General features: G+C 38.5%; 62 protein-coding genes and 1 rRNA gene (1 of these 63 running past the window's edge). 25 read left to right on the top strand and 38 right to left on the bottom strand.

Annotated elements, in window-relative coordinates; genetic code table 11:
- Together hemB and PCI70_RS10410 are read left to right on the top strand one after the other, a co-directional pair.
- Positions 1–123 carry the 3' end of a porphobilinogen synthase gene (hemB, locus tag PCI70_RS10415; RefSeq protein ID WP_269915272.1) on the top strand. 882 nt of this gene lie to the left of the window's left edge, so the window shows 123 of its 1,005 coding nt (coding positions 883–1,005); the start codon falls outside the window, past its left edge; its stop codon occupies positions 121–123.
- A 108-nt stretch (positions 124–231) separates the two neighbouring features.
- On the top strand, positions 232–432 hold the full coding sequence (locus PCI70_RS10410; RefSeq protein WP_269915271.1) for a hypothetical protein: 201 nt from the start codon (positions 232–234) through the stop codon (positions 430–432).
- Here the strand turns inward: PCI70_RS10410 and PCI70_RS10405 are convergent.
- Positions 429–887, bottom strand: a complete 459-nt coding sequence (locus tag PCI70_RS10405) for an OsmC family protein (RefSeq protein WP_269915270.1) — start codon at positions 885–887, stop codon at positions 429–431. The two genes, PCI70_RS10410 and PCI70_RS10405, sit on opposite strands and share 4 nt — an antisense overlap.
- Before the next feature lie 24 nt (positions 888–911).
- Here PCI70_RS10405 and PCI70_RS10400 point away from each other — a divergent pair, with 24 nt between their 5' ends.
- The 3 genes from PCI70_RS10400 (at position 912) to PCI70_RS10390 (ending at position 6,180) form a co-directional block, all read left to right on the top strand.
- A complete protein-coding gene (locus tag PCI70_RS10400; RefSeq protein WP_269915269.1) occupies positions 912–1,373 on the top strand; it encodes a GNAT family N-acetyltransferase in 462 nt (153 codons plus the stop codon).
- 268 nt (positions 1,374–1,641) lie between these two features.
- Positions 1,642–2,832: an exonuclease SbcCD subunit D gene (locus PCI70_RS10395; protein WP_269915268.1), complete on the top strand. Its 1,191-nt coding sequence runs from the start codon at positions 1,642–1,644 to the stop codon at positions 2,830–2,832.
- A 9-nt stretch (positions 2,833–2,841) separates the two neighbouring features.
- The gene (locus PCI70_RS10390) at positions 2,842–6,180 is read left to right on the top strand and encodes an AAA family ATPase (protein WP_269915267.1); all 3,339 of its coding nucleotides are present in this window, start codon (positions 2,842–2,844) and stop codon (positions 6,178–6,180) included.
- On the opposite strand, the gene PCI70_RS10385 is transcribed toward PCI70_RS10390, so the two are convergent.
- Positions 6,164–7,510, bottom strand: coding sequence for an MFS transporter (locus tag PCI70_RS10385; protein ID WP_269915266.1), 1,347 nt, complete (start codon positions 7,508–7,510; stop codon positions 6,164–6,166). The genes PCI70_RS10390 and PCI70_RS10385 overlap by 17 nt on opposite strands.
- Positions 7,507–8,175 carry a YggS family pyridoxal phosphate-dependent enzyme gene (locus PCI70_RS10380; RefSeq protein WP_269915265.1) on the bottom strand — a complete coding sequence of 223 codons (669 nt, stop codon included), beginning with the start codon at positions 8,173–8,175 and terminating at the stop codon, positions 7,507–7,509. The genes PCI70_RS10385 and PCI70_RS10380 overlap by 4 nt, the downstream gene beginning before the upstream one ends.
- Before the next feature lie 97 nt (positions 8,176–8,272).
- On the opposite strand from PCI70_RS10380, the gene PCI70_RS10375 reads away from it, so the two are divergent.
- Positions 8,273–9,310, top strand: a complete 1,038-nt coding sequence (locus tag PCI70_RS10375; RefSeq protein ID WP_269915264.1) for a type IV pilus twitching motility protein PilT — start codon at positions 8,273–8,275, stop codon at positions 9,308–9,310.
- Positions 9,310–10,428, top strand: a complete 1,119-nt coding sequence (locus PCI70_RS10370; protein ID WP_269915263.1) for a PilT/PilU family type 4a pilus ATPase — start codon at positions 9,310–9,312, stop codon at positions 10,426–10,428. Before PCI70_RS10375 ends, PCI70_RS10370 begins: the two co-directional genes overlap by 1 nt.
- A 50-nt stretch (positions 10,429–10,478) precedes the next feature.
- On the opposite strand, the gene fur is transcribed toward PCI70_RS10370, so the two are convergent.
- Positions 10,479–10,916: a ferric iron uptake transcriptional regulator gene (fur, locus tag PCI70_RS10365; RefSeq protein ID WP_269915262.1), complete on the bottom strand. Its 438-nt coding sequence runs from the start codon at positions 10,914–10,916 to the stop codon at positions 10,479–10,481.
- A gap of 107 nt (positions 10,917–11,023) precedes the next feature.
- On the opposite strand from fur, the gene PCI70_RS10360 reads away from it, so the two are divergent.
- Positions 11,024–11,410, top strand: coding sequence for an outer membrane protein assembly factor BamE (locus tag PCI70_RS10360; protein WP_269915261.1), 387 nt, complete (start codon positions 11,024–11,026; stop codon positions 11,408–11,410).
- A 47-nt stretch (positions 11,411–11,457) separates the two neighbouring features.
- Here the strand turns inward: PCI70_RS10360 and PCI70_RS10355 are convergent, their stop codons facing one another.
- From PCI70_RS10355 to PCI70_RS10315, 9 genes are all read right to left on the bottom strand, one after another.
- A complete protein-coding gene (locus PCI70_RS10355) occupies positions 11,458–11,709 on the bottom strand; it encodes an RnfH family protein (RefSeq protein ID WP_269915260.1) in 252 nt (83 codons plus the stop codon).
- Positions 11,710–12,762 carry a hypothetical protein gene (locus PCI70_RS10350; RefSeq protein WP_269915259.1) on the bottom strand — a complete coding sequence of 351 codons (1,053 nt, stop codon included), beginning with the start codon at positions 12,760–12,762 and terminating at the stop codon, positions 11,710–11,712. It abuts the gene before it with no gap.
- A gap of 106 nt (positions 12,763–12,868) precedes the next feature.
- Positions 12,869–13,324 (bottom strand): bacteriohemerythrin, encoded by a 456-nt coding sequence (locus tag PCI70_RS10345; protein WP_269915258.1) that lies wholly within the window; start codon positions 13,322–13,324, stop codon positions 12,869–12,871.
- 185 nt (positions 13,325–13,509) lie between these two features.
- Positions 13,510–14,358, bottom strand: coding sequence for a class II glutamine amidotransferase (locus PCI70_RS10340; protein ID WP_269915257.1), 849 nt, complete (start codon positions 14,356–14,358; stop codon positions 13,510–13,512).
- 112 nt (positions 14,359–14,470) lie between these two features.
- Positions 14,471–15,361, bottom strand: a complete 891-nt coding sequence (gene argB / locus PCI70_RS10335; protein ID WP_269915256.1) for an acetylglutamate kinase — start codon at positions 15,359–15,361, stop codon at positions 14,471–14,473.
- Positions 15,358–16,725, bottom strand: a complete 1,368-nt coding sequence (locus PCI70_RS10330; protein WP_269915255.1) for a phosphomannomutase/phosphoglucomutase — start codon at positions 16,723–16,725, stop codon at positions 15,358–15,360. Before PCI70_RS10330 ends, argB begins: the two co-directional genes overlap by 4 nt.
- A gap of 110 nt (positions 16,726–16,835) precedes the next feature.
- Positions 16,836–17,288, bottom strand: coding sequence for a dUTP diphosphatase (gene dut, locus PCI70_RS10325; RefSeq protein ID WP_269915254.1), 453 nt, complete (start codon positions 17,286–17,288; stop codon positions 16,836–16,838).
- An 8-nt stretch (positions 17,289–17,296) separates the two neighbouring features.
- A complete protein-coding gene (locus tag PCI70_RS10320; protein ID WP_269915253.1) occupies positions 17,297–19,342 on the bottom strand; it encodes a UvrD-helicase domain-containing protein in 2,046 nt (681 codons plus the stop codon).
- Between the two features lie 90 nt (positions 19,343–19,432).
- Positions 19,433–20,089 carry an OmpA family protein gene (locus PCI70_RS10315; protein ID WP_269915252.1) on the bottom strand — a complete coding sequence of 219 codons (657 nt, stop codon included), beginning with the start codon at positions 20,087–20,089 and terminating at the stop codon, positions 19,433–19,435.
- 191 nt (positions 20,090–20,280) lie between these two features.
- Between PCI70_RS10315 and PCI70_RS10310 the strand changes: the two genes are divergently transcribed.
- The 6 genes from PCI70_RS10310 (at position 20,281) to PCI70_RS10285 (ending at position 24,361) form a co-directional block, all read left to right on the top strand.
- Positions 20,281–21,195, top strand: coding sequence for an acyltransferase (locus PCI70_RS10310; protein WP_269915251.1), 915 nt, complete (start codon positions 20,281–20,283; stop codon positions 21,193–21,195).
- Positions 21,182–22,207 carry a preprotein translocase subunit SecA gene (locus tag PCI70_RS10305; RefSeq protein ID WP_269915250.1) on the top strand — a complete coding sequence of 342 codons (1,026 nt, stop codon included), beginning with the start codon at positions 21,182–21,184 and terminating at the stop codon, positions 22,205–22,207. Before PCI70_RS10310 ends, PCI70_RS10305 begins: the two co-directional genes overlap by 14 nt.
- A 9-nt stretch (positions 22,208–22,216) precedes the next feature.
- Complete coding sequence (gene minC, locus PCI70_RS10300; RefSeq protein WP_269915249.1) at positions 22,217–22,891, top strand: septum site-determining protein MinC; 675 nt, start codon at positions 22,217–22,219, stop codon at positions 22,889–22,891.
- Between the two features lie 25 nt (positions 22,892–22,916).
- Positions 22,917–23,729, top strand: a complete 813-nt coding sequence (minD, locus tag PCI70_RS10295) for a septum site-determining protein MinD (protein ID WP_269915248.1) — start codon at positions 22,917–22,919, stop codon at positions 23,727–23,729.
- A 2-nt stretch (positions 23,730–23,731) separates the two neighbouring features.
- The gene (gene minE / locus PCI70_RS10290) at positions 23,732–24,004 is read left to right on the top strand and encodes a cell division topological specificity factor MinE (RefSeq protein WP_269915247.1); all 273 of its coding nucleotides are present in this window, start codon (positions 23,732–23,734) and stop codon (positions 24,002–24,004) included.
- Between the two features lie 72 nt (positions 24,005–24,076).
- A complete protein-coding gene (locus PCI70_RS10285) occupies positions 24,077–24,361 on the top strand; it encodes a PA4642 family protein (protein WP_269915246.1) in 285 nt (94 codons plus the stop codon).
- Here PCI70_RS10285 and PCI70_RS10280 read toward each other — a convergent pair.
- Positions 24,342–24,623, bottom strand: coding sequence for a hypothetical protein (locus PCI70_RS10280; protein ID WP_269915245.1), 282 nt, complete (start codon positions 24,621–24,623; stop codon positions 24,342–24,344). The two genes, PCI70_RS10285 and PCI70_RS10280, sit on opposite strands and share 20 nt — an antisense overlap.
- A 90-nt stretch (positions 24,624–24,713) precedes the next feature.
- On the opposite strand from PCI70_RS10280, the gene PCI70_RS10275 reads away from it, so the two are divergent.
- Complete coding sequence (locus PCI70_RS10275; RefSeq protein WP_269915244.1) at positions 24,714–26,141, top strand: aminotransferase-like domain-containing protein; 1,428 nt, start codon at positions 24,714–24,716, stop codon at positions 26,139–26,141.
- Here PCI70_RS10275 and PCI70_RS10270 read toward each other — a convergent pair.
- Positions 26,098–26,721, bottom strand: a complete 624-nt coding sequence (locus PCI70_RS10270; protein WP_269915243.1) for a LysE family transporter — start codon at positions 26,719–26,721, stop codon at positions 26,098–26,100. The two genes, PCI70_RS10275 and PCI70_RS10270, sit on opposite strands and share 44 nt — an antisense overlap.
- Positions 26,722–26,731: 10 nt before the next feature.
- Positions 26,732–29,431 carry a DNA translocase FtsK gene (locus tag PCI70_RS10265; RefSeq protein WP_269915242.1) on the bottom strand — a complete coding sequence of 900 codons (2,700 nt, stop codon included), beginning with the start codon at positions 29,429–29,431 and terminating at the stop codon, positions 26,732–26,734.
- Between the two features lie 159 nt (positions 29,432–29,590).
- On the opposite strand from PCI70_RS10265, the gene trxB reads away from it, so the two are divergent.
- From trxB to PCI70_RS10250, 3 genes are read left to right on the top strand one after another with little or no spacing between them, the layout of a single operon-like run.
- Entirely contained in the window at positions 29,591–30,541 is a 951-nt protein-coding gene (gene trxB, locus PCI70_RS10260; protein WP_269915241.1) for a thioredoxin-disulfide reductase, read from the top strand.
- 33 nt (positions 30,542–30,574) lie between these two features.
- Positions 30,575–31,327: a leucyl/phenylalanyl-tRNA--protein transferase gene (gene aat, locus PCI70_RS10255; RefSeq protein WP_269915240.1), complete on the top strand. Its 753-nt coding sequence runs from the start codon at positions 30,575–30,577 to the stop codon at positions 31,325–31,327.
- Complete coding sequence (locus PCI70_RS10250; RefSeq protein ID WP_269915239.1) at positions 31,293–32,114, top strand: arginyltransferase; 822 nt, start codon at positions 31,293–31,295, stop codon at positions 32,112–32,114. The genes aat and PCI70_RS10250 overlap by 35 nt, the downstream gene beginning before the upstream one ends.
- Here the strand turns inward: PCI70_RS10250 and rimI are convergent.
- The 6 genes from rimI to PCI70_RS10220 all read right to left on the bottom strand — a co-directional run bounded on the left by rimI (position 32,098) and on the right by PCI70_RS10220 (position 38,248).
- Positions 32,098–32,565 (bottom strand): ribosomal protein S18-alanine N-acetyltransferase, encoded by a 468-nt coding sequence (gene rimI, locus PCI70_RS10245; protein ID WP_269915238.1) that lies wholly within the window; start codon positions 32,563–32,565, stop codon positions 32,098–32,100. The two genes, PCI70_RS10250 and rimI, sit on opposite strands and share 17 nt — an antisense overlap.
- 66 nt (positions 32,566–32,631) lie before the next feature.
- Entirely contained in the window at positions 32,632–33,822 is a 1,191-nt protein-coding gene (gene tuf, locus PCI70_RS10240) for an elongation factor Tu (RefSeq protein ID WP_269913849.1), read from the bottom strand.
- 91 nt (positions 33,823–33,913) lie between these two features.
- Positions 33,914–36,049, bottom strand: coding sequence for an elongation factor G (gene fusA / locus PCI70_RS10235; protein WP_269915237.1), 2,136 nt, complete (start codon positions 36,047–36,049; stop codon positions 33,914–33,916).
- A gap of 124 nt (positions 36,050–36,173) precedes the next feature.
- Positions 36,174–36,644 (bottom strand): 30S ribosomal protein S7, encoded by a 471-nt coding sequence (gene rpsG / locus PCI70_RS10230; RefSeq protein WP_269915236.1) that lies wholly within the window; start codon positions 36,642–36,644, stop codon positions 36,174–36,176.
- 142 nt (positions 36,645–36,786) lie between these two features.
- Positions 36,787–37,161 (bottom strand): 30S ribosomal protein S12, encoded by a 375-nt coding sequence (rpsL, locus tag PCI70_RS10225; RefSeq protein WP_004648013.1) that lies wholly within the window; start codon positions 37,159–37,161, stop codon positions 36,787–36,789.
- Positions 37,162–37,258: 97 nt separating this feature from the next.
- On the bottom strand, positions 37,259–38,248 hold the full coding sequence (locus PCI70_RS10220) for an EcsC family protein (RefSeq protein WP_269915235.1): 990 nt from the start codon (positions 38,246–38,248) through the stop codon (positions 37,259–37,261).
- Between the two features lie 194 nt (positions 38,249–38,442).
- Between PCI70_RS10220 and PCI70_RS10215 the strand changes: the two genes are divergently transcribed.
- Both PCI70_RS10215 and hemJ read left to right on the top strand, forming a co-directional pair.
- A complete protein-coding gene (locus tag PCI70_RS10215; RefSeq protein WP_269915234.1) occupies positions 38,443–39,672 on the top strand; it encodes a beta-ketoacyl synthase N-terminal-like domain-containing protein in 1,230 nt (409 codons plus the stop codon).
- Between the two features lie 3 nt (positions 39,673–39,675).
- A complete protein-coding gene (gene hemJ, locus PCI70_RS10210) occupies positions 39,676–40,119 on the top strand; it encodes a protoporphyrinogen oxidase HemJ (RefSeq protein WP_269915233.1) in 444 nt (147 codons plus the stop codon).
- 11 nt (positions 40,120–40,130) lie between these two features.
- Here hemJ and PCI70_RS10205 read toward each other — a convergent pair whose 3' ends face one another.
- Complete coding sequence (locus PCI70_RS10205; RefSeq protein WP_269915232.1) at positions 40,131–40,649, bottom strand: XRE family transcriptional regulator; 519 nt, start codon at positions 40,647–40,649, stop codon at positions 40,131–40,133.
- A gap of 68 nt (positions 40,650–40,717) precedes the next feature.
- On the opposite strand from PCI70_RS10205, the gene PCI70_RS10200 reads away from it, so the two are divergent.
- Entirely contained in the window at positions 40,718–41,593 is an 876-nt protein-coding gene (locus tag PCI70_RS10200; RefSeq protein WP_269915231.1) for a DMT family transporter, read from the top strand.
- Here the strand turns inward: PCI70_RS10200 and PCI70_RS10195 are convergent.
- The gene (locus tag PCI70_RS10195; RefSeq protein ID WP_269915230.1) at positions 41,512–42,207 is read right to left on the bottom strand and encodes an HAD-IA family hydrolase; all 696 of its coding nucleotides are present in this window, start codon (positions 42,205–42,207) and stop codon (positions 41,512–41,514) included. The two genes, PCI70_RS10200 and PCI70_RS10195, sit on opposite strands and share 82 nt — an antisense overlap.
- 48 nt (positions 42,208–42,255) lie before the next feature.
- Here PCI70_RS10195 and PCI70_RS10190 point away from each other — a divergent pair, with 48 nt between their 5' ends.
- Complete coding sequence (locus tag PCI70_RS10190) at positions 42,256–43,023, top strand: hydroxymethylpyrimidine/phosphomethylpyrimidine kinase (protein WP_269915229.1); 768 nt, start codon at positions 42,256–42,258, stop codon at positions 43,021–43,023.
- On the opposite strand, the gene PCI70_RS10185 is transcribed toward PCI70_RS10190, so the two are convergent.
- Together PCI70_RS10185 and rpe are read right to left on the bottom strand one after the other, a co-directional pair.
- Positions 43,020–43,676, bottom strand: coding sequence for a nuclease-related domain-containing protein (locus tag PCI70_RS10185; RefSeq protein ID WP_269915228.1), 657 nt, complete (start codon positions 43,674–43,676; stop codon positions 43,020–43,022). The two genes, PCI70_RS10190 and PCI70_RS10185, sit on opposite strands and share 4 nt — an antisense overlap.
- Positions 43,673–44,344, bottom strand: a complete 672-nt coding sequence (rpe, locus tag PCI70_RS10180; RefSeq protein WP_269915227.1) for a ribulose-phosphate 3-epimerase — start codon at positions 44,342–44,344, stop codon at positions 43,673–43,675. Before rpe ends, PCI70_RS10185 begins: the two co-directional genes overlap by 4 nt.
- Before the next feature lie 96 nt (positions 44,345–44,440).
- On the opposite strand from rpe, the gene PCI70_RS10175 reads away from it, so the two are divergent.
- Positions 44,441–44,719, top strand: a complete 279-nt coding sequence (locus tag PCI70_RS10175; protein WP_269915226.1) for a DUF2218 domain-containing protein — start codon at positions 44,441–44,443, stop codon at positions 44,717–44,719.
- On the opposite strand, the gene PCI70_RS10170 is transcribed toward PCI70_RS10175, so the two are convergent.
- The 4 genes from PCI70_RS10170 to tsaB are packed head-to-tail and all read right to left on the bottom strand — an operon-like array spanning position 44,691 to position 48,319.
- Complete coding sequence (locus PCI70_RS10170) at positions 44,691–46,088, bottom strand: C13 family peptidase (RefSeq protein ID WP_269915225.1); 1,398 nt, start codon at positions 46,086–46,088, stop codon at positions 44,691–44,693. The genes PCI70_RS10175 and PCI70_RS10170 overlap by 29 nt on opposite strands.
- A 2-nt stretch (positions 46,089–46,090) precedes the next feature.
- On the bottom strand, positions 46,091–46,849 hold the full coding sequence (locus PCI70_RS10165; RefSeq protein ID WP_269915224.1) for a class I SAM-dependent methyltransferase: 759 nt from the start codon (positions 46,847–46,849) through the stop codon (positions 46,091–46,093).
- Complete coding sequence (locus PCI70_RS10160) at positions 46,849–47,670, bottom strand: undecaprenyl-diphosphate phosphatase (RefSeq protein ID WP_269915223.1); 822 nt, start codon at positions 47,668–47,670, stop codon at positions 46,849–46,851. Before PCI70_RS10160 ends, PCI70_RS10165 begins: the two co-directional genes overlap by 1 nt.
- A gap of 1 nt (position 47,671) precedes the next feature.
- The gene (tsaB, locus tag PCI70_RS10155; protein WP_269915222.1) at positions 47,672–48,319 is read right to left on the bottom strand and encodes a tRNA (adenosine(37)-N6)-threonylcarbamoyltransferase complex dimerization subunit type 1 TsaB; all 648 of its coding nucleotides are present in this window, start codon (positions 48,317–48,319) and stop codon (positions 47,672–47,674) included.
- A gap of 103 nt (positions 48,320–48,422) precedes the next feature.
- On the opposite strand from tsaB, the gene PCI70_RS10150 reads away from it, so the two are divergent.
- Together PCI70_RS10150 and PCI70_RS10145 are read left to right on the top strand one after the other, a co-directional pair.
- A complete protein-coding gene (locus PCI70_RS10150; RefSeq protein WP_269915221.1) occupies positions 48,423–48,953 on the top strand; it encodes an NUDIX hydrolase in 531 nt (176 codons plus the stop codon).
- A 12-nt stretch (positions 48,954–48,965) separates the two neighbouring features.
- Positions 48,966–50,216, top strand: a complete 1,251-nt coding sequence (locus PCI70_RS10145; RefSeq protein ID WP_269915220.1) for an anthranilate synthase component I family protein — start codon at positions 48,966–48,968, stop codon at positions 50,214–50,216.
- Here PCI70_RS10145 and PCI70_RS10140 read toward each other — a convergent pair.
- The 8 genes from PCI70_RS10140 to rrf all read right to left on the bottom strand — a co-directional run bounded on the left by PCI70_RS10140 (position 50,193) and on the right by rrf (position 57,667).
- Positions 50,193–51,263, bottom strand: a complete 1,071-nt coding sequence (locus PCI70_RS10140; RefSeq protein ID WP_269915219.1) for a tetratricopeptide repeat-containing glycosyltransferase — start codon at positions 51,261–51,263, stop codon at positions 50,193–50,195. The genes PCI70_RS10145 and PCI70_RS10140 overlap by 24 nt on opposite strands.
- A gap of 4 nt (positions 51,264–51,267) precedes the next feature.
- Positions 51,268–52,326, bottom strand: a complete 1,059-nt coding sequence (gene hisC / locus PCI70_RS10135) for a histidinol-phosphate transaminase (protein ID WP_269915218.1) — start codon at positions 52,324–52,326, stop codon at positions 51,268–51,270.
- 9 nt (positions 52,327–52,335) lie between these two features.
- A complete protein-coding gene (gene hisD / locus PCI70_RS10130; protein ID WP_269915283.1) occupies positions 52,336–53,634 on the bottom strand; it encodes a histidinol dehydrogenase in 1,299 nt (432 codons plus the stop codon).
- 60 nt (positions 53,635–53,694) lie between these two features.
- Positions 53,695–54,384: an ATP phosphoribosyltransferase gene (gene hisG / locus PCI70_RS10125; protein WP_269915217.1), complete on the bottom strand. Its 690-nt coding sequence runs from the start codon at positions 54,382–54,384 to the stop codon at positions 53,695–53,697.
- A 3-nt stretch (positions 54,385–54,387) separates the two neighbouring features.
- The gene (gene murA / locus PCI70_RS10120) at positions 54,388–55,647 is read right to left on the bottom strand and encodes a UDP-N-acetylglucosamine 1-carboxyvinyltransferase (RefSeq protein ID WP_269915216.1); all 1,260 of its coding nucleotides are present in this window, start codon (positions 55,645–55,647) and stop codon (positions 54,388–54,390) included.
- A gap of 7 nt (positions 55,648–55,654) precedes the next feature.
- Positions 55,655–55,906, bottom strand: a complete 252-nt coding sequence (gene ibaG, locus PCI70_RS10115) for a BolA family iron metabolism protein IbaG (RefSeq protein WP_269915215.1) — start codon at positions 55,904–55,906, stop codon at positions 55,655–55,657.
- Between the two features lie 104 nt (positions 55,907–56,010).
- Positions 56,011–57,426 (bottom strand): RNA polymerase factor sigma-54, encoded by a 1,416-nt coding sequence (locus tag PCI70_RS10110; protein ID WP_269915214.1) that lies wholly within the window; start codon positions 57,424–57,426, stop codon positions 56,011–56,013.
- Positions 57,427–57,552: 126 nt separating this feature from the next.
- Positions 57,553–57,667, bottom strand: a 5S ribosomal RNA gene (rrf, locus tag PCI70_RS10105).
- Positions 57,668–57,671: the final 4 nt, after the last annotated feature.

The following is a 57,671-nucleotide window of genomic DNA, read 5'->3' as shown; positions in this document are numbered from 1 at the left end:
GCTATTGCAAATGGTTGGCTGTCTGATGATGTGATTATTGAAACATTGATGTCATGTCGTCGCGCAGGTGCTGATGGCATTTGGACTTACTTTGCAGAAGAAGCTGCAAGAAAACTTAAATAAATATCAGGGTCGACAACTTAAGTCGACCTTTTTGTTACAGAATATTCATTAAAATTTCATATTTTGAACGCATGATTAAAGTTAATTGAAATTGAGATTATATAAGCAATGAAAAAATTACTTTCTGTTTTAGCACTAGGTTTAACTGCTTCTGCATTTACAGCAACTGCAATGGCTGCACCACAACATATGCCAATGAAACCAGAACCGCGTCATCATGTTAAAAAACCAACACCAAAACATCATGTTAAAAAACATAAACCTGCACCAAAACATCATGTTAAAAAACCACAACCTCCTCGTGGTTAATCATAAAATGTAGGTTGGCATTCAATTGGGAAATTAACCGAATTGGCAATCATACATTCATGATGCGCTTGCTGATGCAATGTTTCGGCAAGCGTTTTATTACTTCCTAAAGCCAATTTAATTTGAGGCTTTAATATAATGTGCGTGATATGTCCTCTCCCCTCATCTTGCATATAACCTTCTGCACAATCAAAATACTCTAAAACACAAATATGGTTTACAGCACACAAATGCAAATACCATAATTTATGGCATGCCGATGCAGCGGCTACCAATAAATCTTCAGGATTCCACCGTGTTTTGTCTCCTAAATATACAGGATCAGCCGAGCCTAAAATCTTTTCTTTATCCAAATGAGTAATTTCAAAATTACGTTCGTAAGCACGATACGACGTTGTGCCCTGTCCTAAATTACCCGTCCATTGCACATTTACACGATATTGATGTATGGTCATTTTTTATATCCTGATCTAATTTATATGCTTAAAAAAGCACAACACTATCATGCCAAGGAAATTGTAGATGTTATTAAAAAGAGTATTTTTTCTTGTATTGCTGACCATAAAAATAATCAAGAGCTGATTGATGCGTGGATCGCAAATAAAACTGAGAAAAATTTAAAGAAATGGATATTAGAGAATCACTGTTATATTTATCTATTAGATCAAAATATTGTTGGTTTTTATTGTATGTCACCTTATGGTGAGCTTTTTCTAAACTATGTTCTACCTAATTTTCAACACAAAAAAATTGGTTCTCAACTTTTGATAAAACTGATTCAAGATTGTCAAAAATATCAAATCAAAAAAATTTACTTAGAATCTACTTTAACAGCATTTAATTTTTATCAGAAAAATTATTTTAGAATGACATCTTCAATTAAGGAGAATGATGAAATTGTGGCATATGCTATGGAGTTAAATAACTTCAACTCTATTTAAGCTTAAAGATATAAATTGTTTTTGATAACAAATACGGTTTACACAAAATTAAAAAAAATTGAGTTAATCACATTTTTTAGTAAGTTAGTGGTAAATATGCAATCTCAAAAACCTGATTATATATTTTTATTTAGCGTTTGATGATTATAGAACATCTGCATCATATATAAATATAAACGCTTACTTATGACAAAAAAATTTATTGCTTGGTTTATCTCTAAAAAAAATAGCGCTAGTATAAGAATATTAAAATTTTGTAGGTCACGTTATGTCTGTTCATTTTATTCATACATCTGACTGGCATTTAGGACAACTGTTTTATAACCATGCACGCGATTACGAACATCAACAATTTTTAGCGTGGTTACTTGAGAAAATTAAAGAAAAACAACCCCATGCACTTTTAATTTCGGGCGATATTTTTGATGTGATCAATCCTGCTTCGAGCGCCCAAAAACAACTTTATCAGTTTTTAGCAGATGCCCATGCGCTTGCCCCTCATATGCAAACGCTCATGATTGCAGGAAATCACGATTCAGGCTATCGTATTGAACAAGTTGAACCTTTACTCGAAAAATATAACGCTAAAACTGTAGGTGTTATTCGTTGGAACGAAGACAGAACACTTAATACAGATCATTTAATTATTCCAATTTACAAGCAAGAACAAATTGTAGCGTGGTGTGTCGCCCTTCCTTTTTTACGCCCTGCGGAAATTACAGGACGACAAGACCCATCTTCTGCAATTGAATATATTCATCACACATTGATTGAAGAAGCCAAACGACGTAAAACAGCAGATCAAGCCATTATTGTAATGTCACATGCGCATATGCAAGGTGGTGAAGAATCAGACTCTGAACGCCCTATAATTGTGGGACATCAAGAAGCGCTTTCTACTGATTTATTTGGTACAGATGTTGATTATGTTGCACTTGGACACCTACATAAACCACAAAAAGTACAAGAAACACATATTCGTTATAGTGGCTCCCCTATTCCACTGTCATTTAGCGAAGTCAACTATAAGCATCAAGTGGTAGAAGTAAAATTAGGAGCTAGCCCAAGTTTTGAACCTTTGTTTGTTCCGCGTACGGTCGAACTTTTACCGTTTAAAGACTCGCTTGAAATTGTCATGCAACAACTCAAGGCACTTGCACATCAAGAAAAGCCACTTGAACAACGCCCTTATATTGATATTGAATATACAAGCGATGTGCCACCACCTTTAGATTTACGCCAACAAATAGAACAAGCCCTACCAACCAATAGCTACCGTTTAGTGCGTATCTGCCGTAAATATCAAGCAAGTACAACGGATACCACTATTTCTAAAATTGACTTGGAACCACCAACACCCCAAGCTTTATTTGAACAGCTATGGGAAAAACAAGGCTATACCCCTGATGATGCAGTGATTCAGGACTTTTTAACTTTATTACATGATGCACAACAATAGGAACATCTGATGAAAATTTTACGCTTAGGTTTAAAAAACTTAGCCTCTTTATCAGGTGAACAAGAAATTTGTTTTGAAACAACACCACTTGCCCATGCAGGTTTAATTGCCATTACAGGTAAAACAGGTGCAGGAAAGTCGACTCTACTTGATGCCATGTGTTTGGCACTCTTTAACCAAGTGCCTCGCTTAACAGGTGCAGTGGGTAAAATTAAAGACTCAAGTGGTGAAGATGTTTCAATTAAAGATGCAAAACAAATTTTACGGCGTGGCTGTGTACAAGGGTATGCCGAGTTAGAGTTTATCGCTTTAGACCAAAAACGCTATTTAGCACGTTGGGATGTGCGCCGTACTCGTAATAAACCCGATGGTAACTTAAAACTTGAGCGTTTTGTAAAATGCTTAGACGATGGCAAAACCCTGACCCAAAAACTCAACGATTGTAATCCATGTATACAAGATTTAATTGGACTCACGTTTGAACAATTTACCCGTGCCGTATTGCTAGCACAATCTGAAGTAGGTGCATTTTTAAAAGCTAAAGATGAAGACCGTGCTAGTTTGTTAGAATATCTTACCAACTCCAATATTTTTAGCGTGGTTGGACAAGCGTCTTTTGAAAAAACCAAAAGCTACAAATTAGAACTAGAGAAAATTGAAAGTGTTTTAGGGCATATAGAACTGCTCAGTGATGATGAATACTATGAATTACAACAGCAAAAAGTTCAAACTCAAACAAAGCTAACCACGCTTCAAACCCAACAAAAGCAACTTGAGCAAGCACAACAATGGTATGTTGACGATCAAAAACAACAAATCAATATCCAACAACAACAAGATAGGTTACAAGCCCTTGAGCAACTTGATTTAACTGAAAAAAAACAACAACTACAACAATTAGAACAGTTTCAAGAAATCCGCGAAACCTATAGCAATATTGCACATGCCACAACCGAAAAAAACAATTACCAACAACAGCTCAAGCAAATCCAATCACAAGACATCACAGCACAATACCATCATGCTTTACAGCACATGCAAACTTGTGAGCAAAAATACAATACCGCACTAGAAGACTTTAAAACCTTACAACCGAGCATACAACAAGCACAACAACTCGACTTTAAACATACACAGCTCTTAGAAGACCATAAACATCAAAAACAAAAGTTAGAACAATACAAAACAGATGACTTAAAACAGCAGCTTGAGCAAACAGTATTACGCTTACAGCAACTTGAAACAACACATCAACACACCCAAACCAACCTAAACAATTTACAAGTAGGTCATTTACTTGATGAACCTAAATCTAATATTCAAAAGCTAGAGCAGTATGATGAACTGTGCCAAATTATTGGTAATACCCAAATCCAATTTATTGAAAATTTAGATAAAAAAATTGAACAAACACAACAAGAAATTGAGCAGCAACAAACTCAACTGCACTATGCGTATGCTTTACAACGTAGTATAGAAAACTATCAGAACTTAGTGAGCCAACACCAACAACAGCAAACACAACTTATTCAACTAAATGAACAACAAACACAACTCACTGCACAAGAACAACAAGCGCAACAATGCTACCAAACTGCCACCACTGACCTAGAGCATTTACAACGCATTTTAGAACAACAACGTTTGCTACATACTCAAAACGTCACACAACTACGTGAACAACTCAAACCACAGCAACCCTGTATGGTCTGTGGCAGTTTAGAACATCCTTTTGTAACGCAAGGCATTCAACAACTTCAAGACCAACAACTTGAACTTGCAATCCATCAACAAAAACAATCTTTAAACGAGTGGCAACAACTTCAAAAACAACTCAGTATTTGCACAACTCAAATTGAGCAACTTCAACCAATCGATCTAGAAAAAATAAAACAACAGATTGATCAAGACCTTCAACAAACAGGTTTAAAAACGATTGAGGAATGCAATACAACTGAATTTGAGAAACAGTTACAAGAAACGAAGCAAACACTTATCCAACTGCAAAAACAACACAAAATACAACATGCATTTGAGCAAAAACAAAATCTTGAGGCAAGCTTAGGTCATATCACTAATAGCAAACAACTCATTCAAAATATTAAACAAGCCATTCAATTACAAACGGCGCATCAGCAACAAAAAGAGCAAATCCAACAGTTACGCACAGATGTTGAAAAACAGCAACTTCATTACGATGCCCTACATACTCAACAGCAACAGCTTCAACAACAATTAGAGAATATTGAAAAATTAGGCAAAGAAAATAAACAAACACTCAAAGATTTACTAGCACCTCATACTCAAATGCAAAGCGGTGAAGCATGGTTAAATGAGCTAGAACATCACAATCATTGTTTAAACCAAACTTTTAAAGAAGCACAGCAACAACTGCAAACACGAGAGCAACTGTACAAACAACAACAGCAAGATATGGTTCGTACACAAGACCAAATTGACATGTGGCAACAACAGATTAACCATAATCAAAAAAAACAAACGCTATGGCTCAATCAGCACAGTCTTTTTACACCTAATCTCATTGAGTTTTGTTTAAAAACCCTAAACTATCAGGACTTACGTGATGAGATTAAACAAATTGAACAGCAACAACAACAGGCACGTACCCATCTTGATGTTCTTAAAAAACAGTATCAACAACACTTAGCATTACAACCTACTGTTACACACCAACAAATTAACCAACACCAAACAGAACTTCATCACACATTAAACGAGGCTCAACAGCAACTCGAACAAATTATGGCACAACTGATTGCACACCAGCAAGCACAAAAACAACATGCACAATACCAACAGCAAATTAGTCATTTGCAAGCCCAGCTCAATCGTTGGGGCAAAATTTCGCAAATCATTGGCAGTAGTGATGGCGCAAAATTTAAACGAGTGGCACAAGAGCATCATTTAGATATTTTAGTAGAATATGCCAACCAACAGCTTCAACCGCTTGCACCGCGTTATCAACTTAAACGTATTAGCGATAGTTTAGGACTTTCAATTATTGACCATGATATGAATGGGGAAATCCGTCCTGTCTTATCACTTTCGGGCGGAGAAACATTTTTAGTTTCTTTGGCTTTAGCACTTGCTATTGCTAATATGGCATCAGGTTCAATGAAACTCGAATCTTTATTTATTGATGAAGGTTTTGGTACGCTTGACCCAACATCACTGCATATTGTGATGGATGCTTTAGATCGTTTGCAAAGCCAAGGGCGTAAAGTGGTTTTAATTTCTCATGTACAAGAAATGCACGAGCGCATTCCTGTACAAATTCAAGTTAAACCCACAGGTGCAGGAACAAGCCAAATTAGCGTTGTAGGCTAGCATGCCCTGCATTCGGTTTTAAACGTACTGCATCAATTAAAGCAAACAGTGAAATTCCTGCAATAATTAAAAATGTGATTTGAAAATCTTGCAAGGTAACCACGTTATGTTGCTGAACCTGCCCAACCATTTTGAGCAAGCATGCAGAAACTGCGACGCCCAAACCAAAACTAATGGGGAAAAACAAACTGGTCATGGTACTAGCATAACGCCTGTCTTGTGGCTTGATGTCTGCAAAGCCCATCGAGGTATAACAGGTAAATTGTAGAGAGCGTGTTAAACCACTCACAAACATCAAAAAAATCATACTCCACAAAGGTAACTGCGGACTAAATAACGCACAGCTTGCAATACTTAATGTACCTAATATCCCATTCACCAATAATACTTGCCTAAAACCAAAACGGCGCATGAGTGGCGTCGTAAAGGGTTTCATTGCCACATTCCCCACAAAAACTGCCAAAATAAGCAGCCCTGCATTCCATGCTGATAAGCCAAATGCCAATTGAAACATTAAAGGCAGTAAAAATGGTACGGCGCTCATGGTCATTCTAAACACCGAGCCACCCAACACACTTACCGAAAATGTCTGTTCTTTAAACGCATCAAACTTTAAAAGTGGATTTGTTTGACGGCGCATATAATATACAGCCAGCCAAAGTAACCCTAACCCTACAAGACTTAAAATAAGGTTTTGAATGTCCATGGCATACATAAAACTGCCACAAGCACTTGCTAATAAAATAAAACCGATAAAATCAAACTTTCCAATATCTGCTTGTTTTTCATTACTTACAAGGCGCAATGCAGCCAAGACACCTAAAATACCCAACGGCACATTAATTAAAAAAATCCATTGCCATGAAAAATGCGTCACTAAAAAACCACCCAAAGGCGGACCTAACACAGGTGCAATGAGTCCTGGCCATGTTACATATGCCATTGCTTGTACAAGTTCTTTTTTAGGCGTATGACGCACGACAACTAAACGCCCAACAGGCACCATCATGGCACCCCCTACACCTTGTAAAATTCGCGCAATTACAAATACCGTCAGATTTTCACTCATTGCACATAAAATAGATGCAAACGTAAACACCGCAATGGCACTTACAAAAATTATTTTTGCACCAAAGCGATCTGCAAGCCATCCACCCAATGGAATAAAAATAGCAACAGCCAACAAGTACGCACTCATACCAATATTTAAATCAATGGCATGCACACCAAATTGTGTTGCCATCGCAGGCAATGCCGTGGCGATAATATTGGCATCTAAGTTTTCCATAAAGAAAGTAAATGCGACTAATAATGCTAGAGGTTTATTCATGAACGTACACCAAACAGTGCTGTGCCTACTCGTACCATCGTAGAGCCTGCACCAATTGCTTCGCTTAAATCACCTGACATGCCCATGCTTAATGTATCCCAATCTTGAGGGTTAGCATGTGAGGTCTTCACTGTATCAAACAACTGTTTTGCTTGTGTAAATGCTTGAGTATTATTTGGTGCGGGAATAACCATCAGCCCACGTAAGCGAATCTGCGGTAAAACACTCATTTGTTTTACAAGATCAGCCACGTCATTGGGTAAACAACCATCTTTAGAATCTTGATGATCAATATTCACTTGAATACAAATATTGAGCTGAGGTAAATGCGCAGGACGTTGATTAGATAACCGCTGTGCAATAATAAAGCGGTCTACCCCGTGTACCCATGCAAAATTTTCGGCAATTTGTTTGGTTTTATTACGCTGTACATGCCCAATAAAATGCCATGTAATCTCTAAATCAGATAGATCGTGTATTTTGCCTAGAGCTTCTTGTAAATAGTTTTCGCCAAAACTGTGCTGTCCTGTTTCAAACATACTACGCACCACATCGCTCGACTGCTTTTTTGAAACAGCCAATAATTCTACATCCGCTGTTGAACGCTTTGCTAACTCACATGCAACGCGCACTTGCTCAAGCACGTTTTGTCTTGACTGCATCATACTCTTCTCGTCTTTTTTGGGCTTTTAACAGTAAAGCATTGGTCTAGATAAGGTAAAATCGCTATCATTCTATAAGAATTATTTTTTTGGGGAAATCATGGATATTACCGAATTACTCGCATTTTCAGTCAAAAATGGCGCATCAGATTTACACCTTTCAGCAGGTTTACCCCCAATGATCCGTGTCGATGGCGATGTAAAACGTATCAATTTACCACCATTAGATCATAAAGAAGTACATCGCCTCATTTATGACATCATGAATGATAAACAACGCCGTGATTTTGAAGAAAAATTAGAAACCGACTTTTCATTTGAAGTACCCAATGTAGCACGTTTTCGTGTCAATGCCTTTAACCAAAACCGTGGTGCAGGTGCAGTATTTCGTACTATTCCATCTAAAATTTTAACAATGGAAGATTTAGGTTTAGGTGGTGTTTTTAAAAAAATCTGTGATATTCCACGTGGGATCGTGCTTGTAACAGGTCCAACAGGTTCGGGTAAATCAACTACACTTGCTGCCATGCTTGATTATATTAATGAAAACCGCTACGAGCATATTTTAACTGTTGAAGACCCAATTGAATTTGTACACCAATCTAAAAAATGTCTAATCAACCAACGTGAAGTACACCGCGACACACACGGCTTTAACGAAGCACTCCGCTCTGCTCTGCGTGAAGATCCCGATATTATTTTGGTGGGTGAAATGCGTGACTTAGAAACCATCCGTTTGGCGTTAACTGCTGCCGAAACAGGTCACCTTGTGTTTGGTACACTCCATACCACCTCTGCTGCAAAAACCATTGACCGTGTTGTGGATGTATTTCCTGCCGAAGAAAAAGATATGGTGCGCTCAATGCTATCAGAATCGTTGCAAGCCGTTATTTCGCAAACGCTACTCAAGAAAAATGGCGGCGGTCGTGTGGCAGCACACGAAATTATGCTCGGTGTGCCGTCTATTCGTAACCTCATCCGTGAAAACAAAGTCGCACAAATGTATTCTGCTATTCAAACAGGTGCAGGGACAGGTATGACCACACTTGACCAAAGTTTGAAAAACTTAGTCAGTAAAAATGTGATTACTAAAGAAGTCGCGCGTGGTGTTGCTAAACAGCCTGAGGCATTTGCATAATGGATTTTAACGACCTGCTTAACTTGATGTGCCAAAAACAAGGCTCAGATTTGTTTTTAACAGCCGACCTTGCACCATGTATGAAAATTAACGGACAGCTCACCCCTGTATCGCGCACTAAACTTACAGGTGAAATTGTTGGACAAATCATTCACTCAATTATGACGGATGATCAACGCGAAGAATTCAAAAACACCAAAGAATGTAACTTTGCGATTACCAACCGTGAAGGTGATCGTCGTTTCCGTGTGAGTGCATTTTATCAACGTGATATGCCAGGGATGGTATTACGTCGTATTGAACATCATATCCCCTCTGCTGATGACCTTAAACTGCCTCCTGTACTCAAAGATTTAGTGATGAGCAAACGTGGCATCATTATTTTTGTGGGCGGTACAGGTACGGGTAAATCAACCTCTTTAGCAGCATTGGTTGGACATCGCAATCACAACTCTAAAGGGCATATCATTACCATTGAAGACCCTGTTGAATTTATTCATCAACATGCAGGGTGCATGATCACACAACGCGAAGTGGGTATTGATACAGAATCGTTTGAAGTTGCGCTTAAAAACACATTACGCCAAGCACCTGATGTAATTTTAATTGGTGAGATTCGCTCTAAAGAAGTCATGGACTATGCGCTTGCCTTTGCAGAAACAGGACATTTGGTATTAGCAACACTGCACGCCAACAATGCCAACCAAGCGCTAGACCGTATTACACATTTCTTTGAAAGTGAGCGCCATAGTCAACTTTACATGGATTTATCACTTAACTTAAGAGCACTCATTGCACAACAACTTGTACCAACTATAGATGGTAAAGGACGACGCGCAGCAATTGAGATTTTAATTAATAGCCCATTAATTGCAGATTACATTCGTAAGGGTGAAATTCATGAAATTAAAGCGCTTATGACACGTTCTCGTGAATTAGGTATGCAAACCTTTGACCAAGCTCTGTTTGATTTGTACAACGAAGGTCAAATTACCTATGAAAATGCGCTCAAACATGCTGATGCACCAAACGACTTACGTCTGAAAATTAAGCTAGCACAAGGTGACTCAAATCATCTTACTCAATCTAGTGCAAAGCTCACTTTTGATGGACAATAAAAAAAAGAGGCGCAATGCCTCTTTTTTTTATTGTTGTATTTATGTAGATACTATTTCTTGTTGAAAGCTTCTTGGCACTCAGGATCCTTACAGTAACCGTAAAGATTTAAAGAGTGACCTGTCAGTTCAAAACCAAACTGCTCAGCTACTTTGTGCTGTTCACTTTCGATAATATCATTTGTAAATTCAACAACTTTGTTACAATTTTGACATACAAGATGGTCATGATGATCATCTTGCATAATTTCAAATACAGAGTGATTATTTTCAAAATGATGACGTTGGATAATTCCTGCCGCCTCAAATTGAGTTAACACGCGATATACGGTTGCTAGTCCAACGTCTTCACCTTGGTCTAGTAATGTTTTATAAATGTCCTCTGCGCTCAAATGATGTTGTTTTGAGTTTTCGAGTAATTCCAAAATCTTAATTCTTGGAAGGGTTACTTTAAGTCCTGCTTTACGCAAATCTTGGTTAGAAATGGGCATTAAAAGTCTCTCAACAATTTTAAGTTGGAATATGCAATAGAAGTTAGATGCAGTATGATCTATCCTTAGATTAAATGCATCAAAATTGATTTGGATAGTGTAGCAAAATGCAAAAAATTATGTTGACGACCCTAATCGTCAGTTCATTGCTCGCGGGCTGTGTATATAAAATAGATATTCCACAAGGCACACCCTTAACAAAAACTCAAGCTGCTCAAGTACAACCGGGAATGAACTATCAACAAGTTCGTTATTTGTTGGGTACACCAACCATTGCTGATCCACTTAATCCGCAGCGTTGGGATTATATTTACAACTACATCCCAGGAACAAACGCAAAAAAAGCACATATTCCTGCTGCTAAAGGTCAACATTTAAAAATTATCTTTGATGGTGCAGGGAACGTAAGCAAAGTTGAAGGTTTAGACACCATTCCAGACAAACAACCTGGCTTACCACAACTAAAAGACACTGACCTAGATTCATCATTGTAATCTATTCAGCATTCAAGAAAAAACCCCAAAATTGGGGTTTCTTCCGTTTAACGTAATTGCTTTGCTCGATTGCGTCTAATTTCTTTTGGATTAATAGTCAAAGGGCGATAAATCTCAACACGATCGCCATCGTTTAAAACTGTATCTAGGCCTACCTTTTCACTAAAAATGCCACATACAAAATCTTGTGGTAAATCTAAGCCACTTTGCTCAATCGCATCTTGAACAGACATCCCCTCTTTAAAAGGGGCTTCCACATAAAATTGCTGTGCAGGTGTAGTGTATGCAACCCAAATCATTTAAAACAGTCCTGTTATTACAGCAACCATCGCTACAATAATTGAAAGTGGCAACACTACACGTACTGCAATACGCCAAATGTTATAAAATGCTTCATTGCTAAAATTCATAGCTTTACGCAAGTGGCTAATTTTCATTACCCAACCTGCAAACACAGCATAAATTAAGCAAATTAATAAACCCCATAGCATTGTCACAACATTGAGTACAGGCATCATCATAGGCACTGCCCACACAAAAAGCGGTACCAATAAAAATACAAACTGAATAATAGGATGGATACGGCGCTCTTGTAGTTGTTGTTTCGCTAACTGTAAAAGTAAGCCTGCACCAAACACAACCGTTAATACGACCGTTAAAGCAGGGACTTGTGCTTGTACCGCAAAAAAGCCAAACACAATCACTGCTAAAATTTGGGCAATCCAAATTGGCATGACAGATGCTGTAGCTTGCTCGGCAGGTTGACTATTTTGTGCATAAATCCCTAAACCTAAGCCACTTGCAACCAATGCTAAAACCGTTGCACTGCCCCATTCTTTAAACGTCACAGGCGTTACATGCCAAGCATCCATTTGTACATTGAACACATGGCATAACACAATCGATGCCACGGTTCCTACTGCACTTAGTAGCACTAAAACAGGACGAGGTAAAAAAGACAGTGCAAAGGCAACAATACTTAAACCTGCGACACCAATAACTTGAGAAAATGGAAGTTGTAAAAAATGACTTGCGTTAATTTGGGCATTTGCAAGCATTGCACCTGCTAAAAATGGAATAAAAACAACAGAAAGCCATCCTGCAATCCGCCAACGTGAAGAAGCATCTGCCTCTCGCGTTAAACTCATCAATGCATTCAATATTGTTGTTTTTGCACGCTTAACTAAAGCAAACTCTAAATAAGCCAATGGAAGCGCCAATACAAGCACTGTAATTAACCATAAGCCCCAAAAGTCAATCTGATGCTCGGTTACTCCTGCAATAGGTGCAAACGTAATCATCAGCATAAATGATAAGCAAAACGCCATCAGTGGCGATAACCATCGAGACATACTGCATCCGAAGTTTTAAAAATGATACGCTATTTTGCCCTTGTCGCACCATAAAATCAAAGCATGTATAAAAAGAAATCATTGCCGAAGCAATGATTTTAATCGTTTATGAGAAGAAACGGGCGAACCAATTCTTGCCTTTTTTCTTTTCTTTCTCACGAATAATGCCTTGCATATTTTCTTTCACTGCACCGACATAATCTTCATCATCGTGCTGAATATGGTTGATTAACCATTTAGTCAACACTTGATGAAGCTCTTCTTCAATTTCCTGACCCATTAAAAAGCGATCACGGTAGTTTTCAATTTTCTTAATAAATAAATCATGCACACGTTTGTGAGGAACACAATATTTGTATTGTGCTTCTTCTTGCAAACTTTCTTCAAATGTAAAATGAGATTGTGTGTAATCAATAATATTATCTAAAACTTCTTTAATTTTCTGACGATCGTGGCTCGTTCGTACATCTTCAATTTCATTAATATAATCTAAAATACGCTTGTGTTGGTCATCGATGACTTCAATTCCTGTGTCATACGCCGGTTGCCAATTCATTTTCATAATAAGCCTAACAAATATACATACCCTATGTAAGACCAACGATGATATACAACAATGTAGTTATAAAAAACAAACTTATGACGTAGGTATAAAGCCTTTTAATACAACACTTTGAATTTACTTAAACTTTTCATAATCTTTATTAAAACAGTCAAGTATTTTTTAACCAAACTGTTAAATTGTATTTAATAAATATCTGCCAACGTCACGCGTTTTAAGGATGGGTCTTTGGCTTCGCGCTCTAAACGCTCAATATGAGTGGTCACTGTTTTTACAGGTACACCATGCTTAAACAGCACTAATTCACCCGATTTAAATGGCGTCCATTGTTCATTATCAGTGAGTGGCTCAGTAGCAATCACAGAAACACAATCTTCAGGGCTATTTAATTCGCTAAAGTCTACCTCCATATCTAAATCAATTAAACGCGCACATTGAAATGGATGACGACGTACAATCCAATTTAGCTTTGTTACAGCATAACTAAACAGTGCTTGTCCGTTAGACAAACAAAAATTAAATGTGCCATATTCTGCAATTTGTGGCGATAGCTCTTGTAGTACCGAAAACACCTCCTCTAAAGACGGTGGTATATAACCAAAACGTTCAACAAGTTGATCTAACAAATAGCAAAAAGCATGTTCGCTGTCTGTATTGCCAACAGGCGTAAAACGACCTGTTAAAGGCGGATTAAAATCATGTAAATCGCCATTATGGGCAAAAATCCAATGGCGCCCCCACAATTCACGCATAAATGGATGAGAATTTTCTAAACGTACCTTACCCTGCGTTGCCTTACGGATATGTGCAATCACATTTTTAGATTTAATTGGATAGTTACGGATAAGCTCAGCAATCGGAGATTTTACCGCAGATTGATTATCAATAAAAACACGCCCCGCTTTATCTTCAAAAAAGGCAATACCAAACCCATCACAATGATCTGACGTAATTCCCGCACGTTGCGAGAAACCACGAAAAGAAAATGTGATATCGGTTGGCGTTGCACAATTCATTGCTAGAAGCTGGCACATAGGCGTGTTTTACAATTCATTACATAAAAAGGTAATGTACTCCAGCTCTATATTCTTGTAAACGTGTTTTTTATAAGATGTTTATGAATTTTTTAGCTAAACAATAAGCGACTTAGTGATTTACTTGATTTGAAATCAATGTCCCCACGCCATGATCTGTAAAAATCTCAAGTAATGTAGCATGTGGTACACGTCCGTCTACAATATGTGCACTCACAACACCACCTTTGACCGCATCTAATGCACAACCCACTTTAGGAATCATACCGCCATAGATCACACCTGTTTCAATTAAACGGTCAACATCTTGTGTCGTCAGCCCTGTCAATAAATTTTTATTTTCATCAAGTACACCCGAAATATTAGTCAGTAAAATAAGTTTTTCTGCACCAATCGCTTCGGCTACTTTTCCTGCTACAAGGTCGGCATTAATATTATAAGTGTTGCCATGTTCATCTACACCTAACGGCGCAATGACAGGAATAAGATCACTTTGAGTAAACATTTCTAAAACATCGGTATTCACGTGTGTTACTTCACCCACCAAACCCAAGTCTATTTTTTGAATATTTCCATCAGCGTCCGTTTTTTCCATCAAAAGTTTCTGTGCTTGGATTAACTTACCATCTTTACCTGTTAAGCCAATGGCACGTCCACCATGTTGGTTAATTAAATTCACAATCGACTTATTCACTTGCCCGCCAAGTACCATTTCGGCAATTTCCATGGTTGCAGGATCAGTAACACGCATACCATCAATACGGTCAGATTCTTGTCCTAGGCGTTTTAAAAGACGATCAACCTGAGGACCTCCGCCATGTACCACAATCGGATTTAAGCCCACTGTTTTTAGCAATACAATATCTCGGGCAAAAGAGCTTTCCAACTCAGGGTCAGTCATCGCATTACCACCATACTTAACAACCAATATTTTACCTGCAAAACGTTGAATGTACGGTAGTGCTTCAATTAAAACCTTAGTTTTATCTAACCCATGTGTCATGAAAGTTCCTCTGTAATTTTCTGCGCCAAATCATCATCAACAAGCGCAATAAGCTGTGTTTGAATACGTTTCAATGCATGTTCATCTTTTGCATCAAATCGTAATGTTAAATATTCACCTGTATTAGATGCACGTATGAGTCCAAAACCGTCTGTAAAATCCAAACGTATTCCATCAATTTGTGTCAAGGTCGCATCAATTTGATGTGCTTTTCGCTTAATAGACGCTAACGTTTTCTGGATCTGCTCAACACTTGCATGAATATAAATATCTTCCGTACTTGCACGTTGTAAATGATTAAACAGTTCTGAAATCGTGTTTGCATTTGTATGTGTAAAATATTCTAAAACGCGTAGTCCTGCATACAGTCCATCATCATATGCTTTTCCACGTCCATCATTAAAGGCGTAATGCCCTGCATATTCACCACCAAAAAGAGCGTTGTGTTGTATCAGGTAACGGCGTAAAAATGTACTGCCTGTACGCAACATCACAGGTGTCCCTTGCGCTTTTAAAATCGTGTCTTTTACAAGGCTTGAGCATTTCACATCATAAACAATCTGTTGATGTGGATACTGTTTTAAACACTGTTCTGCCAAAAAGCAAAGGAGTTGATCGGCATTAATAATATTGGCTTTTTCATCCACCAAAACTAAACGATCACCATCGCCATCAAGCGCTAAACCAACATCAGCCTGATGCTCTAAAACAGCCTGTTGTAATTTTTCTAAATGTTTGGCTTTAGATGGATCAGGTGCATGATCAGGAAATTGACCATTTGCTTCACATCTTAACGTGATCACCTCACACTTTAGACCGTTAAGCACTGGTTCAACATATTGCCCTGCCGAGCCATGAAGTCCATCAACCACCACTTTAAGTGGTCGTTTTAAGTGAATGTCTTGAATTAAATAATCACAATATGCTTTTGCATGTTTTTTTGACGTTGCAGGTTGAATAGTTGGATATCCACCTTTATTAGGCTCTAAGTATTGCTGTGTCAGTTGTCCAATGTGTTGAATATCTTCTGGTGTAGGCGGTAAGCCGTTTAATATCCATTTAATGCCCTGGTCTGTACTTGGATTATGGCTTGCTGTCAGCATAATGCCATTACCCTGTTTTTGAGCATAAAAATACATTAAAGGCGTTGAGCAGCATCCTAACGCTTCAACTTCAATTCCTGCTTTTTCTAAAATAGTTTGAATAATATAGGCATATTGCGGGCTGCTTAAACGCGCGTCATACCCTAATACCAATTGTTTAATGTTGTTATGATTTAAATGTGAGGCAAATGCATGGGCAATCGCTTCTACCATTTGTGGTGTCAGCTTTCCTCTAATATCGTAAGCACGAAAAATATGCATGATGTGACTTAAATCTTCGTTGTTCAAGTCTAAATTGTTAGCATAAATCTAAAGTTTGTAAATACATAAAGTAAAAAACCTATGAAAATTCATAGGTTTTTATACAAAACTTATTGCTTACCTGTGTGCCCAAAACCACCTGCACCACGTTCGGTTGCAACAAATTCTTCTACTTGCTCAAATTGAGCTTGTACCACAGGCACTAAAACATATTGTGCTAAGCGTTCACCTGCATTTAACGTAAATGCTGTTTGGCTACGGTTCCAAACCGAAACCATTAATTCGCCTTGATAATCTGAATCAATCAATCCTACTAAGTTACCCAATACAATACCGTGTTTATGTCCTAAACCTGAACGCGGTAAAATTAGACCTGCAAAATTAGGGTCTTGAATATAGATAGATAACCCTGTTTTTACCAATACCGTTTCACCTGGTTGAATTTCAATTGAACCATCTACACAAGCACGTAAATCTAACCCAGCTGAACCTGTAGTTGCATAGTTTGGCATCTCCCACTCTGTACCTAAACGCGGGTCTAAAACTTTGACTTGAACTTTCATAAAATTTCCTAGTTTTTGTGCTTTAACATGGCACGTAAGTTTTCTAAATAAACCTTTGCTTGCTCTTTAGGGTCAACCTTTACTTGGCTTTTCTTTTTACGCCCTAACCAATCAAGCTCATCTTGTGGTAACTCATCTAAAAAGCGACTTGCTGTCATCTGACGCATTTGTCCGCCTGCTTTACGCTGTTCTGCCAATGTTAGCGTGAGCCCTTGGCGTGCACGAGTAATGCCCACGTACATTAAACGGCGTTCTTCTTCAATAGTTTCGGCAGCGATTGAGTTTTTATGCGGTAAAAGCTCTTCTTCTAACCCCATAATATATACATACGGAAACTCAAGTCCTTTTGCTGCATGAAGCGTTAGCAAATTCACCTTATCCGTATCTTCTTCTTCTTGCTGTTGCTCTAACAAATCAAGCAACACCATTTTACGAATAACACTTTCAATATTTTGTTCATCTACATTTTCAGCACGATTAATCAAATTTTGAATACTGGTATATAGCGTTTCAATGTTATCAAGCTTAGTTTTTTCTTGAGCAGGCGTGGCTGCTTGCTCACGCGTATAATCAATGTAGCCATTTTCTACCATCATTTGGCGAATAAGCGGTACAGGTTGATCGTCTTCTAACAGCTCACGCGTATAACGCCCCATAAAGTCAGAAAATTCAAATAAGTGAGAGCTAATTTTTTTACTCACTACCATGGTTAAACGCTGATCACCTGCTGCTGCCAACAAAGATAAATGATTTTCTTGCGCAAATAACCCTAACTTTTCAAGCGTAACAGGACCAATCGAGCGTTTAGGCGTATTAATAATCCGTAAAAATGCACTGTCATCTTCAGGGTTAATAATGAGGCGCAAGTAACTCATGATGTCTTTAATTTCACTACGCGCAAAAAACGATGTGCCACCTGAGAGCTTGTACGGAATTTGCATTTGGCGTAATTGAGTTTCTAAAACACGTGCCTGAAAATTACCACGATACAAAACCGCGTAATCTTTCCAAGATTTTCCATTCATGAGCTTGTGCGTCATGATGTCTTTTGCCACCCGCTCGGCTTCGTCATCATCATTACGGCAAGTAATCACCCGAATCACTTCGCCATGCCCTTTATCGCTCCATAATTTTTTCTCAAAAATATGGGGATTATTATCAATCACATGGTTTGCAGCTTTTAAAATACGGCTGGTTGAACGATAGTTCTGCTCAAGCTTAATGACATTTAAATTAGGAAAATCTTCTTTGAGTAAGCCCATATTTTCAGGCTTTGCCCCACGCCATGCATAGATAGATTGGTCATCATCACCCACAGCAGTAAATTGCCCCATTACACCCACAAGTAGTTTCACTAAGATGTACTGTGCCGTATTGGTATCTTGATACTCATCGACCAATAAATAACGCACACGGTTTTGCCACTTGTCTCGTACTTCGGCATTGTCTTGTAATAAGCGTGTTGGCATCACAATTAAGTCATCAAAATCAACCGCGTTATAAGCACGTAAATTACGTTCATACAGTTGATACAGATGTGCAAACTTCACGTCTTCTTCTGTTTCGCACACGCTGTGTGCTTGCTCAGGCACAATCAGATCATTTTTCCAATCTGAAATACGCTTCATGGCTTTCGCAATCAGTTCTTTGCTTTCTGCACCTGACAAATTATCTTGGTGCATTAAATCCATTAAAATACGCTTACAATCATCTGCATCTAAAATTGAAAAATTATTTTTAAGGGGTAAATGTTTCAGTTCCAATCGTAATAAATTTAAACCAAACGTATGGAATGTGGATACCGATAAGCCTTTAGCTTCTTCACGGTTTAATAACTTGCCCACACGCTCTTTCATTTCACGCGCGGCTTTGTTGGTAAACGTCATTGCTGTAATACGATGCGCAGGAATGCGACACTGCTGTACTAAATAAGCAATTTTACGCGTAATCACCGAGGTTTTACCTGAACCTGCGCCTGCAAGTACCAATAAGGGTCCTTGAGTATATTTCATGGCTTCAAGTTGCTTATCATTTAATTGACTTGCAGATGACATTGTCGTTCCTCAAGATGATTGGAGCATGATTATAGACATCTACCCCCAACAAAAAAACCACCCGAAGGTGGTTTTTAACAGCAATTAAACTTATTGCGCTGCGTAGATACTAATTTCTACACGGCGGTTTTGTTCACGACCTGATGGTGTGCTGTTTGATGCAATAGGATTTGACGAGCCATTACCTTGTGCATTAATACGGGTACGCGGTACACCCTGACCTGCTAAATAGTTAGCAACTGATTGTGCACGCGCTTGAGACAACGGCATGTTAATGGCATCGCTACCTGTATTGTCGGTATAACCTGTTACTAAGATTGCGCTCTTATTATCTTCTGTTAATGTTTGCGCTACTTTATTTAATGTATTGTAGAAGTTACCTTTAATCGTTGACTGATTGGTATCAAACGTAATGTTACCTGGCATTACTAGGCCAACCGAACCATCTGAATTACGGTTTACATCAACGCCCGTTCCCGCCATTTGTTGACGTAACTTCTTTTCTTTATTATCTAAATATAAACCACCTGCACCACCCAAAATTGCACCAATAGCAGCTGCACGGTTATTTTGTGCTGATGAGTTTGCGTTACCACGAGACAGTCCGTAACCTGCTGCTGCACCAACTAAGGTACCAATGGCAGTTTTATCATACTGACGTACGCCCGTTGTTGCACCGCCATCCATAGACTGACAGCCTGAAAGTGCTAATGCTCCAATAACAGTAGAAACCACTAATGCACGCATGACGTACCTCCTTTATAAGTGTTTTTTTACTCTACAAAAATTATGGAACACTTAGTCACAGATAAATATTCATATTTTGTTAAAAAAAAGCACTCTTGTAACAATTTGATAACATGCTTAAGAAAATCTTTTGGCTTCTGACAAGATTTTGACTAAACTTCTTCACATGAATATTTTTAGGGTTCAGTTGCATGCAGCGCAAACAACCAAGCGTATTTCAAAAAATTAAACGTGGACTCACTGTTGGTTCAGTGATTACAGGAAATAGCATTATTAATGGTACACCTGTTTTAGCCCTTGGCTTAACAAAACTCATCAAACAATCAAAACAAATTGATGAAAAAAATATTGAATTTGCAAATAAGTGGCTCAGTGTCAACAATTGGCTGATTGATAAAATCTTGCCACAAACCAAGTGGGATATCCGAATTGAAGAAGATTTAAACCTGCAACTCGATGGGCGTTATCTCATGCTGTGTAACCATCAAAGTTGGGTAGATACCACAGTTAACCAATACTTTGGACGCACACGTATGCCCCTTACCCGCTTTTTTACCAAGTGGGAACTTATTTTTATTCCTGTTGTGGGGCAAGCCTTTAAAATTTTAGGCTTTCCGATGATGAAGCGTCACACCAAATCACAAATTGCAAAAAATCCTGCACTTAAACACCGTGATATGGAAGAAGCACGTAAATCATGCGAGCAGTTACTTAGCCAACCTTTTACCTTACTTAATTATGTCGAAGGTACACGCTTAACACCGCAAAAACAAAAACAACAGAAATCGCCTTACAAACATCTTTTAAAACCTAAAGCAGGCGGTATTGCACTTGCCCTCAATATTCTAGGTGAGAAAGTAGATGCATTGGTGGATATGACCATTGTTTATCCTGAAGGTGTGCCTGAATACAGCGAATTTTGGCTGGGTGACGTGCCTAAAGTGATGGTACACATGCGTAAAGTTGAAATTCCGACTTGGATTTTAGAAGGTAATTACGAAGAAGACCGTCAATTCCGTGCTCAATTTGCCCAATGGCTTAATAAAATATGGAAAGAAAAAGACGAGATTATTGAGCAACTTAAACAAGACCATGAAAAGAAATAAATTTCATCGCGTCGACCATAACTCGCTAGCATGGAAAATCTATCTAGGCTACGACATCTTAATGATGCTCATTATTGTGGTGAATTTACTTTGTTTGATTGTAAATGCCATTTTAATGAGCCATTTTGCAGATTGGCTTAGCCCCTTTCTTCATGCTAATGAATTGCTCACAACCTACCGCAACGTTTTACACCCATGGGTTGAATATTCAGAAACATGGTTTATTTGCTTTTTAGTGGCTGAATTTTTCACACGTTGGTTTGTGTCTATTGTTCAAAAGCATCATCAACGGTGGTTTTTCTTTCCATTTATCCATTGGTACGAAGTCCTTGCTATCTTTCCTGCGTTACGGTTTTTCCGATTGTTACGTGCAGGCATTATTGCCTATCGCTTACACGAATTGGGCTATCAAGTTGTACCACTGGCATGGCAAAAAACAGGACGTTTTTACTATAATGTTTTGATGGAAGAACTTTCAGACCGTGTCATCATCACTGCCATTGATGGGGTTAAACAAGAACTTGATACAAGTTCAACGCATAAACAAATTATTCACGATTTAGTCGACCATCACCGTGATATGTTTGCACACACCTTTGCACAACTTTTACAAGAAACACTTGCCACCGAGTTACGCAAACAACATCTGCAAATTGCACAGGGTATGGGAAGCGTAATTGAAAAAGCCATTGCTGACACACCTGAACTCACGCAAATGCTCAGGCTTATTCCTATTGTAGGTGCTAAAATAGAAGACCAAATTCAGCATATTGGCAAACGCTTAGGGCAAAATGTCGTAGATGGCTTATTACAACCTTTAACAACAGGCTCAACACAACATCCTAACCCAACCTATCAGCACGTTGCACAAACCATTAGCCAACTCAATATTGATAATCATCAACTCGAACAATTGGTTGAGTCTGTGGTATACGAAACTTTAGCGGCCGTACGCAAGCAAGTTAAAGTTAAACAATGGCAACACATTTTAAATGCGACTGATCAAAATTAAGGAAACACTATGGCAGACATACGCATTACAGGCAGAATGGTTAATTTCTCTCGCTTAACCTTCGACACAAATAATTATGATGCGATTCGCCAACAACTCAACGAGCTTTTACAAGATAGTCCCTATGAAGGGGCAACTATTATTATTGACAGTACCGTTGAACAAAACTTAGATACGTTGCTTCAAATTTTAAGTGAAGTGGGCTTACAAACCATGGCTGTTATGGACGGTGTTTTAGGTGATCAAGCACGCGAACGTATGTTTCCTGTTTTACCTTCAGACCGTCCACTGCAACGTATTAAGCCCACAAAAGAAGAGGCAAAAGATACAAAAATAAATTGTGCAACCCATATCACTTCGTATCATAATGACATCTTGCGTACGGGGCAGTGTCTTGTACAAGAACAAGGTGATATCATTTTAAATGCGAGTATGAACAGTGGTTCAGAACTCATTGCAAGTGGCAATGTACACATTTATGGCGCCGCACAAGGACGAATTATTGCAGGAGCAAGTGGCAACGCTCAGGCACGTATTTTTTGCCAAGTTTTAAATGCAGAACTTATTTCTATTGCAGGCACATATTGTGTTGCAGACGATATACCGCTTCATGTACAAAAGAAGCCTGCTCATATTTATTTAAACGAGCAACAAGCGCTTGTTTTTGAAACGCTAGAAATTTAAATTAACCGCAACAGGAGTTAATTCGGTGGCTAAAATTGTTGTCGTTACATCAGGCAAAGGCGGTGTAGGTAAAACTACAACGAGTGCATCATTTGCAACAGGCTTAGCGCTACGCGGGCATAAAACAGTTGTTATTGATTTTGATGTAGGCTTACGTAATCTCGACCTGATCATGGGGTGTGAACGTCGAGTGGTTTACGATTTTGTAAATGTAATTAATAACGAAGCACGTTTACCTCAAGCGCTTATTCGCGATAAAGATATCGAAAATTTATTTATTTTACCTGCTTCACAAACACGCGATAAAGATGCACTTACCGATGAAGGTGTTGCACGCGTAATGGAAGAGCTTGCACAAGAATTTGATTATATTATTTGTGACTCGCCTGCAGGTATTGAGCGTGGTGCGGTACTTGCAATGTACCATGCAGATGAAGCCATCATTGTCACCAACCCTGAAATTTCATCTGTTAGAGATTCTGACCGTATTATTGGAATGCTTGATAGCAAGACCAAAAAGGTAGAAAATAACGAAGGACGTATTCGTAAACACTTGTGTATTACACGTTTTAATCCAGAACGTGCAGATCGCCAAGAAATGCTTTCAATTGATGATATTTCTAAAGAGATTTTACGTATTCCAACGATGGGCGTTATTCCTGAATGTCCAAGCGTTTTACAAGCATCAAACGAAGGTAAACCTGTCATTTTGTATACAGATCAAAAAGCAGGTGAAGCCTATGATGACCTCGTAGCACGCTTCTTAGGCGAAGAACGTCCTTATCGTCACATCGCTGCAAAACCTAAAGGCTGGTTAGCCCGTCTATTTGGAGCATAATCATGGCAGGATTTTGGAATAAAATTTTTGGTGGTGAGGAGCGTCCAACCAGTGCACAAACTGCAAAAGACCGACTAAAAGTAATCGTTGCGTCTGAGCAAGGTTTAGGACGTCGTCTAAGCCAAGATAAAATCGATCAAATGAAAACGGAAATCATGCAAGTGGTTAACCGCTACGTGCGTGGTGTGGATGAGCAACATATTCAAATGCAGGTACGCTCTGAAGCGAACCTTGAAATGTTGGAAATGAATATCAATTTACCTGACGAACGTTAATCTAAATACTGATTAGCCTATTTAGGTGATTTGGGGCAAAATAATATTTTGCCCTTTTTTATTGGAAGAATTATGGCAGTTTCTCAACCTGCAACATTTAACGAAGAATGGTCAGATGAGCGTGTTTTTGCTTACTTAAACCATCTACCCCCACATGGTGTTAACGCTGATTTTCATGTGTTATACAATGCGTATAAACATATGCGTGCCTATGATTTTAAACGCTTGGTCGATCAGTTTTTAAAAGATGGTCGTGATATTCAGGCTACAAATCCTGAAGGACAGACCATTCAAGATGTGATTGCTCAATTTCCACGTCAGCGTGATGAATTTTTAGCTATTTTAAGTGCGGTATAATCACCGCACTCACCACTTCATGGTTCTCATGTAACGTATAGCCTTGTTTTTCAATGTTACATTCAAATATACGGCTAACAAATTTTCTTTCATCAAGTCTTCCATAATCATAGTGATAACCTCTAGACGTCTTATTTTTATTAACCAACGTATAATCTAAATCACTTTGTGTATGTAAATATCCATTTACCAATGTATCGCAAGTATTTGGGTTTTGACTACATCCAACCAAAAATAAACTACTTATGATGAACCATTTCATATTGGTGCTTCCTATCCTTGAATAGCACCATCATAAAAAGCGTGTGATATCCTATACAGATACACTTTTAACTAAAAAAGCAGTACAGTCATGGCTTTTCTTTACCAAACACTCGCACAAACGCTGATTCCAAAGCTCAAAGAATTGCCTGCACATAGTAAACTGCCCTCGTTAAGAGTATTTGCCAAACAGCATCACATTAGTTTAAGCACGGCTCAAGCATGCTATGTATGGTTAGAGGCACAAGGTTACATTTATTCAAAAATAAAATCGGGTTACTTTGTACAAGCACAACCAACTACACATGCAGTATTAGAACGCATTAATTTTCCATCCGTACAACGAAATGTATCTAATTTTGAATTGTTTGATCAAATTCAAGAAGCCTCAAGTCATACCAAAATTATTCACTTAGGTGCAATCCAGTTAGGTGCAACCCTTATTCCAATTGATCCTTTACGGCATTCTATTCAACGTGCGTTAAAACACAGCCATTCAGAAGATTTTTTATATTGTAATCGGCAGGGGCATCTAAAACTCAGAGAAGCATTTAGCCAACTTTGGGCAGAAGATGGCATACATGTAGCAGCCAATGATATTTTAATCACCAACGGTTGTATGGCTGCACTCTCGCTCAGTATTCAATCCTTAACGCAACCTAACGATGCCATTATTATTCCAACGCCCACATTTAACGGACAACTACAATTACTTGCCAGTTTAAAGCGTAAAATTATTGAAGTTCCATCAGACACACAAGGAATAGACTTACAACGCTTAGAAGAGGTCATGCAATCAGGACAAGCTAAGGTCTGCTTACTGACTGCCAACTACCAAAATCCGCTTGGCTATTGTTTAAGTCATACAGAAAAACAAAAAATTGCACAACTAGCTGCCCAATATCAGTGCTATATCATTGAAGATGACATTTATGCAGAATGTGGCTACCAACAACAACGCCCCTTACCTATTCAATATTGGGATACATCAGGCTATGTCATTTGGACGGGCTCAGTTTCTAAATCTATGTCGAGTGCGTACCGTATTGGCTGGGTTTGTTTAGGCAATAAAACACAGCATTTACGCACCCATTTTTTAAACCATAATATGTTGGTCAATACACCATTACAGCTTGGGCTTGCAGACTTTATTTATAGTGGACAGTACAAAAAACATATTGAGCGATTACGCAGTCAACTGTTGCAGCAGGTAAACGCTTATATTGAAACCATACAAAAACTATGCCCTTATGTGCAGATCGTTATACCTCAAGGTGGTTATGCACTTTGGTTAAAGCTACCTCAAGAAGTCAGTACATTTGAGTTATATAATTTTGCACTTCAACAAAGTATCAGTATTGTGCCAGGCATTGTTTTTGGAGAAGATGCCAAATATAAACACTATATTCGGCTTAATGCAGGACATCCACTCAATACAGAGATTAAAGATGCCCTGAAAAAACTCATGGATTGGATTACTTGTTGCTATTTGCAAGCAAAAACGCCCCAAATAAAGTAAAGATACCACCTGAAATTCCATCAATCCATTTTACAGAACGTTGGTATGCCGCTTTACAAGCAGGTAGTGAAAATACAAAGCTCACCAACAAGAACCAAAGTGCCGTTTCTATTACAACAATTAAAAGCAGTAACCAATGCACATGATCTAAAGTAGGATTTGCTAAAAAAATAGAAAATACACTACTAAAATAAATAATCGCTTTAGGGTTAGATAAATTGGTGAGTAACCCTTTTACAAAAAATTTAATGGGTGCCTGTGGCAACTCTACTTGATGGTTAGATGGTGCTGTTTTTGATAATGCCGAACGTAGCAGTTGAAACCCAAGCCATCCCAAGTAAAGCCCACCACCAATTAACAATATCTGTCTAAGCCACACCATTTTTTCAAATAAAATATTTAATCCTAAAAGGGCTAATGTTGCCCACACCATCACAGCGGCACTGATACCTGCCACTGCAAATAAGGTTTCTTTTTTAGTCCGACTAATGGCCGTTTGCGAAATAAAAAAGAAATCAGGACCAGGCGTAATGAGCGCAAATAAATGAATAGCAACTAACCCACATAGTGCTGTAAACATACATAACTCCTTACACTAAAATATCACGGCGACCATTCGAACCCATTGCACTAATCACACCTTGTTCTTCCATGGTGTCAATTAAACGTGCAGCACGGTTATAACCTAAACTAAACTTACGCTGTAATGATGACGCAGATGCCTTACGTGTTTCTAATACAAAAGCTACCGCTTGATCGTATAACACATCACGGTCAGGGTCTCCTCCATCATCTGTTCCACGTGCAGATGATGGTTCCTCATCATATGGTGTTAAAATTTCATCCACATAATTAGGTTCACCACGTTCACGCCATGCATCACAAATACGATTCACTTCATCATCACTAATAAACGCGCCATGTACACGTTCAGGTTCAATTTTACCCGGTCCTAAAAACAACATATCACCATGCCCAAGTAAATCTTCTGCACCGCCTGCATCTAAAATAGTTCGAGAATCAATTTTACTATTTACACGCAATGCTACACGCGTCGGAATATTGGCTTTAATCAAGCCTGTAATCACATCAACCGATGGACGTTGTGTTGCAAGTAATAAGTGAATGCCTGCTGCACGAGACTTTTGTGCAAGTCGCGTAATCATTTCTTCTGCTTTTTTACCTACCTGCATAATCATGTCGGCAAACTCATCGGCAACAATCACAATCATCGGTAACGGTTGCAAACGTGGCGCACGTTCTTGTACTGCCGAGTCACTTGGCTTCCATGTTGGGTCTAGTAAATCTTCCCCATTGGCAATGGCTTCTTCAACTTTACGGTTGTAATCCACAATTTTACGTACTTTAAGCACCGCCATCAGCTTATAACGACGTTCCATTTCGTTTACACACCAATTTAATGCACTCACGGCATCTTTCATGTCGGTTACAACAGGCGTGAGCAAATGAGGAATATCGCTATAATTGGCAAGTTCTAATTGCTTGGGGTCAATTAAAATTAAACGCAAATCTTTAGGTGTGTATTTAAGCAACATGGAAAGCAACATCGCATTTACAGCCACCGATTTACCCGAACCTGTTGTGCCTGCAACGAGCATATGGGGTGCTTTGGCTAAGTCTGTCAGTACAGGATTACCCGAAATATCTTTACCCATTGCCATGCTAATTAAACCACTTGGATCGCGATAGGTTGGTGTATCTAACAGCTCAATCAAACGCACCATTTCACGCGCACTATTCGGTACTTCAATGCCAATGTAAGGCTTACCCGGAATGACCTCAACCACACGTACCGATGCCATCGACATTGAACGTGCTAAGTCTTTAGAAATATTAGTGACTTTTGATGCCTTCACACCCGGTGCTAAATCTAGCTCAAAACGTGTGACTACAGGTCCCGGCTGTGCTTCAACCACCGTCGCTTTCACATTAAATTCTTGTAATTTAATTTCTAACAATTCAGATAAGCGATCTAATTGCTCTTCTGTAAAATGAACTTTTTTATTTGGATCAACATTATCTAACAAACTTTCACTTGGTAATGTTGAAAGATGCCGACGGTTTTCCACTACTTGCATCGCACGCGACATTGGACGCCCATGAGCATCCGTCAATGGTGCATCTAGGTCGGGCTTACCTGCGGTTTCTTGCCATGCTTCAATAAACTCTTCTTTAGACAACGAAGATGGCGGCTCTACATTAATTTTGCCTTGAGTAAATGGCGTCGATTGTGCATAGCTAGACGTACGGCGAACAGGCTCAACTTCTTCTTGCTTTTGGATAACTTGCTGTTGCTGTTGCTGTTGCTGTTGCTGTTGCTGTTGCTGTTGCTGTTGCTGTTGCTGTTGCTCAGCTTGCTTCAAAAGTGCTTCAATTTCATCAATAGAATGATCTTCTTTTTGTGCAGATTCAGAAACTTTATGAATTAACTCATTAAATACGGCATCATCATCCCAATCTACAGCCTTCGGTTTTTTAGGTTCAGGTTTTGAAATAGGTTGAGGTGGCTCTACTTTTTTTACTATTTCTTGCTCTTGCTGTGCAAAATCATCAAATAATTTTTCTGCAACAGGATCTACCACAGAGACAGATTGCACTACAGGAACAACTTCTGGTGCTTCTTCTACTTGTACTTTGACAGCGGAGGCTTCTTTTTTAGGTTTTGTTGTTAAATCAAATGCTGCCTCACTTTCGGGTACATTTTTATAAAATAAATCTTGTAAATATTTAGGTGTGGCTTTTAAAGTTGCCCATGTTTTATTCCACTGTATTCCAAATGCAAGCGTTGCTAACATAATCAACAGTAAAATTAAAAAGCCACTTGCTCCATAAATGGTCAATAAATTAGATAAACTTTGCCCAACTTCAAAACCAATAATACCGCCTGAAGCATTGTCTAAGGCATCACTCGGCACTGTCCAAAATAAATACAGCATACTTGCCGTTGCAAGCAAAATAAAAAACTGTGCCGCATATCTAAATGGACGATTTAAAAAACTACGTGGCCACCATACCTGAATGGCTTCTATAAAAAAGAAAATGGGTAAAAGTAGACTTGCCCAACCCAAAAAGCCAAACAGCAAATCTGCAATCCATGCGCCTGCTACCCCACTTGCATTAGAGACTTTTTGCGTATCACTTGAAATATGCATCCAGCCTGGATCAAAAGGCGTATATGTCACCGTTGCTAAAAATAAATAAATACCAAAAGACACTAAAAATAATGTGATTAGTAAGCGCTGTGCATATGCACTAGACACCGCAGTCATATACAGTCCTGTACTTTAAAACCCATTTAAACGTCATATTATGCACACCTTATTCCAAAAAAGATGCAATACTTTGTTAGCATTTTTATATTGTTCACATACAAGGGCGCATGTTTAACGTATAATTTTTTCAATAGATCATTATACAAGGAAATCACTATGAGCGCGCGTCACTCACGTTTGATTATTTTAGGTTCTGGCCCTGCAGGTTATAGTGCTGCGGTATATGCTGCTCGTGCCAATCTAAAGCCAACATTAATTGCAGGCTTACAATTAGGCGGACAGCTCACCACCACAACCGAAGTAGACAACTGGCCGGGTGATCCTGAAGGTTTAACAGGCCCTGCGCTGATGGAACGTATGCAAGCACATGCGGAACGCTTTGGTACAGATATTGTGTACGACCATATTAACGAAGTAGAACTTACACAACGTCCTTTTACTCTAAAGGGTGACATGGGTGAGTACACTTGTGATGCTTTAATTATTGCAACTGGTGCAACAGCACAATATCTCGGCTTAGAATCAGAACAAGCCTTTATGGGGCAAGGTGTTAGCGCATGTGCAACCTGTGACGGTTTCTTTTATAAAAACCAAAAAGTCATGGTGGTTGGCGGTGGTAATACTGCTGTAGAAGAAGCACTTTATTTATCTAATATTGCCGAACACGTTACACTCGTACACCGTCGCGATAGCTTACGTTCAGAAAAAATCTTACAAGACCATATTTTTGAAAAAGAAAAAGAAGGCAAAATTTCAATTATTTGGAACCACCAAGTAGATGAAGTTCTTGGTGATCAAACAGGTGTTAATGGTGTTCGTCTTAAATCAACGCAAGACGATTCAACACAACACGTTGACGTACATGGTTTATTTATTGCTATTGGGCATAAACCAAACACTGAAATGTTTGCGAATCAACTCCAATTACGTGATGGCTATATTCAAATACAAAGTGGCACATCGGGCAATGCAACTGCAACCTCTGTAGAAGGCGTCTATGCTGCAGGCGATGTAGCAGATAGCATCTATCGTCAAGCGATTACATCAGCAGGTTCTGGTTGTATGGCAGCACTTGATGCAGAAAAATTCCTAGATAACACTAACTAAAGTCAAGCCGTAGCAATACGGCTTTTTTATTTTATGATTATATTTCCAAACCCAATTGAAGCTGATCCCACAGGCGAAGGACTTATTTGTATTGGTGGCGATCTTACGCCTACCACCTTATTACAAGCCTATAAAAGTGGACTTTTTCCATGGTTTAGTGAAGATGACCCCATTTGTTGGTGGAGTCCTGAACCACGCTGTATCATTGTGCCAAGTGACTATAAACCGAGTAAGTCACTTGTTCGTACCATGAAAAAAATGCAGTACAAAATTACAGTCAATCGTGCATTTGAACAAGTCATTCAATCCTGTGCCCTACCCCGTGCTTACGAACAAGAAACATGGATTACCGAAGACATTATTCAAGGTTATATTCAACTGTTTAAACAAGGCGATGCGTACAGTATAGAAGTATGGGAACACGATACGCTCGTTGGTGGTTTATATGGTGTGACCATTGGACAAGGCTGTTTTGGCGAATCGATGTTTAGTCAACGTACAGATGTTTCTAAAATGGCATTTTATACGCTTATGCTCATTGGACAAGAACAACAACTCCCTTGGATTGACTGTCAACTAGTCAATGACCACCTTTTAAGTTTAGGTGCAACTACACTTACGCGTGATGCATATTTAGACTCATTAAAAAAAGTCATTAAAAAGCCCTCAATAGATTGGAAAAAATATGAAGACGGTGTATTTTTAAGTCAGGACATTGCTATAAATCGAAATTTCAGGAGGAAACTAGACCATGAACTCATATCGTCAGCAGTTTCCGCCCAGTGAGTTACAATACTTTATTACACCTGCACATGACTGTAGTTATATTGAGAACAAACCATCTCGTATGGTTTTTCTAGATCCTAAACAAAAAATTAATGTAGTAACCTTATCAGATTTATCACGGTCTGGTTTTAGACGCAGTGGAGATTTCATTTATAAGCCTGAGTGTCATCACTGTCGGCAGTGTTTATCTTGTCGTATTCCTGTGCAAGATTTCAAAATGAATAGCCAACAAAAAAAAGCATGGAAACGCAACCAAGACCTCACGACCAGAATTACCCCCATCAAAGAATTTAACGCTCAACATTATGAACTTTACGAAAAATATATTCATCTCAGACATTTTGATGGTGATATGTACCCACCTAGCGAAGAACAGTTTGAAAAGTTTTTAATCGAAAATGTCATTGATGGCTTTTTTTTAGAGCTTTGGAAAGATGACACATTAATCAGTGTATCAGCATGCGATGTCCTTGATGATGGACTATCTGCGGTTTATACTTTTTTTGAACCCAACGAACAAAAGCGCTCATTAGGCGTATTTGCAATATTAAAACAAATTGAATATATAAAATCCAAACAACTTAGTTATGTTTATCTAGGATATTGGGTACCGCATGCTAAAAAGATGCGCTATAAAAGCCAATATTTACCTTTTGAGGTGCTTGTAGATAGCCGTTGGCAACGTCTTAATCGCGCTCTTACAGACCAAGAAATTGATCAGTTTGGCGAATCACTGATGACTCGCTTTCCATCAGGATGGGATCGACTAATTAAACAGAAGCTTTAAATAATTTAGAAAAATCGTCACTACAAGCTTTTACCATAATAACGGCATGCTCTTTTGTACCATCTAAATTTGGATAATAATTTTTTCGAAGATCAATTTGATGAAAATCAGACTTTTCATACAATTTAATAGCATGGATATTACTTTGTCTTACTTCTAGAAAAATTTGAACAGGATCATTTTCAAGTAAATTTAAGGATTGATTTAATAACTTATATCCTAACCCCTGCCCTTGATACTTTGGATCAATGGCCATCAACAAAAGATTTGCTTCATCTAATACAGGTTGCAAAATACAAAATCCACTCACTTGGCCATTTATTTCAATTACTGTACTGACATACTGCTCAACAGCTTCTGCAAATTGTTTTTGTGACCAAGGTTTAACTTGTACTTGCTTTTCAATATTAAAAACCGTATTTACATCATTGGCTTGCATTAAACGAATCATATTTTTTACTCAAATATTTGACAAAAAAAACGCCCCCAAAGGAGCGTTTTTCTTACTTTTCAGTGATTATGCAGTTACTTTAGCAACAACACCAGCACCTACAGTACGACCACCTTCACGGATCGCGAAGCGTAAGCCTGCGTCCATTGCGATTGGGTGGATCAATTCTACTGACATTTCAACGTTGTCACCTGGCATAACCATTTCAACGCCGTCTTGTAATTGGATCGCACCAGTTACGTCAGTTGTACGGAAGTAGAACTGTGGACGGTAACCATTTAAGAATGGAGTGTGACGACCACCTTCGTCTTTAGAAAGTACGTATACTTCTGCATCAAACTTAGTGTGTGGCTTGATTGTACCTGGCTTAGCCAATACTTGACCACGTTGTACGTCTTCACGCTTAGTACCACGTAAAAGTACACCACAGTTCTCGCCTGCACGACCTTCGTCAAGCAATTTACGGAACATTTCAACGCCAGTTACAGTTGTCTTCGTAGTATCTTTGATACCAACGATTTCAATCTCTTCACCAACTTTTACGATACCCGCTTCTACACGACCTGTTACTACAGTACCACGACCAGAAATAGAGAATACGTCCTCGATTGGCATTAAGAATGCTTTGTCGATTGCGCGCTCTGGCTCAGGAATGTAAGAATCTAACGCTTCTACAAGTGCAATTACAGCTGATTCGCCATATTGACCTTGGTCAGCGTTAAGTGCAGCTAAAGCTGAACCACGGATTACTGGAGTGTCATCACCAGGGAAATCGTAAGCAGATAGAAGTTCACGAACTTCCATTTCTACTAATTCAAGTAATTCTTCGTCATCTACAAGGTCGCATTTGTTTAAGAATACAACGATGTAAGGTACACCTACCTGACGAGAAAGAAGGATGTGCTCACGTGTTTGTGGCATTGGGCCATCAGTTGCAGCACATACTAAAATCGCGCCATCCATTTGAGCCGCACCTGTGATCATGTTTTTAACATAATCGGCGTGACCTGGACAGTCTACGTGTGCGTAGTGACGAGTTGGAGAATCGTATTCTACGTGTGATGTATTAATTGTAATACCACGTGCTTTTTCTTCAGGTGCAGAGTCAATTGCTGCGTAATCTTTCGCTTCACCGCCGTAAGTTTTTGCACAAATTGTTGCAATAGCAGCAGTTAAAGTTGTTTTACCATGATCGACGTGACCAATTGTACCCACGTTTACGTGTGGTTTATTACGTTCAAACTTAGCTTTAGCCATGATGACTTCCTTTATTCATGCTCATGAGAGCAACTCATGAGCAATAGGTTTTTAACTTAATATTCAGTTCGGTACTAGAATAATCGAAAGATTACTCGTCGTCACCTTTTTTACCAGTTTGGAACTTAGTAATGATGCCTTCAGCCACGTTACGTGGAGTTTCAGCATATTTTGCAAATTCCATAGAGTAAGTTGCACGACCTTGAGACATAGAACGCATTTGAGTCGCGTAACCAAACATCTCAGCCAATGGAACTTCAGCACGGATTGCTTTAGTACCACCAGGTAAATCGTCCATACCTTGAACCATACCACGACGACGGTTTAAGTCACCCATGATATCGCCCATGTAGTCTTCTGGAGTTTCTACTTCTACTTTCATTACAGGTTCAAGAAGAACAGGATCTGCTTTCATGAAACCGTCACGGAATGCGTAAGAACCTGCCATTTTGAACGACAATTCGTCAGAATCGACATCATGGTAAGAACCATCAAATAGTGTCGCTTTGATACCTACAATAGGGTAACCCGCTAATACACCATTTTTCATACGTTCTTGAATACCTTTATCAACTGCACCAAAGAATTCTTTAGGTACAGTACCGCCGACAACTTCTTCAGCGAATTCGTATTCTTTACCAGACTCGTCAACATCCATAGGTTCTAAACGAACATATACATGACCGAATTTACCTTTACCACCTGTTTGACGAACAAATTTACCTTCTTGCTCAACAGATTTTTTGATCGTTTCACGATAAGCAACCATTGGTTTACCAATGTTCGCTTCAACGCCAAACTCACGCTTCATACGGTCAACAATAATGTCTAAGTGAAGCTCACCCATACCTGCAATAATAGTTTGACCAGATTCTTCGTCTGTACGTACACGGAATGAAGGATCTTCTTTAGCCAAACGACCTAAAGCAATTGACATTTTTTCTTGGTCAGCTTTAGTTTTTGGTTCTACTGCAAGCGCAATTACTGGCTCTGGGAATTCCATACGCTCAAGTGTAATGATGTTTTTCTCATCACACAGTGTATCACCAGTTGTAACGTCTTTAAGACCTACACACGCTGCGATATCACCTGCACGGATTTCGTCAAGATCTTGACGTTCTGCTGCGTGCATTTGAACGATACGACCAACACGTTCACGCTTAGACTTAACAGGGTTATAAACTGGATCACCTTGTTTAAGAACACCTGAGTAAACACGGATAAATGTTAAGTTACCTACAAACTTATCGTTCATGATTTTGAACGCTAGTGCAGAAAACGGAACATCATCAGATGCTTCACGAGTTGCAGCAGTTTCTGCTTTATCATCTAAGATACCTTCGATTGCCTTAACTTCTGTAGGAGAAGGAAGGAATTCGATTACAGCATCCAACATACGTTGAACACCTTTGTTCTTAAATGCAGAACCACAAAGCATTACTTGAATTTCTGAAGCTAATGTACGCGCACGTAAACCTGCGATGATGTCTTCTTTAGAAAGATCACCTTCTTCTAGGTACTTGTCCATTAATGCTTCTGAAGCTTCAGCAGCAGCTTCAACCATGTTAGTACGCCATTCGTTAGCCGTATCAACTAGGTCAGCTGGAATCTCACCAAGATCAAAATTCATACCTTGAGATGCTTCATCCCAGATAATTGATTTCATCTCGATTAAGTCAACAACACCTGTAAACGTATCTTCTGCACCAACAGGGATAACGATTGGCACAGGATTAGCGCCAAGGCGAGTTTTCATTTGTTCAACAACACGGAAGAAGTTTGCACCTGTACGGTCCATCTTGTTCACGAATGCTAAACGAGGCACTTTATATTTGTTTGCTTGACGCCATACAGTTTCTGACTGAGGTTGAACACCACCTACAGCACAGTAAACCATGCACGCACCGTCAAGTACACGCATAGAACGTTCAACTTCAATTGTGAAGTCAACGTGTCCCGGTGTATCAATTACGTTAATACGGTGTTGTTTAAACTGGTTAGCCATACCAGCCCAGAAACAAGTTGTAGCAGCAGAAGTAATGGTAATACCACGTTCTTGCTCTTGTTCCATCCAGTCCATTGTCGCTGCACCATCGTGTACTTCACCAATTTTGTGAGATACACCTGTATAGTACAGGATACGTTCTGTTGTTGTAGTTTTACCTGCATCAATATGTGCAGAAATACCGATGTTACGGTATTGAGAAATAGGGGTTTGACGAGCCATGGTGTCTTACATTCCTAATGTTATTTATAAAACAGGACGCATTAAGCCTAAAGACTTAATGCGTTTAAATGTTAAGAATACAAGGCTTCTTAACATTACTTTTGTAACAGCCTGTTTTATCCGCTTAGAAACGGTAATGAGAGAACGCTTTGTTCGCTTCAGCCATACGGTGCACGTCTTCACGTTTTTTAATTGCAGCACCTTTGCCTTCAGATGCATCAAGCAACTCGCCAGCAAGACGTAAAGCCATTGTTTTTTCAGAACGCTTAGCAGCAGCTTCTACTAACCAACGCATAGCTAAAGCAGTACGACGGGATGGGCGTACTTCCATAGGTACTTGGTATGTAGCACCACCAACACGGCGAGCTTTTACTTCAACCATTGGGCGAACTTTTTCAAGAGTAGCTTCAAAAAATTCTACTGGTTCTACTTTATTTTTTTCTTGAACGCGGTCTAAAGCACCGTAAACAATGCTTTCTGCAATTGATTTTTTACCATCTTGCATTACGTGGTTCATGAATTTAGCGATTGTTTGGCTACTGAATTTTGGATCCGGCAGGATTTCACGAGCAGCGACTACGCGACGTCTTGGCATTTTATACACCTAATAATATGACACTTCAGGATAATCTAGCAGTTTGTGCAAAGTGTCATGCACAGTACGCTAGCCTTACTATACGTCGCTTGGATATTAAACAAGCGAAACGCTAAAGGATTGCTTGGTTCTTAACGCCTAATTATTTCTTAGGACGTTTAGTACCATATTTAGAACGGCTTTGGTTACGATCTTTAACGCCAGCACAGTCTAATGAACCACGAACGGTATGGTAACGTACACCTGGTAAGTCTTTAACACGACCACCACGGATAAGCACAACACTGTGCTCTTGTAAGTTATGACCTTCACCACCGATGTAGCTAGAAACTTCAAAACCAGAAGTTAAGCGAACACGGCAAACCTTACGCATTGCTGAGTTAGGTTTTTTAGGTGTAGTAGTGTAAACACGTGTACACACACCACGGCGTTGTGGACAAGCCTTCAACGCAGGAACTTTTGATTTTTCAATCAAAGTTGTACGACCCTTACGGATCAACTGATTCGTTGTTGCCATTTGGCAATTCTCCCGTTAATTACTGACCCAAAAAATAAGCACTTTTTGAGGGTACGTAATTGTATGCAAAAACTGATATGCGGTCAATATCGCAAATCTAATCTGTGAGTAAAGGTTTTGTTGCAGTTGCGTGTTGATACGCCTCTAAAGGCGACAAATTTACCTCAGGGTGTTCGATTAAATAGTGACGAGCTGTTGAAAAAACTGCTTGAGCCGTTTGTCCTGCTTGTTCAATAAATTTGTAACTATAAGTTGCACTCACCCCTGCCGCCACTAAAGGCGTTAATTTAGCAAATGATGATAAATCAGGTAAATGTTTTAACCAACTGCTGTGTTCTTCTGAGTTAAAAAACTTTTTCATCCAAGTAAAGTCATTATTTGACCCCACCATACTTTGTAGCTTATCAATATCGTGTGTTTGTAATCCTGTTGAAAGAGAGCGTATTGCAAGTAATAAACTTTGTTTTTGAGCAATATCTTCTAATGGAATTTGTTTAAACACATATTGCACAATATCTTGTGTTTGCTCATCTAAAACAAACCCATAGGCACGCCCTGTTTGATACACTGTTTTAAGTGCAAAAAAGATGGACATTGGAATATCCACGCCCGAACCAATGACACCCATTAAGCCTGAAACACCGCCCTGCACTGTTGCCATAATTTTGTTTTGTTCTATCAGTGCTTGGCTGATTCGTTCAGAACGTGCAACATCTTGCGTTAATTTATCTAAAGATTTAACGCCCGCTTGTGCCAAAACCGCATCTGTACTACTCAGTTTTTCTGAAAAGTCATTCAGCTTATCAAACACATAGTCTGATACTCGATCCATTGCCGTGGGCGAAATAAAAGTTGCCACTTGGCTAATTCGTCCATAATGCTTACCTAACATATTAGGCATATATTGGCGCATTAAGGTTTGTGGATTTGGCTGTATAGCTTTAGGTGTTTGTGTATCTACCACATCTTTTTGCTGATCAAAATGCATTGGACTCACCTTTTGCGTACCTAAATCGTTGAGCTTTTTAGCCACTCTACCTATTGTATTTGACTGACTTTTAGCTTCATCATTGACTTGATTTGGCATAAACACCTCCTCATTATTTTTCTTTAACTTATTGATAAATACTAGAACCTTGCAAGGATGATCTCAACTTTATTATGTATCTTTTGTATATTTTCAAATAAAAACCAAATAGGCATAAGATTTGCCATAAGATTTAAAAAAGCTTTCTGCTATTATTGGGGTAATTTTCATGCCCAAAATTAAAGGATATAAAGATGAAACGTGTTGTCATCACAGGTATGGGTATTAACTCATGTATTGGTAACTCACTTGAAGAAGTAACGCATTCTTTACAAAATGGTATTTCTGGTACAACGTTTAATCAAAAATATGCAGACTTAAACTTTAAAAGTCATGTAAGTGGTCATGCAAAAGAAGAATTTGATCATATTGATCGTAAATTAAAACGCTTTATGGGCGTATGTGCCATGTATGCTTATAATTCTGCGCTAGATGCAGTTAAGCAAGCAGGTCTTGAAGTTGCCGATTTGGGTAATAACCCACGTTACGGTATTGCAGGTGGTTCTGGTGGTGGTTCTACAGCATCTGTTGTAGAAATGAATGAAATTTTAGAAACCAAAGGCGCACGTAAAGTAGGTCCTTTCTTTGTACCACGTAACATGACGAATACAGTGACTGCTAACATTGGTACAGCATTTAAATTGCAAGGTGTCGCACATTCTATTGCAAGTGCTTGTGCAACGTCTGCAGATGCAATTGGCTATGCATACAACCTGATTCAATTAGGCAAACAAGATTTAATGCTTGCTGCAGGTGGCGAAGAAGATCATTGGTCACAAAGTTTATTATTTGATGCGATGGGTGCAATGAGTAATAAATTTAATGATTCTCCTGAAACGGCATCTCGTCCATACTCTAAAGATCGTGCAGGTTTTGTGATTGCAGGTGGTGGTGGTTGTTTAGTATTAGAATCTTTAGAACATGCCCAAGCACGTGGTGCAAATATTATTGCAGAAATTGTAGGCTATGCTGCAAACAGTGATGGTGCAGATATGGTTGCACCAAGCGGTGAAGGTGCAACACGTTGTATCCGTATGGTACTTGATGAAGCAAAACAACACGGCGTAGATAAAATTGACTATGTCAATGCACATGGTACATCAACACCTGCAGGTGATATTGTTGAACTTCAAGCAATGCAACGTGCATTTGGTGAAGGCAATGTACCTCCTGTAAGTTCTACAAAATCAATGACAGGTCACAGCTTAGGTGCAACAGGCGTACAAGAAGCAATTTATTCTGTACTTATGATGCAAAATAATTTTATTGCACCAAACATTAATGTAACAGAGCTTGACGAAGGTACAGCAGGTTACGATATCGTTCTTGAAAAGCGTGATGCACAAGTGAATACCGTGATGAGCAATAGCTTTGGTTTTGGTGGTGTAAACGCATGTTTAGTGTTCAAAAAATGGGATAACTAATGAATGTCTGATGCATTTTTGTGGGTAAAAGCATTTCATATTATTGCAGTGGTATGTTGGTTTGCCGCCTTATTTTATTTACCAAGATTATATATTTATCATTCTATGAGCGATGATGAGATTAGTCATCAACGCTTTCAAGTAATGGAACGTAAGCTGTATCGTGGCATTATGTGTCCATCAATGGTGGCAACACTCGTTACAGCACATTTCTTGGTCGATTTAGGCGATGCAACACAGCATTATCATGACGCAATTTGGTTTTATCTCAAAGTTGCATTAGTTGGTATTTTAGTTATTTATCATTTTTTAACTGGCTATTACCGTAAAAAACTCATTGAAAATGCTCACTATAAATCACATAAGTTTTGGCGTGTATATAACGAATTTCCAACACTTATTTTATTAGCAGTGATCATTTTAGTTGTCGTAAAGCCTCAATTTTAATTGGGGCTTTTTTAATACACCACATTACGAATAAACCTGACTTCATGGCTCGTTTTATTAGCATAAGTATAATCCTGTGTTGTGGTTATAATTTTGGTTTCACCTTGTTTTAGCGTCATCATTTGCTGATTTTGAGTAATATTTAATTCACCCTCAATGATATAAATAATTTCTGAATATCCTTTGGGGTCGGCATCAGCATTGTATTTTTCATCGGGCATAAGCGTCCATAGCCATAATTCTGCTTCTTTTTGAGCAGGCGCAGCCCCTAAAAAAATCCCTTTACTGTCTTGTTTTTGCCATACAATCATTTCGCGGTTTTCTATTAAATCTGAAAATTTAATATCTAAAGCTTGAGCCAACATATCCAATTTCGTCAAACTAATATTGGCATTATTATTCTCTAATGCAGCCAACATACGGCGACTCATTTGTGCAGCATCTGCTAGTTGTTGCTGACTCATATTTTTTAAATGGCGATAATATTTAACATTTTCACTAATCAGTTTTAAAGTTTGATCGACTGACATAAAACTACCTGACAAAAATTACTTTGTGCAATATACTGCACATCGTGACAAATTCTACAGGTTTTTTTATGATCTACAAAAATAAATATTTCCCAGAAATGGCACTTATTTTTATCACCCTTATTTGGGGTGGTACATTTTTAACAGTTCAGTATGCACTTACGATGAGTAGCCCTATGTTTTTTGTAGGCTGTCGTTTTGCAGCAGCAACGTTAGCAATTTTATTTTTTTCTTTCAAAATTTTAAAACATACTACCCTAAAAGACCTTATTGCAGGCATTTGTATTGGCAGTATGATTACGATTGGTTATGGTGCTCAAACTATTGGATTACAAAGTGTTTTAAGTAGTGAATCTGCATTTTTAACAGCGCTATATGTACCGCTTGTTCCTGTTTTACAATGGATTTTCTTTAAAAAATTTCCAAAAGTGATGACATGGCTCGGTATTTTTGTAGCATTTATTGGCTTGGTTCTGTTAACAGGTAATCACACGCTTAATATTGAATTTAGTACAGGGCAGATTTTCACTTTGATTAGTGCCGTTGCCATTGCTGTGGAAATTATTCTCATCAGCTTATTTGCCAATAAAGTAAATACGCAACGGGTTACGGTTATACAGCTTATTGCAGCATCTATTTTTTCTTTTATCACAATGCCTTTTTTAGGCGAACATTCAATTCCTGAATTTTCTTGGACATTGGTTGCAATTGTTATTGGGATTGGAATTGCAAGTGCTTTAATTCAGTTTACGATGAATTGGGCACAGCGTTATGTCGAACCTGCCAAAGCAACTGTCATTTATACAGGTGAGCCTGTTTGGGCAGGTATCTTTGGACGTATGGCAGGTGAACATATGTCCCCTTATGCACTCGTTGGTGCAGTTTTAGTTGTATTTGGTGTGTTACTCAGTGAACTTAAATTTAATAAATCATCAAAAGAGTGAATTTGCACATCTGCATTTTCAATTTCTTCTGCTGTGCCATAACCATATGTAACAGCAACGGTTGCAACACCATTTTGTTGTGCACCTAAAATATCGTATTTACGGTCTCCCACCATGACACAGGTTTTGGGATTGAGTTGCTCTTGCTCAAGTATATAAGCAATCAACTCACCCTTATTGGTACGCTCCCCTGTCAGTTCACTGCCATAAATTTGCGTAAAGTATTCACTCAAACCAAAATGCGTCAAAATCTTTTTTGCGTAAACGTGGGGCTTAGCCGTTGCTAAATACAAACGATACCCACGTTCTACAAGTGTTTGTAATGTCGTGTTTACGTGAGGATAAACTGTATTTTCAAATAATCCTATCGGGGCAAAACGCTCACGATATAATTCAAGTGCTTGATCGGCATGTTTATCCGAGCCCAATAATTGTATAAAAGAATCTTTTAAAGGTGGACCAATTGTCCAATCAAGATCAATGTTTTTATCTAAGGTCTGATTTAACTTTTCCATCGCATAACGAATACAGCTATGAATTCCCACTTTAGGATCTGTAAGTGTTCCATCTAAATCAATTAAAATATTTTGCACAATCTGACTCGGAAAGTTCATAAAACTTGCCTATACTAACTTAAATTTTACTTTTAAGGATACGGCATCGTGCGTCCTACCGTGCTTTGTTTTTCAGGATTAGACCCATCAGGTGGTGCAGGCTTGCAAGCAGATATTGAAGCAATTGGACAAAGTGGTGCCCATGCAGCAATTGCTTGTACAGCTTTAACTATTCAAAACTCACAACAAGTGTTTGGCTTTGAAGCAACCTCTAAAGAACTATTACTTGCTCAAGCTAATGCTGTTGTTCACGATTTGCCTATTCGCTGTGTTAAATCGGGTATGTTAGGCACAACAGATAACATTACAGCATTAGCAGAATTTTTAATCCTACATCCAAATTATGCTTATGTGTTAGACCCTGTATTGGTCGCCAATAGTGGTGGCTCATTGGGCGACCAAGCAACACTTGTAAAAGCATTTCAGCAACTTATTCCCCTTGCGACATTGATTACACCAAATACAGTAGAATTACGTGCACTCACAGGTATACAGGATATTGATGAAGCAACCGAAGCACTATTTAAACTTGGTGCAAAAGCAGTTTTAGTAAAAGGCGGACATGAAGAAACACCCGATTATATTCGTAATGCCTTGTATATCAATAATGACTTAGTCTCAGAAACAACATGTGCGCGTTTAGAAGGTGAATACCACGGATCAGGATGTTCTTTAGCAAGTTTTATTGCAGGACGTTTAGCGCAAGGCGATACGGTTCAGCAAGCCGTTAACCATGCCGAAACATGGTTATTTGGCGTATTACAACAGGCAGAGTCTCCTGTAGCAGGCGGGCAAAAAATACCAAAACGCTTTTAAGCTGCGTGGCGTTTCTTTAGATTCTCAATATGTTGGCAGTCTGTTTCAAAGCCTTTTTTAAGTGCATTGGCTTCAAGCTTTTTAACGATAGATTGAACTTGCTGTGCAGATAAAATTGGCTTTTTAAAATTTTTAATATGATGTACCCAATGCTCACCTTGGCAAACATTGGCAGGCATATCTGTTTTAAATTCACTTTTTCCAACAAACACCACAACAGAATGAAAATGCTGTTCTTCAACTTCACTTTCAAACAACTCAACAAGCGTTTTTAAATGTAAGTAGTTTTGATGTAATGGATTTTGAAACTGAAATTTTTTAGAGCCAAGACACACTGTCCATTGTTTTTGACGTTCTGAACCAAAAATCCACCCTTGATAGTTTTTGGTTTCAATTACAAACACGCCAAATGGACTGACCAAAATGTGATCTATTTGGGTGGTATGCCCATCATGGATAACAAAAGTACAATCATTTAATAGTACCGTTGATTTTTGGCAAAAATGGTCGCAGTAATGTTGCTGAACAATCTGTTCGCCTTGTTTGCCTTGAACATGCGCCTTTGAAGGCTGAGGGCGTATTTCAGGTTTTTTACGCGTTAATAAAAAACCTAAAATTGCACAAACAACTAAAACACCAATAATAAATATCATACTTGTGCAAGCTCTTGACGCATCTCATCAATGGCTTTTTTATAGTCAGGCTTACCAAAAATTGCTGATCCTGCCACAAACATATCTGCACCCGCTTCTGCAATTTCACGAATATTGGCAGGCGTTACCCCACCATCAACTTCTAAGCGAATATCACGACCACTTGCATCAATAATTTTGCGTGCTTGGCGTAATTTTTCTAATGTCATTGGAATAAATTTTTGCCCACCAAAGCCAGGGTTTACACTCATCAATAAAACTTGATCTACTTTGTCCAACACATAATCTAAATAGTGTAACGGCGTTGCAGGATTAAAAACCAAGCCTGCTTTTGCACCACCTGCTTTAATCAGTTGCAAAGAACGGTCGATATGTTCTGATGCTTCAGGATGGAACGTAATAATATCGGCACCTGCATCTAAAAAGTCACCAATAATACGATCTACAGGCGATACCATTAAATGCACATCAATAGGCGCTTTAATGCCATAATTTTTGAGTGCTTTACAGACACCTGCACCAAAGGTTAAGTTAGGTACATAATGGTTATCCATCACATCAAAATGTACAACATCTGCACCTGCTTCTAATACTTTTTCTACATCTTCACCTAAACGTGCAAAGTCAGCAGATAAAATTGAAGGTGCTATTAGATATGGCTTAGACATGGGGAACATCTCTTTAAATTTAAAAGTATATTACACAACCTGCCTTTTTTCTTAAATATTGTTTGTTAAGATAAAGTTCCTACATAGGAGATCACAATGAAAAGTACGACTCAAATTCAAACATTAGAAGGTCGCCGTATTGCAAAACGCTTGTTCAATCATTGGAAGCATAAATTTGAAGTACTTGAAACCGAACAAGATTTTAAAATTATTATGCCAACAGCCGTTATTACGCTGATTCCACAACCAGAAACACTTGATGTTAGCATTAAGAGCGATGATGAAAACCACGATCGTTTAGAGCAAGTGGTCATTGATCATTTAAACCGTATGGCACAACAAGAGTTTACGGTGACTTGGCATCATCCGTCTTAAGGGGTGATGGAAATAAATGCTTTTCTAACTGAGGCAACATAATTTCCATATTTTTTCCAAGTGACCATTGTGGTTCGGAAGGCTCAAAACCTTGGGCATTTTCCCACTGCGATACGGTCGCTTGAGCCGTCACAAAAGCATCTTTAAGCGATGTCTTTTCTCGCATTGCCTGATCAAAAAACGCACGTCCAAAATAGGTATAGTCTGATTCATTATTACATCCAAAAGATGAACGATCAGAAGCCGATGCTGTAATGACTAGTGTGTTATCTGACTGTAAAGCGGGAATAAAACTGCCCGAATAACATGCCGAAATGACAATAACGCGCCACTTAATACCTGCTTTATCAAGTGCACCACGCAACCATTTTGGATCAACTTGTTTTAAATCAATCGGCGCATTTTCAAGTTCAAAATGTTCTTTTTCACCATGCGATGTCATATACATAAACAACACATCAGTGTCTTTATTCATTTGTTGCCCAATACGATTAAGCGCCATTTCAATACTGGTTTCTGACGCAATCGGCAATGTCGTACGTGTGTCAGGATCATTCACCAAACCAATAGAACGCCCAAATGTGCCAAAACGTGTATCAAACTGCGAGCGTATTCGTTGAACCTCTGAACTAAACACAGAGTCGTAACTATCGCCTGCAACGCCTAAAAAATACCAATGAGTTTGCGCAAAATCACCAAACTGAATTTTTTCTAATGCTTGGTTCAGTAAATTACCTTGGGCGTATAGTGCATCTTCAGAAATAGTGGGCTGTACGTCATCTACTTTCCAAATAGGTTGAGATTTCATAGACAGTTGCCAAACCACCAAGGTAAATATGGTCGCAAGCATAATCAGCCCACGCTCCCACCATGGCCATTTTAGCTCACGCGCAAAAACCCAAATAACCGCTAAACTTTGCCAAACAAATAACCCTGCAAAAATATTGGGAAAAGCGTTATAAATGCTATCGGGTAAAAAATTGAGATAGTCCTGATCGCCTAGATACTGAAGTAAGCACTGAATTAAAATAATATTGGTATCAAGTACCAACCATAACAATGCAGGTACTAGCATCAAACGGGGATTATTCATTCGTTGAGAAAGAAAAATGCCCACAATCAAAGCAATAAATGGCCAAACGGCGTAACTAATTAAGCCTTGTGGATTAAAAGTACCTACTTGCCCTGCCACCAACCAACTAAATAAACTATTGACTGCACCTGCCATAACGCCCCAAAACAGGAGCTGAAAAATAGAGGGATGTACAATTTTTAACGAACGGCGCGAGCCCAACAGTAACCACAGCCCTGCAAGTTCATTATTTTTTAAATCGTGCCCAAAATTAATGGAAGGTTTTAAATCAATCATAGTTATTGGAAGTATCCATCAAAACGGCAGGCATCACCCAACCATTGATGTTGTGGTGGCTCATCATTTAAAAATACCGCATAACGTGGGCGTTTTACAATGACCCTTTGTGCAACTTTTTTTGCATGTTCTAAAAGTTGGTCGCCTAAATCCATTTCACCATCTTCAGGTAGCAACATGTGCAATAGTTGCATCTGTTTCTTTACTTGTGCAGTTTTTTCACGTTGTGGAAACATGGGGTCTAAATACACCACATCGACAGCGCTAGCTTGCTGTAAGTATTCGGCTGAATCTGCAAAAACCAATGTTATATTTTGTACCACATTGGCTAAAAACGTATCTTGTTGTGCTTGTTGGTATGCACTTTCTAATAAGGTATATAAAATAGGATGGCGTTCAACCAAGGTAATTTTTGCGCCAAATTTTGCCATTAATAAGGTGTCATGCCCTAAGCCTGCCGTTGCATCAATAAGTGTTGGGCTATCATTTGCCTGACAAGCACGTGCAAGCATCTCAGATTTAAGCGATGCACGTTTTAAACGCCCCGTTTCGGCTTTCCAATCAGGCTGCATCTTCATGCCTTGTGCAGTCAGACTCACCCCTGCACCATCTACAATAAGGGCAAGCTCAGGATGTAGACGTAAAAATTTTGCATTAATTTTGTCTGTACATTGCAAATCTATTTGTACGCCACGCTCAGCTAAACGCTCACTCAGTTGCTGTGCCTGTTTGGTATACGGCGTTTCATACCATAACTTCATTACCACTGTACCCAACCTGTGTACCATGTCAGTAAAATTAGAATGCCAAATACAATACGGTAATAAGCAAAAATACTAAAATCATGTTTAGAAACGTAACGAATTAACGCACGAATCACAATTAAAGCAGATACAAATGCAACAATAATCCCCACGCCTAAGATTTCCATATCTGCAACGTGTAGATCATGGCGCATTTTATACATGTCAAGTAAGCCTGCACCCATTAGTACAGGAATACCTAAAAAGAATGAAAATTCTGCTGCTGCTTTGCGTGACACGCCCAAAAACAAAGACCCAATAATGGTAGAACCTGAACGTGATGTGCCCGGAACTAAAGCGAAACATTGAATTAAACCAATGATTACAGCTTGTTTAAAGGTTAGGTTTTCTACTTCTTGGCTCTTAATTTGATGTTGACGGCGTTCTGCCCACAAAATAATAAAACCACCTACAATAAGCGCACACGCAACAGTGACAGCATTAAATAAGTAGGCTTTTACAGTTTCACCAAAAGTTAACCCAATTAACATAATCGGAATAGTTGCCACAATTAAATTGATGCTCAAACGGCGCCCTTGAACGTCTCCTGTAAGCGCACCAATCAAGGCACCCCACAATTTTCCCCAATACTGATAAATAACGGCTGCAATTGCCCCAATTTGTACGGCAACCGAAAACATATCTCGTTTTTCGGGTGTCCAAAAATCAAGAAGTTGCCCCGTTAAAATTAAATGCCCTGTACTTGAGATCGGTAGAAATTCGGTAATCCCTTCGACCAATCCCATAATTGCAGCTTTAAATAACAGTATTAAATCCATTTTATGCTTTGCCTTGTTCTGAAATCTTTTTCCAAGCGTTATCACGTAAATATACAGGCAGTGCGTGAGATGCCTCTACAGTGGGTGCTGTTTGTGCAATGGTTGCTATGTCTTGTGCATCTGCTATCACAGTAAGCAACGCATCTTTTTGTAAAAGAGGTGCACCTGAACCCACTAATGTATGTTTAATTTCGTTTTGTGCTATATCGTAAGCTAATAATTTTTCTTCTGATACAGGCTGCATAATCTTATTTTGATCTAGCTCATAACTTGCAATATACACTTCTTTCATACGTGCATCTAAAACAGCAGTCACTGCGGTTAAACCATGTAAACGATATGCCGCTTGTGCCAATGCCTGTAATGTTGAAACAGGAGCAACAGGTATATCATTTGCCCATGCCAATGCTTGAGTGACTGCAGCATTAATACGTACGCCACTAAAAGACCCTGGACCACGACTAAATGCAATTACATCTAACTGTTCAAGTGTCAAGTCTGTTTGCTGTAAGCCTTGCTCAATCATGGGCAATAAGGTTTGTGTTTGTGCACGCGGTTGTTCATTAAACCCATTAAATTTCACCGTACCATCTTCCACAATACAAACCGAACACTGCTCATTAGCAGTTTCAAGTGCTAGCAATTTCATGCCTGCTCTACCATCTTTTCCAAACTAAAAGCTATCATACGCTAGTCATTTGCGCTTATAAATCTGTTATTCTCAAAGCATCTTGTTTTCACGAGTTTTTAAGATGTCATACTGCCTACAATGCGGACATAAAACAAAAAAAGAAATCCCAACAGATGATACAAAATTACGCCAAGTCTGTCCTCAATGTGGTTATATTCATTACGAAAACCCCAAAGTCATCTGTGGTGCTTTAGTGATTTGGCAAGAAAAAGTCTTACTGTGTAAACGTGCCATAGAACCGCGTTACGGTTATTGGACACTGCCTGCTGGCTATATGGAGCTTGGCGAAACCATGGCACAAGGTGCACAACGTGAAACTTTAGAAGAAGCAGAAGCTGTGGTTAATTTAGAACAGTTATACTGCTTGTACGATGTACCGCATATTGGGCAAATTTATAGTGTATTTAAAGGAACACTTGAAAATGGAAAATTTGGTGCAGGCATTGAAACCTTAGAAAGCCGACTTTTTAGCGAAGATGAAATTCCATGGGATGAACTTGCATTTCCTAGCGTAAAATCTACCCTACAACACTACTTTAATGATCGTAAAACACTTTCATTTCCATTACATTTACAAACGATTGAACAATAGTGTGTTTTAGTTATGTCTTTACCCTTTAAAAAAATACTGTCCGATTTCCCAACTTGTCCTGCACAAGTACTTTATCGTTTACAGTCTTTACAAGGGCTTGTTTATTTGCAAGATCATGGCAAACCTGTGATTGGCTTTCTTCCAAAACACTACTCGCTTGATGGTCAAATTAATTTTAATTTTTCTGATACACCCAAAACAGGTACAGGTTTTAATGGTGGTTGGATTGGCTTTATTGGGTATGATTATTCTGCTAACCAATTTATTGATGCACCCTCTCATGCCCAACCTGCTACCTATCTAGGGTATTACCTATCTTATTTAAAATTTGAAAAAAATACGTGGGTCTTTTATAGCCATGAGCCACATGGACAAGAAATTTTAGAAAAAATTACGCAATTACCTAAAGCGGATCTTCATTTTGAACTGATTGAGCCTTGCACCCCAACATGGACAAAAACCCAATACACACACGCATTTAATCAAGTTCAAAACTATATTAAAGCAGGCGATTGCTACCAAATTAATCTTACTCAACAATTTAAAGGCAAAGCAAACGGACAGCTTCTTGCTCAAGCAGCCAAACTTTGGCAACTCACCAATGCACCTTATGCAGGTTATCTCAAAATTAATGATTTTGAGCTTTTGAGCTGTTCCCCTGAACTATTTATTGAATTTCAAGCCAATCACATTGTTAAAACACGCCCTATCAAAGGCACAATGCCACGTTATACAAACACGCAACAAGATGAACAATCCAAAAACACACTTGCTAAGTCCATAAAAGATCAGGCAGAAAATGTCATGATTGTAGATTTGTTGCGTAACGATTTAAGCCTTTATGCACAAATAGGCAGTGTAAAAACCAACAAACTGTTTGAAATTGAAAGTTTTGAACAAGTGCACCACATGGTGAGTGAAATACAAGCCACGTTAAAACCACACATCAACCCAATGCACATGCTGTTAGATGCCTCACCAGGTGGTTCTATTACAGGTGCACCCAAAATTCGGGCAATGCAAATTATCTCAGAATTAGAACAACAACCTAGAGGTGCATATTGCGGGTCTATGGGTTACTTTAATTTAGATGGTACAGGTTGTTGGAATATTCTCATTCGTTCAATTCAAAAATATCAAAACGAGCTGAGTGTTTGGGCAGGTGGTGGTATTACTATTGCGTCAAATTGCGATGCAGAATATCAAGAATGTTTTGATAAAATTTCAGCCATTCTTGATTCAATTAACACGCCAAGCGTTTAAGGCGTCTGTCAGTTCTTTGGAATAAAAGGGCTGTTGTTTCAGGCATTGCCATGCTTGTTCAACAGCTTGCATTTTGTTGAGTTTTTGTCCTAAACTAAAAATTTGATAATCCACACCGTAATTTAAAATGTTAGGTTCAAATGTCTGTGTTTTATGTTTTGCCAAAAGTGCAAAATCAAATGCTAAAGTAGCATCACCTATTTGTGTATACAACAAACTTAATTCATATAAACATTCAACATAGTCAGTACTTGCACCTTTTAACCATGTAAATACTGCTTTTTCTAATTGGTTGTTATTTTTGTAAATTTCACCTAGATAACGACAAGCTAAATATGTTTCTTCAGTATTGGAACTTGGTAATGTCAAACGCTGTTCAAACCAAAAAATTGCTTGGTCAATATCACCATGACTATAGTAAGACGTTGCACAATAATAAGCATAACGTGCTTTCATTAACGGTTCATGCTCTTGCTCAAACGCTTGTTGTAGCGTCTGTGCATCTTTTAAGTATTTATTTAGCTCTTGATTTCTTGCGCCAAAATGTCCTGTTTGAATGTAATAATCGCCTGCAAGTTCACACTCACTCAAATTAGGCTGAGTATTCACAATACTTTCATGTAGTACACCAATCCATTTCACAATATTTTTATTTTTAAACAAAATTTTTCGGGTGTAATAAAAATCTCGGGTTGCACTTCTAAATTTAAGCGCATAAATATCATGCTCAAAAATTTGTGGCACATCACCATAAAAGCGGTCATCAGCATCAAAAACTAAAATATAATCAGATAACCCCTCACACGCTTGTAATGCTAAGTTACGGTTCACTTCAAAATTTTGCCATTGATGATGATGTACAATACCTTTAATCTGATGTGTTTTTAAGTATGCTTCAACTATTTCTACCGTATTATCCGTAGAACCTGTATCACAAATCACCACTGTATCAATCGCAATATGCTTACAGATATTATCTAAAGTATCTACAATAATATTTGCTTCATTTTTAACAATCATGTTCAAACAAATTGTAGATACTGTCATGATTTTATTTCCGCAAAAAATCGACTAATGCTTGGTTTTGTTCATCTGTTCCAATCGTAATACGCAAAAATTGATTAATTCTTGGCTTATTAAAGTAACGGACAATAATTCCAACATCGCGTAATTTCTGAGCAAGGTCGCCTGCATCACGCTGTGGATGGGTTACAAAAATAAAGTTAGCTTTAGACGGTAATACATTAAATCCAATCTCTTGTAATTGCTTAACCAATTTCTCACGGCTAGCAATGACTTTTTCGCACTGTGCTTTAAAATACGCTTCATCTTCAAATGAAGCGACTGCTGCTGCAATGGCAAAACGATCAAGCGGATAAGAGTTAAAGCTATTTTTCACCGTTTCTAGGGCTTCAATTAAATGCGGTTGTGCAATTGCAAAACCAACACGTAAGCCTGCCAAAGAACGCGATTTTGAAGTTGTTTGACACACCACAAGATTTTCGTAACGACTCACTAAGCTCACAGCAGATTCTGCACCAAAATCTACATAAGCTTCATCAATCACCACTATACGATCAGGGTTTAGCTTCAAAATTTCTTCAATTTTATCAAGCGATAATGCAATACTCGTTGGTGCATTCGGGTTGGCAATAATCACCCCACCATTTGGTACAGCATAATCTTGTGGTTCAATTTCAAAATTTTCATTGAGTGCAATCTTTTGTGTTTTTATTTCAAAAAATTGGCTATACACAGGGTAAAAACTATACGAAATATCAGGCGATAAAATAGGTGCATCTTGAATAAAAAATGCTTTAAAAATATGTGCCAAAACCTCATCTGACCCGTTACCCACAAACACATGCGAAACATCAACTTGCTGTTGTTTCGCAATTGCCTGCTTTAATACAGATGCATCAGGGTCTGGATACAAACGTAACGCATCTGCTTGATGTTGCAATACTTGCTCAACAGCATTCACCACTTTTGGCGATGGCGGATATGGATTTTCATTGGTGTTTAGTTTTACCAAATTTTGTACTTTAGGTTGCTCACCTGGTGTATATGGCTCTAACTCCCGAACCATGGGGCTCCAAAACTTTTTCATATTACCCTCTTAAGAACGGTAGCGTACAGAACGTGCATGCGCATCTAAATCTTCTTCTTGCGCTAAAATATCTGCTGCTTGAGCAAGCGGTTTAACGCCTTGTTCCGTACAAAAAATTAAACTTGAGCGCTTTTGAAAATCATACACACCCAATGGCGAAGAAAAACGTGCAGTACCTGAGGTTGGCAGAACATGGTTAGGACCTGCACAATAATCGCCAATGGCTTCAGGTGTATAACGACCCATAAAAATTGCACCCGCATGGCGGATATCTTCTGCCATTGTTTGCGGATCATCGACACAAAGCTGTAAATGCTCAGGGGCAACTTGGTTAATTAACGCTACTGCTTCTGCTCGATCTTTCACTAATACCAATGCACCACGGTTGTGAATAGATGTTCGTGCAATCTCAGCTTTTGGTAAATTCGCTAAATGTTCTTCAATTGCATCGGCTACTTCATTTAAAAAATCTGCATCAGGTGTAATTAAAATGGCTTGCGCAACTGTGTCATGCTCAGCTTGCGACAATACATCCATCGCAATCCATTTTGCGTTGTTTTGACCTTCTGCATATACCAAAATTTCAGATGGTCCTGCAATCATATCAATACCACACTGCCCAAATACCGCACGTTTAGCTGCCGCAACAAATCGATTTCCTGGACCTGTAATTTTGTCCACTTTTGGAATTGTTTGAGTACCATATGCCAACGCAGCAACGGCTTGTGCGCCACCAATTGTAAATACACGGCTCACACCTGCCAAATATGCTGCTGCCAGTACAAGAGGATTTAGCTGACCTTCGGGTGCAGGCACAACCATGATAATTTCGCCTACGCCTGCGACATGGGCAGGAATGGCATTCATTAATACAGAAGATGGATACGATGCCAAACCACCGGGAACATAAATCCCTACACGATCAAGCGGTGTCACTTTTTGACCAAGTGTATTCCCTAGATCATCCGTATACGTCCAACCGTCTTGTTTTTGTGCTTGATGAAAAGAACGAATACGATGAGCCGCAAGTTCTAATGCTTCACGAACTTGAGGTTTTAAGCCGTCAAAAGCTGTTTTTAGTTGTTCTTGAGTAAGTTCTAATTCTGAAAATTGATGCGCGGGATGTCGGTCAAACTGTTGTGTGAGTTTCAGTACATGTGCATCACCATGTTGGCGTACATCATGAATAATTTGCTCTACAGTTTGGAGAAGTTTTGGATCGTTTACTGTTTCAAAGGCTAATAAATCCGCAAAGACCTGTTTAAAATCTTGGTCTTTAGTCGATAAACGTCGCATCAATTTACCCACAAGTTTTAACAAAATGAACTTTGAGTTTAACCTGTTTTAAGGTGCTTGTGGGTAAGAATTTTATGCTTGACGATCTTTAACAGCTTGTTCTAACTGAGAAAGAATAGGATTGAGTACAGCTTGCTTACGTTTAAAACTTGCTTTATTTACAATTAAGCGTGAAGAAACTTGGCAAATTTCTTCTAATGGTTCTAGCCCATTTGCACGCAGTGTATTGCCTGTGTCCACCACATCCACAATGTAATCGCCTAAACCAACAAGCGGCGCAAGCTCCATTGAGCCATACAACTTAATTACATCTACTTGCTCACCTAAACTTGCATAGTACTCACGAGTTAAGTTGACATATTTCGTTGCGATTTTTAGGCGACCTTTTGGACGAACCATGCCTACTTTTGCAGCAGTCATTAAGCGACAGTTTGCAATTTTTAAGTCTAACGGTTCATACACATTTTGAGCACCATGCTCCATTAATACATCTTTACCTGCCACACCTAAATCTGCCGCCCCATTTTCTACATAAGTTGGCACATCAGATGCACGTAAAATTAAAATCCGCACCAATTTATGTGTTGTTGGAAAAATAAGTTTACGTGATTTATCAGGATCTTCGAGTAAATTAATGCCCGCAGTTTCAAGTAAAGGTAACGTATCTTTTAAAATACGCCCCTTACTTAATGCCAAAGTCAAACCATGATCAAAATTACCCATTACATAAAAATTTGGATCATCGTTTCTTAACTCATTCATTTTTTACTCACTTACTCGCTTAATAATTGCCCCTAACCCTTGGAGCTTCGCTTCTACATTTTCATAACCACGGTCAATATGATAAATACGATCAACCAATGTTTCGCCTTGAGCAGCAAGTGCAGCCAACACTAACGAAAAAGAAGCACGTAAATCAGTTGCCATCACAGGTGCAGCAGAAAGTTGCTCTACACCTGTTACAACAGCATCATTTCCTTCTACTTGAATGTTTGCACCCATACGAGATAACTCAGGCACGTGCATAAAGCGATTCTCAAAAATTGTTTCCGAAATCGTTGCAAAACCACGTCCAATCGCGTTTACCGCCATAATTTGTGCTTGCATATCTGTTGGGAAATCGGGATGTGGCAATGTTCTAAAACTTACTGCTTTAGGACGCTTACCTTGCATATCAAGCTCAATCCAATCATCACCACGGGTTACTTCTGCACCCATTTCTTCAAATTTTTCAAGAACAGCTTCAAGTAATGTTGGGTCAGTATGCGTTGTTTTAACTCGTCCACCTGTCATTGCCGCAGCAGCAAGGTATGAACCTGTTTCAATACGGTCTGCAACAACTGCATATTCACAGCCATGTAAACTCTCAACACCTGTTACTGTAAGGGTATCAGTATCAAGACCTTCAATTTTTGCACCCATTTTGATAAGCATTTGTGCAAGATCGGTAATTTCTGGCTCGCGTGCAGCATTACGAATAACCGTTACACCATCAGCCAATGCTGCTGCCATTAATATGTTTTCTGTCCCACCAACAGTCACCATATCAAAAACAACTTCACCACCTTTTAAACGACCATCTATATGTGCATGTACATAACCATTTTCCACACTAATGGTTGCCCCAAGTGCTTCTAACGCTTTTAAATGCTGATCTACAGGACGAGAACCAATGGCACATCCACCGGGTAAAGACACTTTAGCTTCACCGTAACGTGCAAGTAATGGACCTAAAACCAAAATAGAGGCACGCATTGTTTTTACAAGTTCGTAAGGCGCAAACTGATTGTCTAATGTAGATGTATCAGCACTTACGGTATCCCCTTTGTAAGAAATGGTTACGCCTAGTCCTGCAATCAGTTGTACCAAAGTATTTACATCTTTTAAATTGGGCACATTTGTAATTTGAATAGGTGAATCCGCTAAAATTGTAGCGGCTAATAGTGGTAATGCTGCATTTTTTGCACCTGAAATACGTACTTCACCGTTTAGCGTACGTCCACCTTGTATTAAAAACTTATCCATCTAAACCTTATGCTCCGAATAGGCTTGCTTTACGCCATTCTTCTTTTGTCATTGCTCTGATTGTTACAGCATGTACTGCACCACTTGCAATGTATTCATTTAAAGGAGCATATACAAGTTGTTGACGACCTACTGTACGTTTACCTTCAAATTTATCATCAACAATACGTAGGTCAAACTTTCCGGCTTGTCCACTTACAACAACTTCAGCCTCAGGAAAAGCTGTTTTTAAAACTTCTGTAAGTTGTTCACTGTTCATTAAAAAAACCTCGCTTAGACCTACGATATAAAAGTGGTCTATTTTACTATATCTCAAAAAAATAATTCATTAGACTTCATTTAAATTTGTTAAAAAAGTCTGATTTAAATAAGAATCTTACGTTCAGATGAAGATGGAATATGTAGAGACTCTCTATACTTTGCAACAGTTCGACGTGCTACCTCTATACCGTCTTGTTTTAATTGATTCGAAATTACATTATCTGAAAGCGGTTTTTTAGGATTTTCTGCTGCAATCATTTTTTTGATTTTGGCACGAATTGCTGTAGAAGAGCACTCTCCACCAACTGAAGTACCTACGTGGCTTGAGAAAAAATATTTAAGTTCAAACAATCCTTTAGGCGTTAATAAGTATTTATTTGTTGTTACCCGTGAAATTGTAGACTCATGTAAATCTACTTCTTCGGCAATATCTCTTAGAATCAAGGGTTTCATAAATTCGGCTCCCTTTTCTAAAAATTCCTGCTGATATTTCACAATGCATGCTGTTACTTTAAGTAATGTTTTGTGGCGTTCATCAATACTTTTGATAAAGTTTTTTGCCTCAATCATATGAGACTTTAGATACTGATTATCCGCACTCGAATCTGCACGTTTAATGAGTCCTGAATAGTAAGGATCTACCCTTAACTTGGGAACAACGTCAGAGTTCAGCTCAATTTGCCATTTGTTATTATTCTTTTTCACTACGACATCAGGTATTTGGTAATCGTCATACTCCACATTTAGGCCTAAACTTGGATAAGGTTTCAAAGTCCTGATTAACTCTAACCCTTGATTAAATTCATCCATAGTCATTTGTGCCTTTTTTATGAGTTTAGAGATATCATTAGATAATAAATAATGATATTGCTCTAATATTTTCAAAGCATATTCTTTTGAGGAGATATGTTTTATACGAACGATTTGTAACTGTAAATACTCAACCAACCCCTTAGATGCCACTCCAAATGGCTCTAAATTCTGAATATGTTTGATAACGACTAAGACCTCACTATTTTCAACCTCTATATTTAAATCTTCTAAAAATAAATTCGCAGAAGCAGTAATTTCAGAAATGTTAACTGGTAAAAAACCTTTTTCATCTAATTCATCAATAATAAGATGACTAATTAATTGGTCTACTTTAGAAAATTTAAGTAAATTTATTTGTTCTAATAAAATAGATTTTAATGTTTTTCTATAACTACGCTCAATTTCATAGTTTTCATCAGTTTGACCCGAACTGTGCGATACATAAATATCATCCCATTTAGCATCAACAGTTAAATCATTAGGAATTTCTTCAATATTTTTTAAAGGTTCTAATTGCTCATTCTTAGTTACAACTAGTTGCTCTGTATGCTCTTCTATTTTTTCCAATAGAGGATTACTTTCTAACTGAAGAGAAATTTCTTCTTGTAACTCCAAATTAGATAATTGCAATAAACGAATCGCCTGCTGTAATTGAGGAGTTAAAGATAGTGAATTAGATAACTTTAATCCTACAGACAGTTTCATTTACAGCTCCTTGTATAACACCAAGTTTTTCTTATATTTTATATATCATACGAGTCTTTATTCTAAAAGCATTATTTAAATTACAGTCATAAAAAAAGCCCCTCATTGAGGGGCTTTAGAATAATGAGCTGGCGATGACTTACTCTCACATGGGTAACCCCACACTACCATCAGCGCAAAGAGGTTTCACTTCTGAGTTCGGGAAGGGATCAGGTGGTTCACTCTTGCTATGGTCGCCAGCACAA

The organism is Acinetobacter sp. HY1485, from assembly GCF_027568475.1.
In the GTDB taxonomy this organism is placed as follows: Bacteria; Pseudomonadota; Gammaproteobacteria; order Pseudomonadales; family Moraxellaceae; genus Acinetobacter.
This window is presented reverse-complemented; position numbering and strand designations above follow the sequence as displayed.

Excerpts from the sequence above, each read along its gene's own strand:
- PCI70_RS10410 (WP_269915271.1), top strand. The coding sequence starts at position 232 with ATGAAAAAATTACTTTCTGTTTTAGCACTAGGTTTAACTGCTTCTGCA.
- PCI70_RS10405 (WP_269915270.1), bottom strand. The coding sequence starts at position 887 with ATGACCATACATCAATATCGTGTAAATGTGCAATGGACGGGTAATTTA.
- PCI70_RS10400 (WP_269915269.1), top strand. The coding sequence starts at position 912 with ATGCTTAAAAAAGCACAACACTATCATGCCAAGGAAATTGTAGATGTT.
- PCI70_RS10395 (WP_269915268.1), top strand. The coding sequence starts at position 1,642 with ATGTCTGTTCATTTTATTCATACATCTGACTGGCATTTAGGACAACTG.
- PCI70_RS10390 (WP_269915267.1), top strand. The coding sequence starts at position 2,842 with ATGAAAATTTTACGCTTAGGTTTAAAAAACTTAGCCTCTTTATCAGGT.
- PCI70_RS10385 (WP_269915266.1), bottom strand. The coding sequence starts at position 7,510 with ATGAATAAACCTCTAGCATTATTAGTCGCATTTACTTTCTTTATGGAA.
- PCI70_RS10380 (WP_269915265.1), bottom strand. The coding sequence starts at position 8,175 with ATGATGCAGTCAAGACAAAACGTGCTTGAGCAAGTGCGCGTTGCATGT.
- PCI70_RS10375 (WP_269915264.1), top strand. The coding sequence starts at position 8,273 with ATGGATATTACCGAATTACTCGCATTTTCAGTCAAAAATGGCGCATCA.
- PCI70_RS10370 (WP_269915263.1), top strand. The coding sequence starts at position 9,310 with ATGGATTTTAACGACCTGCTTAACTTGATGTGCCAAAAACAAGGCTCA.
- fur (WP_269915262.1), bottom strand. The coding sequence starts at position 10,916 with ATGCCCATTTCTAACCAAGATTTGCGTAAAGCAGGACTTAAAGTAACC.
- PCI70_RS10360 (WP_269915261.1), top strand. The coding sequence starts at position 11,024 with ATGCAAAAAATTATGTTGACGACCCTAATCGTCAGTTCATTGCTCGCG.
- PCI70_RS10355 (WP_269915260.1), bottom strand. The coding sequence starts at position 11,709 with ATGATTTGGGTTGCATACACTACACCTGCACAGCAATTTTATGTGGAA.
- PCI70_RS10350 (WP_269915259.1), bottom strand. The coding sequence starts at position 12,762 with ATGTCTCGATGGTTATCGCCACTGATGGCGTTTTGCTTATCATTTATG.
- PCI70_RS10345 (WP_269915258.1), bottom strand. The coding sequence starts at position 13,324 with ATGAAAATGAATTGGCAACCGGCGTATGACACAGGAATTGAAGTCATC.
- PCI70_RS10340 (WP_269915257.1), bottom strand. The coding sequence starts at position 14,358 with ATGTGCCAGCTTCTAGCAATGAATTGTGCAACGCCAACCGATATCACA.
- argB (WP_269915256.1), bottom strand. The coding sequence starts at position 15,361 with ATGACACATGGGTTAGATAAAACTAAGGTTTTAATTGAAGCACTACCG.
- PCI70_RS10330 (WP_269915255.1), bottom strand. The coding sequence starts at position 16,725 with ATGCATATTTTTCGTGCTTACGATATTAGAGGAAAGCTGACACCACAA.
- dut (WP_269915254.1), bottom strand. The coding sequence starts at position 17,288 with ATGAAAGTTCAAGTCAAAGTTTTAGACCCGCGTTTAGGTACAGAGTGG.
- PCI70_RS10320 (WP_269915253.1), bottom strand. The coding sequence starts at position 19,342 with ATGTCATCTGCAAGTCAATTAAATGATAAGCAACTTGAAGCCATGAAA.
- PCI70_RS10315 (WP_269915252.1), bottom strand. The coding sequence starts at position 20,089 with ATGCGTGCATTAGTGGTTTCTACTGTTATTGGAGCATTAGCACTTTCA.
- PCI70_RS10310 (WP_269915251.1), top strand. The coding sequence starts at position 20,281 with ATGCAGCGCAAACAACCAAGCGTATTTCAAAAAATTAAACGTGGACTC.
- PCI70_RS10305 (WP_269915250.1), top strand. The coding sequence starts at position 21,182 with ATGAAAAGAAATAAATTTCATCGCGTCGACCATAACTCGCTAGCATGG.
- minC (WP_269915249.1), top strand. The coding sequence starts at position 22,217 with ATGGCAGACATACGCATTACAGGCAGAATGGTTAATTTCTCTCGCTTA.
- minE (WP_269915247.1), top strand. The coding sequence starts at position 23,732 with ATGGCAGGATTTTGGAATAAAATTTTTGGTGGTGAGGAGCGTCCAACC.
- PCI70_RS10285 (WP_269915246.1), top strand. The coding sequence starts at position 24,077 with ATGGCAGTTTCTCAACCTGCAACATTTAACGAAGAATGGTCAGATGAG.
- PCI70_RS10280 (WP_269915245.1), bottom strand. The coding sequence starts at position 24,623 with ATGAAATGGTTCATCATAAGTAGTTTATTTTTGGTTGGATGTAGTCAA.
- PCI70_RS10275 (WP_269915244.1), top strand. The coding sequence starts at position 24,714 with ATGGCTTTTCTTTACCAAACACTCGCACAAACGCTGATTCCAAAGCTC.
- PCI70_RS10270 (WP_269915243.1), bottom strand. The coding sequence starts at position 26,721 with ATGTTTACAGCACTATGTGGGTTAGTTGCTATTCATTTATTTGCGCTC.
- PCI70_RS10265 (WP_269915242.1), bottom strand. The coding sequence starts at position 29,431 with ATGACTGCGGTGTCTAGTGCATATGCACAGCGCTTACTAATCACATTA.
- trxB (WP_269915241.1), top strand. The coding sequence starts at position 29,591 with ATGAGCGCGCGTCACTCACGTTTGATTATTTTAGGTTCTGGCCCTGCA.
- aat (WP_269915240.1), top strand. The coding sequence starts at position 30,575 with ATGATTATATTTCCAAACCCAATTGAAGCTGATCCCACAGGCGAAGGA.
- PCI70_RS10250 (WP_269915239.1), top strand. The coding sequence starts at position 31,293 with ATGAACTCATATCGTCAGCAGTTTCCGCCCAGTGAGTTACAATACTTT.
- rimI (WP_269915238.1), bottom strand. The coding sequence starts at position 32,565 with ATGATTCGTTTAATGCAAGCCAATGATGTAAATACGGTTTTTAATATT.
- tuf (WP_269913849.1), bottom strand. The coding sequence starts at position 33,822 with ATGGCTAAAGCTAAGTTTGAACGTAATAAACCACACGTAAACGTGGGT.
- fusA (WP_269915237.1), bottom strand. The coding sequence starts at position 36,049 with ATGGCTCGTCAAACCCCTATTTCTCAATACCGTAACATCGGTATTTCT.
- rpsG (WP_269915236.1), bottom strand. The coding sequence starts at position 36,644 with ATGCCAAGACGTCGCGTAGTCGCTGCTCGTGAAATCCTGCCGGATCCA.
- rpsL (WP_004648013.1), bottom strand. The coding sequence starts at position 37,161 with ATGGCAACAACGAATCAGTTGATCCGTAAGGGTCGTACAACTTTGATT.
- PCI70_RS10220 (WP_269915235.1), bottom strand. The coding sequence starts at position 38,248 with ATGCCAAATCAAGTCAATGATGAAGCTAAAAGTCAGTCAAATACAATA.
- PCI70_RS10215 (WP_269915234.1), top strand. The coding sequence starts at position 38,443 with ATGAAACGTGTTGTCATCACAGGTATGGGTATTAACTCATGTATTGGT.
- hemJ (WP_269915233.1), top strand. The coding sequence starts at position 39,676 with ATGTCTGATGCATTTTTGTGGGTAAAAGCATTTCATATTATTGCAGTG.
- PCI70_RS10205 (WP_269915232.1), bottom strand. The coding sequence starts at position 40,649 with ATGTCAGTCGATCAAACTTTAAAACTGATTAGTGAAAATGTTAAATAT.
- PCI70_RS10200 (WP_269915231.1), top strand. The coding sequence starts at position 40,718 with ATGATCTACAAAAATAAATATTTCCCAGAAATGGCACTTATTTTTATC.
- PCI70_RS10195 (WP_269915230.1), bottom strand. The coding sequence starts at position 42,207 with ATGAACTTTCCGAGTCAGATTGTGCAAAATATTTTAATTGATTTAGAT.
- PCI70_RS10185 (WP_269915228.1), bottom strand. The coding sequence starts at position 43,676 with ATGATATTTATTATTGGTGTTTTAGTTGTTTGTGCAATTTTAGGTTTT.
- rpe (WP_269915227.1), bottom strand. The coding sequence starts at position 44,344 with ATGTCTAAGCCATATCTAATAGCACCTTCAATTTTATCTGCTGACTTT.
- PCI70_RS10175 (WP_269915226.1), top strand. The coding sequence starts at position 44,441 with ATGAAAAGTACGACTCAAATTCAAACATTAGAAGGTCGCCGTATTGCA.
- PCI70_RS10170 (WP_269915225.1), bottom strand. The coding sequence starts at position 46,088 with ATGATTGATTTAAAACCTTCCATTAATTTTGGGCACGATTTAAAAAAT.
- PCI70_RS10165 (WP_269915224.1), bottom strand. The coding sequence starts at position 46,849 with ATGAAGTTATGGTATGAAACGCCGTATACCAAACAGGCACAGCAACTG.
- PCI70_RS10160 (WP_269915223.1), bottom strand. The coding sequence starts at position 47,670 with ATGGATTTAATACTGTTATTTAAAGCTGCAATTATGGGATTGGTCGAA.
- tsaB (WP_269915222.1), bottom strand. The coding sequence starts at position 48,319 with ATGAAATTGCTAGCACTTGAAACTGCTAATGAGCAGTGTTCGGTTTGT.
- PCI70_RS10150 (WP_269915221.1), top strand. The coding sequence starts at position 48,423 with ATGTCATACTGCCTACAATGCGGACATAAAACAAAAAAAGAAATCCCA.
- PCI70_RS10145 (WP_269915220.1), top strand. The coding sequence starts at position 48,966 with ATGTCTTTACCCTTTAAAAAAATACTGTCCGATTTCCCAACTTGTCCT.
- PCI70_RS10140 (WP_269915219.1), bottom strand. The coding sequence starts at position 51,263 with ATGACAGTATCTACAATTTGTTTGAACATGATTGTTAAAAATGAAGCA.
- hisC (WP_269915218.1), bottom strand. The coding sequence starts at position 52,326 with ATGAAAAAGTTTTGGAGCCCCATGGTTCGGGAGTTAGAGCCATATACA.
- hisG (WP_269915217.1), bottom strand. The coding sequence starts at position 54,384 with ATGAATGAGTTAAGAAACGATGATCCAAATTTTTATGTAATGGGTAAT.
- murA (WP_269915216.1), bottom strand. The coding sequence starts at position 55,647 with ATGGATAAGTTTTTAATACAAGGTGGACGTACGCTAAACGGTGAAGTA.
- ibaG (WP_269915215.1), bottom strand. The coding sequence starts at position 55,906 with ATGAACAGTGAACAACTTACAGAAGTTTTAAAAACAGCTTTTCCTGAG.
- PCI70_RS10110 (WP_269915214.1), bottom strand. The coding sequence starts at position 57,426 with ATGAAACTGTCTGTAGGATTAAAGTTATCTAATTCACTATCTTTAACT.